The following is a 57,671-nucleotide window of genomic DNA, read 5'->3' as shown; positions in this document are numbered from 1 at the left end:
CAAATTCAAACTACCTCCTTATATCGGCTCCGTAAAAGCCATGGTAGTAGCCGGTCAGGATGGTGCATACGGCTTTGCAGAAAAAGCAGTAGCCGTAAAGAAACCGCTGATGCTGCTCACCACGGCGCCACGCGTACTGGGGCCGTCTGAAACCATACAGGTACCAGTCACCGTGTTTGGCCTGGAACCGAATATCCGCAACGCCAGCGTGACCATCAGCACCAGCCCGCTGCTGGAAGTTGTAGGAGAACGAACTAAAACAGTGACCTTCTCTCAACCGGGAGAACAGCTGGTATACTTCGATGTGAAAGTAAGACCGCAAACCGGTGTTGCTAAAATCAAAGTAGTAGCCAGCAGTGGCGCGGAAAAAGCAGAAGAAAATATAGAACTGAATGTCCGTAATCCGAATCCGGTGATTACCAACATCATTGAAAATACACTGGAAGCCAACCGGAGCTGGGAATCTGCTTATAGCCCCGTAGGCATGGCGGGCACCAACAGCGGTACCCTGGAGGTATCAACCATTCCATCGCTGAACCTGGGCAAGCGTTTACGCTTCCTCATTGAGTATCCGCATGGATGTATAGAACAAACCACTTCCGGCGTATTCCCGCAACTGGTACTGAATCAGCTGATGGATGTCAAAGAAAGCCAGTTGGCGGAAATAGACCGTAATGTAAAAGCCGGTATCAATCACCTGAAAAGCTTCCAGACTTCAGACGGAGGCTTCAGCTACTGGCCTGGCGGAGGGAACTCCGATGAGTGGGGTACCAACTATGGTGGTAATTTCCTCATAGAAGCACAGGCGCAGGGTTACACACTGCCACCGGGATTACTGGATCAGTGGAAGAAATTCCAGCGTAACAAAGCCAGCACCTGGGCCCCCAGCACGCTCAACTTCTACGGCGGAGATCTCACACAGGCTTACCGCCTGTACCTGCTGGCATTGGCTAAATCACCGGAATTAGGCGCCATGAACCGGTTAAAGGAATTCAAGTATTTGTCTGTTCCCGCCAAATGGCGTCTGGCAGCCGCTTACAAGCTCTCCGGCCAGCCGGAGGTAGCCAATTCACTGGTGCAAAACCTGGCTACTGACGTGAAGCCATATACGCAGTTAGGGGGTACCTTCGGTTCAGACCTGCGCGATAAAGCCATGATACTGGAAACCATTACCATCCTCGGACAACGTAACCGCGCCAACGAACTGGTAAAACAAATTGCGGCGCAGTTATCGCAAAACGACCAATGGTACAGCACCCAAACCACAGCTTATGCACTGATCGCTATTGCCAAATACTGCGGCAACAATAAAGGTGGCAGCAAAATGAGCTTTAACTATACTCTCAATGGAGTTAAAGGCAGCGTAAATGGCCAATCGTTCGTGACGCAGATTCCTGTTAACTTTAACAGCAATGCCGGCAATATCAGCATCCAGAATAATGGGCAAAACGTGCTGTATGTACGCCTCATTCTGCAGGGACAACCAGATGCCGGCCAGGAACCAGTAGCGACTAACAATCCGGATGTATTAAGTATGCAGGTGAGCTACAGCACCCGCGACGGCAAACCACTGGATCCCGCCACCCTCAGACAGGGCAGCGACTTCATGGCCACCGTTACCCTCACCAACCCTGGCAAGCGTGGCTATTACGAACAAATGGCATTGTCGCAAATCTTCCCGTCAGGCTGGGAAATACTCAATACCCGCTTAATGGAAAATGACAGCGCATTCCATACATCACCATCTACGTATATGGATATCCGTGATGACAGGGTGTATACTTATTTCAACATTGAAGAAAATAAGAAGCGCACATACAATGTATTGCTAAATGCCGCTTACCTCGGCAGATACTACCTGCCAGCTACGGCCTGTGAAGCGATGTATGACAATACCATACATGCTTTCCAGCCAGGCAAATGGGTGGAAGTAGTGAAATAGCTGTTAGCCATTAGCTGTTAGCTATTAGCAAAATGCAGCGGAAATTAAAATGCAGCGGAGATGACATTTATAAATGTTCATCTCCGCTGCATTTTGCTAATAGCTAACAGCTAATGGCTAAAAGCTTCACTAAAATATTTCACCGTCCTCACCAGTTGCGAAACATAACTCATTTCATTATCATACCAGCTGACTGTTTTCACCATCTGTTGATCGCCGGTAGTGAGTACTTTTGTTTGTGTGGCGTCAAAGAGGGAACCGTAGTGCATGCCAATTACATCACTGCTCACTATTTCATCGGTATTATAGCCAAAACTTTCGTTGGCAGCAGCTTTCATGGCGGCATTTACTTCGTCTACCGTTACTTTACGTTGCAGCGTTACTGTTAGTTCTGTTAAGGATCCTGCAATAACGGGTACGCGTTGTGAAGTGCCATCCAGTTTGCCTTTCAGCTTGGGTAACACCAGTCCTATGGCTTTGGCAGCGCCGGTGCTGGTAGGAATGATGTTTTGCGCAGCGGCCCTGGCGCGTCTCAAATCTCCTTTGCTGTGAGGCGCGTCATGTGTATTCTGGTCATTCGTATAGGCGTGTATGGTAGTCATCAGCCCGTTTACGATACCGAACGAATCATCTAATACCTGTGCCATGGGAGCCAGGCAGTTGGTAGTACAGGAAGCGCAGCTGATAATAGTTTCTGTGCCATCCAGTATATCATGATTCACGTGGTATACAATGGTTTTGATGTCGCCGGTGGCGGGCGCCGAGATGACTACTTTTTTGGCGCCGGCTGTAATGTGTGCAGCCGCCGTGTTTTTATCGGTGAAAAAACCGGTACTCTCCAGTACCACATCTACCGAATGTAATCCCCAGGGGATCTCCGCAGGATTTCTTTTAGCATACACTTTTATTTCTTTTCCATTGACCACAATGGCATCTTCGGTAGCTGTAACTGTAGCGTCAAAGCGGCCCTGGGCCGTATCGTATTTCAGCAGGTGGGCCAATACAGCCGGACTGGTTAAATCATTGATGGCAACTATCGTTGTGCCTTGCTGGTTAAATACTTCGCGGAAAAACAATCTTCCAATTCTTCCAAATCCATTGATGGCAATTTTCTTGTCAGACATAGATAATTATTTTAGGTGGTTATAATTTTTTCAAAAAGTCATGTATCAGGGAGGCTACTTCTTCATGGTATTCTTCCAGCATAAAATGGCTGCCATCCAGCAAATGCACGGCAGCATCCGGCACATCCCGTTGATAAGCGACGGCACCCGGCCAGGTAAAGATTTCATCATTTTTACCCCATACCACTAATACCGGTGGTTGCTGTGTACGCAGGTACTGCTGCCATTCAGGATATTTCGGGAAATTGGTACTGTAATTCAGGAACAGTGCGATCTGCACTTCCTGCACACCCGGCCTGTTCATGTAGAAATGTGCCAGCTGATAACTATCGGGACTAACGCGTTCCGCATTGGCAGCACCCAGCAGGTGTTCTTTCCTGATATACTCCAGCGTTAGTTTTTTACCAATAGCCGCCAGCAGTGCCTCGCCTTCCAGCGTACCCAAAATCTGCACTTCTGGCCCCAGGCCATCGTCATATATATTGGCATTCTGTATCACCAATGCCTTTACCAGGTCCGGTCTCTTTGTAATAATGCGGAAGCCGATTGGACCGCCGTAATCCTGCAAATACCAGGTAAATTTTGTTAAGCCAAGCGTATCAATAAACTGCTCCATGATCAGCGCCAGGTTATCGAAGGTATAATCGAAAGCGGTCAGCGACGGGATACTGCTAAGCCCAAATCCCGGGTAATCCGGAGCAATAACGTGGTACCTGTCTGCCAGGTCATTTATCAAATCCCGGTACATATGTGAGCTGGTAGGAAAACCATGTAACAACAGGATTGTGGGTGCATCGGGCGCACCTGCTTCCCGGTAAAATATGTCCTGGTGATTTACGGTAACGGTCTTATATAATACGTTGGTAGTTTTCATGTGATTGTTTTTGTACCGTTTAGTACAATAGTGATAAAAAAAAGAGTGATGACAAAGCGAAAAGAAAAGAAGACTATGTTGGATTATTTGGTTTGTGTAGCATGTGGAATGATTTTCTGTAATAAAGATATGGATATTTTACCAAATGGTACAAATATTTTTAAAAAAATTTAAAAACTATTAAATAGCCTGATTTTCAATAAATTAAATTTGACTTTCCGATAATTTAGCGCGTTTCCGGTATTCCAATGGGCTTTCCCCGCTATGCTTTCTGAACTGTCGTCCTAAGTGGCTTTCATCGGTAAAACCCAGCTCTCCCGCTATCTGGCTGATAGTCAGATTACTGAACGCCAGCCGCTGTTGTATCAGCTTTATTTTATACTGCGTGATATACTGCTGTAAACTTTCCCCCGTAAGCTTCCGGAAATATTCTCCCACATAATTGACAGAGAGATTAAAATGCGCCGCCAGGTAATCTACTCTCAACTTATCCGCATCGCTGATATGCTGCCTGATATGGATCAGCATGCGGTTAATTAATGGCTCAGCATCACACGCAGCCGTACCGCCGGTAGGCGCTGTACTATCCGTTACATTACGCGACAAAATATTCAGCAACAGCGTTACCAGGTGCTGCAAGTTCTCTTCATGAAAAGCCTGCTTATTTTCATACTCCTGCACCGCAAGATTCATTAGTGTAATAATCTGCTGACAGTCACCCGCATCTTTTACTAATAATTGCTGAAAACGGTTGTGATGGGAGAAGATATGTTCCAGCTGTTTTAACCATTGTACAATCCTTTCCCGATCCTGCGCATTTTTATATTGTCCCAGGAATACCTCCGAGAAACGAATAGAACAGAAACGGGTAGGAGTGGTAGCATTAAAACCCCGGCAATCCAATGGCGTAAACAAAAAAATACTTCCCTTTTCATAGGGAAAGTCGTTCCAGTTGGTAGTACGAACACCGGTCCCTTCCACGATTTGGACAATCTCGAAGAAATGATAGATCAATGGCCGCTCTTTCCAGCATTCCATATCTGATACGTATAACTCAAACGGCTGATGCAATATTTTTTGCTCCATATCTGATTGTCTTTATGGGATAACATACTTCTAACCTGTAAAATTACAAAAGAAACCCCTCTTTGTCACTGTTCCCCCGTCACTGCGGCCACTAATTTTGCCTTTACAAACATAATCAGTCATGAACACACATAAAAAACTATTATCTCCACTTGTTACCCCTTCCGTTACATTTAAAAACAGGGTAGTCATGGCGCCTATGAGCAGACGCCGCTCAGAGCAGGCTATTCCCAGTGATTCCGCACCGCTTTATTACGGACAACGGGCAGGCGCCGGCTTAATCATTGCAGAAAACAGCGCAGTGGCACCTAACGGCGTCGGCTATCTGAATGCTCCCGGCATTTACAATGACGCACAAAAAGCCGCCTGGAAAAAAGTAGTAGAAGAAGTACATGCAAGAGATGGGAAAATCTTTGTGCAACTGGTACACACCGGTCGTATCGGACATCCCTTCAACCATGAAAACCACCTTCCTTTGGTGGGCGCCTCTTCCCTGAAAGCTGCCGATATCATCCGCACGCCCAACAACGAACACCATCCGATGCCGCAACCGGACGTACTGAGTACCGCAGGCGCCACAGCCCTCGTGGATGCACATATACAAGCTGCCGTCACCGCAATGGAGCTGGGTTTCGATGGCGTAGAAATACATGGCGCCCACGGATTTTTACCCGATCAGTTCCTGCACCCGCAAACCAACCAACGAACCGACCGTTACGGTGGCAGCATTGCTAACCGCAGCCGCTTCCTGCTGGACATCATGGAAGGAGTAACTGCCGCCATCGGCAGGGAACATACCGGCGTTCGTTTGTCCCCCTTTGTGGGCATCAACGACCTGCCCCCTTACGCAGAAGAAACAGCCACCCACCTGTATATCACTGAAGCCCTGCAACAACTGGGCATTCTTTATATTCACCTGTCCGGTATGCTGGTGAACGGCGTATCTACCATCTCTGCCGATTATTTACAGCAAGTACGCCAACGCTTTAAACAACTGTTGATCGTAGCAGGCGGCCATACCGCCGAATCGGGAGAAGCCCTGCTGCAAGCCGGTCTGGCAGATATGATTGCCTATGGCAAACCCTTCATTGCCAATCCGGACCTGGTAGAAAGATTCCGGCACCATACACCTTTAGCCGTAGCAGACTTCAACATTTTTTATGAAGGAGGAGACACCGGGTATATCGACTTTCCCGTCATACATCCACAACCGGAAATCAATATCGCAGCGATCAGTAACTGAGGCTAATGTGATATAGGCTGTTGCAGCATTGCTACTGCTTTCTGCAACGTTTTCCGGGTAGATGCTGAACGAGTGAGGGAGATGGCTTTATGATAATAATCAACGGCTTTATGCACATCCGTATCCGCCCATAAATAAGCCAGCAGCGCATAGTAGTAATCATGCTCCATCAGCTGTAGTTTTTCTGCCTCCAGGATGCCCGCTGCATGACCATGTACTTTTGCAAAAGCAAAGGTCCTGTTTAGCGCCGTCATAGGGGTATACGCCACCAGGACCAGCTGATCATAGAGTTGAAGAATATGTTTCCATTTATGCTGATCAGTGGGAGTTGTGTGCCAGTAAGCGATACCAGCTTCCAGGTGATATTGCGAAATAGCATCACCGGAACAGGCATTCACCAGGTAGTAATTACCTTTTTCAATCAGCGGTATACTCCATAAGCTGCTGTCCTGCTCCTCATATAAGATTGCTTCTCCCATATCATTTTCACGGGCATCGAGCCGGGAGCTTTGATAACACATTAACGCCAACAGTGCATTGGCAGACGTAGTACCAGCCAATGCACTTTCTGTTAATATAAGGGTCAGCCGCATAGCTTCTGAACAAAGGTCCTTACGGATGGCCTGGTTATGAGACGTGGAAAAATAACCTTCATTAAACAAGAGATACAACGTTTTTAAAACAGTATCCAGTCGTGCTGCAATAGTAGATTTATCCAGTACCTTAATTTCGAAATGGTCTTCCCGCAGCTGCGCCCTGGCTCTCAATAATCTTTTTTTGATGGTTTCTTTTTTAGTGAGAAAGGCAGCGGCTATTTCTTCCACGCTAAATCCACAAAGAATTTGCAGGGCCAGGCATATTTGTGCTTCTTTGGAATTGGCAGGATTGCAAACAGCAAAAATCATCGCCAGTTGGCTGTCTGTAATGGTTTGAGGAGAAAAATCGAAGTCGGGTTCCGCAGCCACTTCATTGGTACCGATCGCATTTTTAACCCGTGATTCAAACACGGATAAGTGTTTGAGATAGTCTTTGGTTTTGTTTTTAGCAACAGTATACAACCAGGCGGCCGGGTTCTCCGGAATACCATTTATTCCCCAGGTTTCTGCAGCCCGCAGAAAAGTGTCACTGGCAATATCTTCCGCTATCTCTATATGTTGCAGGCCAAAATGACGGCATAATACTGCCGTCATTTTAGTGTATTCCAAACGGAATAAATGAGGTAAAAGCTCCGGATGTGTGGCGGCCTGTTCTGCCATATATCACTAATTTTTTGCCGGAGGTATCGCTAACACCTCCCTGATTTCGATATTTCCGCCCATTTTAATCATGGGATTTTCCCGGGCAATGGCTACCGCTTCCTCTATGGTGGCTGATTTAAGGATCATGTAGCCGGTAACAAATTCCTTGATCTCTGTGTAAGGCCCGTCGGTTACCACGTCGTTGGGTTTCACCGTTTTGGCGCCGGTAGCCGACAAGCGATTGCCTTTGTCTGCCAGCAGGTTGCGGGCAGCCACGCCCGCCATCCAGTTCATCCTTTCCTGCAATTGCGCAGGAGATGGGTGATCGTGCGCATCTTTACTGTTTCTGAAAATTAATACGAATTCTTTCATGATCTCAGTTTAGTTGATTCATCCCTATAACGACTCAACTTACCGGAAGGGGACAAATAACTTTTGTCAGACGCTCATCACTTATAAAGTTAACCCTATCTTTGAACACATAAAATTATTACCCGGATTCCCTGATGAAGCTATATCGTCTCAAACAATGGTGCCTTAAAAGAAAATGGTGGCTGGGTGCTGCAGGTGTACTACTCATCGCCTACTATTTTTGTTTACCCAAACAGTTGTTTACCACCGCCACTTCCTATGTACTGGAAGATAGCAATGGCGACCTGCTGAATGCCAGCATCGCACCAGACGGGCAATGGCGCTTTCCTTACAATGCCCATGTACCGGAAAAGTTTCAGAAATGTATTGTAGCGTATGAAGACAAACGCTTCTATTATCACTGGGGACTGGACCCATTGGCCTTAGCCAGGGCCGTTAATCAAAATATCCGTGGTAAAAAAGTAGTCAGTGGAGGCAGCACGCTCACCATGCAGGTAATACGTTTATCACGCAACCAGCCGCGGAATATCTGGCAAAAAATGGTGGAAGCCGTACTGGCTACGCGCCTGGAATTTGCTGCCTCTAAAAAGAAGATCATTGCGCTATACGCTGCCAACGCTCCTTTCGGCGGCAACGTAGTTGGACTGGAAGCCGCAGCCTGGCGGTACTATGGCCGTAAAGCAGATTTATTATCATGGGGAGAAATGGCCGCCCTGGCGGTTCTACCTAACAGTCCTGCGCTCGTGCACCCAGGCCGCAACAGGCTAACGTTATTGACTAAACGTAATCAACTACTTACCAGGTTATACCGGCAACATACTATCGACAGCATTACCTGTCAACTGGCCAAGCTGGAACCATTGCCGGATCAGCCGTTGCCGCTTCCGCAAGATGCGCCGCACTTACTCGATCTGTTCCGCAAAGAATACCTACAGCAAAAATCGGATGCCCCTACACGCATTAAAACTACTGTGCAGGGCGACCTTCAACGTAATACCACCGCTATTGCCGACCGTTATCACAGCGCCTATAAAGCCAATGGCATCAATAATGCTGCTGTATTGGTACTGGATGTGGAAACCGGCAATACACTCGCCTATGTAGGTAACATCTATAATCCATCGGACCCGGAGCTGGAAAGCCATGTAGATATTGTCCAGGCCAGAAGAAGCCCCGGCAGCACGCTTAAACCTGTGCTATATGCCGCCATGCTCAACGATGGCCTGATACTACCCAATACACTCATTCCTGATATCCCTACGCAAATTGCCGGCTACTCCCCGCAAAATTTTGACCTGGGCTATGATGGCGCCGTACCAGCGTCGCGCGCTCTGGCACGGTCGCTGAATATACCTGCCGTACGTATGCTACAACAATATCGCTACGAACGCTTTCATTCATTACTACAGAAACTGGGCATTACCACACTCAATAAACCGGCCGATCACTACGGCTTATCGCTGATCCTTGGCGGGGGAGAAACCACCCTCTGGGAAATGTGTGGCATGTATGCCAGCATGGCGCGTACACTGCTGCACATGGATCAATATAAAGGGAAATATAGCATGGATGATATCCATCCACCTAACTACCGACAGGATATACAACGCACCTCCCGATACGGATTAAGCAGAGACGGATTACTCGATGCCGGCTCCATCTGGTACGCCTTTCAGGCCATGACAGAAGTAATGCGCCCCGGTGAAGAACTGCTGTGGCAACAATTCTCCTCCTCTCAGCGCGTAGCCTGGAAAACAGGCACCAGCTTCGGCTTCCGCGACGGATGGGCCATTGGGGTAACACCACAATATGTTGTAGGCGTATGGGTGGGCAATGCCGACGGAGAAGGACGCCCCGGGCTAATAGGTGTGTCTACCGCTGCACCTATTCTATTTGATGTATATCGCCTGTTACATACCAATGGCTGGTTTAACACACCATATGCGCAATTACGGAAAATAGAAGTATGCCGCAAAAGTGGTTTCCGCGCCAGCGAACTATGCGATGAAAAAGATTCTATCTACGTACCGGCAGCAGGGATGCGCGCAGGGATTTGTCCGTATCACCAACTCATTCACCTCGACAGAACCGGGCAGTGGCGCGTAACAGAAAGTTGCGAATCACCACAATTTATGCAACATAAATCGTGGTTTGTATTACCACCCTCCCAGGAATATTATTATCGTAGTAAAAACTACTACCAGCAGTTACCACCTTACAAACCCGAATGCCTGGCTTCTCTCGGGCAAGATAAAGCACCCATGGAACTCATTTATCCACGGCCCGATGCACGGATATTTGTACCTATAGAAATTGACGGAAAACCTGGTCAAACAATCTTTACGGCTACTCACCGTAATAGCACGGCTAAAATATTCTGGCACCTGGATAATAATTTCATTGGTACTACGGTGGAGTTTCACCAGATGGCGTTGCATCCCACAGCAGGGAAACATACGATTACGTTAGTAGACGAAAATGGAGAAAGGGTAGAGCAACGGTTTGAGATTTTGGCGAAAGAAAGGGAGTAAAAAAAATTACGAATTACAGATCTGCGATTTGCTATTGCCTCCTCACAGATCTGTAATTCGTAATTCTCAATTCATTATCCTCAATAATTATATTTCTCCTTCCACAAATTCTTCAAATACTTCCTCAACTCTTCTTCCCGCGGGTTATTCCCCGGTTCATAAAACTTCATACCTTTAATCGCATCTGGCAAAAATTCCTGTACCACAAAATTATTTTCATAACTATGTGCATAAGCATACCCTTCGCCGTATCCCATGTTTTTCATCATTTTCGTAGGGGCGTTCCTGATATGCATCGGTACCGGTAAATCACCGGTTTGAGCTACTACAGATTGTGCGGCACTGATAGCTGTAACAGCAGCATTACTTTTGGCAGAAGCAGCCAGGTAGGTAACGCATTGCGACAAAATAATTCTCGACTCCGGATATCCTATCAGGTTTACTGCCTGGAAGCAGCTGGTAGCCAGCAATTGCGCATTGGGATTAGCATTACCGATATCTTCTGATGCCAGAATCACCAGGCGGCGGGCGATGAATTTTACATCTTCACCACCATCTATCATCCTGGCGAGATAATACAATGCGGCATTAGGATCACTACCGCGAATAGATTTAATAAACGCGGAAATGATATCATAATGTTGTTCTCCGCTTTTATCGTAAATGGCTACACGCTGTTGCGCGATGTCCATCACTTTCTTGTCGGTAACCACAATAGGATCTTCCTGTAGTGTGGTTACTACCAGTTCAAAGAGGTTTAATAATTTGCGGGCATCTCCCCCGGAAATATTAAACAGGGCACTGGTTTCCTTTAATTCAATATGTTTACTACGCAGCCATTCATCCCGTTCCATGGCTTGTTGCAGCAGGGTCATTAACTGTTCTTTGCCCAATGGCTTCAACACATATACCTGGCTACGCGATAATACCGCTGCATTTACTTCGAAAGAAGGATTTTCGGTGGTGGCGCCAATGAGGGTGATAATGCCTTTTTCTACGGCGCCCAGCAAAGCATCCTGCTGGGATTTATTGAAACGGTGAATTTCATCAATAAACAGTACAGCATGTCGCTGTTTCTTGGCCATTTCAATCACTTCCCTGACTTCTTTCACACCGGCAGAAATGGCGCTCAGCGTGTAAAAGGGGACCTGTAAAGTATGGGCAATAATATTGGCAATGGTAGTTTTACCAACGCCCGGCGGCCCCCACAAAATCATGGAGGGTATCATACCTTGTGAAATAGCTTTTCTTAAAATACTATCCTTACCAGTAAGGTGTTCCTGCCCCACCAGTTCATCCAGGGTTACTGGTCTTAACCGCTCTGCTAATGGTTGCATACTACACTGATGATTTAATGGTTAACTGCCCGGGTTAATGAGCGGGATTTTTTTGCTGCTGTCGGGATGATTGATCTGGTTCATCTTATATGCCATGATATCCTTGATAGATCTGGCACGGGTAATAGCCAGTGTTGCCTTTTCACCGGTAAACAATTCGTGGACAGTCTCCTCAAACAATGCGATCCAGCGTTCAAAGTGAGCCGATTCCAGTGGGATCAGTTTATTGATTCTGAAATGAGGTTCCATGGTTCTGCCACGATAATTATTACCATCCAGCAGCAGGCTTTCCCAGAAATCATACATGGTAGGCAGATGCTTGCTCCAGTCTACCTGGGCGATGTCATTAAAAATATATCCAATGCGGTCATCCGCCTGTACTTTCTCGTAAAAGCGGTCTACCAGCAATTTGATGTCTGCACTATTGGTTATTTCCTTCTTTTCCATCACCGTTCATTTTAAATTATTCTTCCTCCGGATGATCATGTTGCTGCCGTTCCTGCCATTGACGCAGTATACCGAAAGACAACACCGCATTGACTATCAGGATAAGACCCGGTAAAAGGCAAAATCCTCCTGCTACCTGTATGGTCACCGGAGTAATGGAGTTTTGTTCACCGGCTGGTAACATAGCCCGCACATCGTTGATAATATTACCGGGTAAGCTGATCAGTACAATTCCTACGATAATCATTAAGGAAGAAAAAAGCACTTCTATCACGCCCATAATGCGAATACCACTAGGGGTATTTTCTTTCAGGGGCACTTCCGGCAACAATATGCTACGTTGCAGATATAAGGATAAAACACTATGAATGAAACAAGCGCCCCAAAACAAGAGGCTCATTAAAAACATCGTACTCATCCCCTGGAATAAAATTACAGAAAGGCCTGTGAACACAAAAAAACCAGAAATCATCAATGCCAGCGACGTTGTGATCCTGTACAATTTAAACCTAAAACTCATCTATCTCCTAATTTTCGTAACACAAACCTACCTAATTATTTAGAGATTATCTGATTTGATCCTGTCAGCCACCACTGCGGGGATTGCCGCTCATAAAAAACCTTTGTCGCAACTTGCCCCCTTTTCCATAACTTTAAATACTAAACCTGTTTTATATATGAAGAAAACCAATGCGGTAAAACTACCGTTGCTGGCTGCCATGGTTACTTTTGCAGCCTGCAATTCCGGCAGCTCCTCGCACCAGGGAGAAACAGCAGACACCATAAAGGTGCCGGCATTCAACCTCGCCGACATCGACTCCACCCACAAAGCCTGCGATGATTTCGACAATTACGCAAATGGCAACTGGAAGAAAAACAACCCTATTCCATCTACAGAAAGTCGCTGGGGAGCCTTCAACATCCTCGATAAAGAAAACAAAGAAGTTCGCCTGAAAGGCATTATTGCTGATATCACCAGCAAAAAAGACCTGAAAAAAGGTACCGAAGAGCAGCAAATCGCGGATTACTACACCTCTTTCCTGGATACCGCTACCATTGAACAACGCGGTATCACTCCATTACAACCTTACCTCGATAAAATTAACGCCATCAAAACACTGGCCGACTGGGCCAGCGTAACCGGCGAACTGCAAAAAATCGGCGTATCCAGCTTCACCGGATTTGGCGCAGATGCTGATGCGAAAAACAGTAAAATGAACGTACTGTACGAGGGACAAGGCGGCTTGAGCCTCGGTGAAAAAAGCTACTACGAAAGACAGGATTCCGCGACCAAAAATGTACGCGATGAATTCGTTACACACGTAGATAAGATGTTTAAACTGGCTGGCTTTACGGAAGCTACGCCTGGTAAAACCATCCTGGAATTTGAAACCAAACTGGCTAACATGCAGCTCTCTAACGTAGAACTGCGCGACCCGGTTAAAACATACAACAGAACAGCTTTCGCTGAACTGAAAAAACTGGCGCCGGATTTCGACTGGGATAACTTTGCGGCTAAACAGGATATTAAAGCAGATACCGTTGTACTGCAAAATAAAGAATACCTGACCAAAGCTGGCAACCAACTGAGAATTACGCCCATTGAAACACTGAAAACATACACCAAATGGCAGCTGTTGACCCAGTTTGCCGGCTATTTACCTGCCGCTATTGATGCAGAAAATTTCCACTTCTATGGTACCGTGATGACAGGCAAGAAAGCACAGAAAACCCGTGCTGAACGCGCCATCCGCTCTACCGACGGTAAAATGGGTATGCCACTGGGTAAACTGTTTGCGAAGAAATTCTTCCCGGAAAGCAGCAAACAGAAAGTATCTGAAATGATTGAAAACGTGCGCAAAGTATATGGCGAAAGAATCGACAAACTCACCTGGATGGGCGATTCTACCAAACTGATGGCACACAAAAAATTATCTTCCTTTACTTATAAGATCGGGTATCCTGACAAATGGAAAGATTATTCTTCTATCAATATCGATAAAGGCAAACTGCTGGAAAACGTAGTAGCAGCCAGCTTGTATGAGCACAAAGAAAATATTGATAAAATTGGTAAACCAGTAGATAAAAGCGAGTGGGGCATGACACCGCAAACCGTGAATGCTTACTACAATCCGTTAAACAACGAAGTAGTATTCCCGGCAGGTATTCTCCAGCCTCCTTTCTACAATCCGAATGCAGATGATGCGATCAACTATGGTGGTATCATTGCCGTAATCGGCCACGAATTTACCCATGGCTTCGATGACCAGGGCTCTCAATTCGATGCAGAAGGTAACCTGAAAAACTGGTGGACTGCAGCCGATCGCGCTAACTTCGATAAACTCACCAAACGCTATATCGATTACTTCAGCTCCCTGGAAGCCTTACCTGGCTTCAAAGTAAATGGTGCGCTGACCATTGGCGAAAACGTAGCCGACCTGGGTGGCTTAACCCTGGCTTATCATGCACTGGTGAAATCTTTTGAAGGTAAAGGCGAGCCTAAACCAATCGACGGATTTACCTGGCAGCAACGTTTCTTCCTGGGCTGGGCGCAGGTATGGCACGGTAACATTACCGATGCTGCCCTCCGCAACCAGATTCAAACAGATCCACACTCTCCGGCAAGATTCCGTATCAACGGACCATTACCTCACCTGGCCGAATTCCAGGCAGCATGGGGTTGTGCAGCTGATAGCAAAATGACCTTACCAGAAGATAAACGTGTGATCATCTGGTAATAGGAAGAATTACGAATTAGGAATTACGAATTACGGATTTGTGGGTAGATGGTAAACGCGAAGATCAACTTCGCTTTTATCTACTCACAAATCCGTAATTCGTAATTCCTAATTCGTAATTCGTTTTATCAATACCTTCGCAAAAAAAAATAGCATGAAACATATATTCATTATCGGTAGCGCATTATTCCTGTTTGCCTGTGCACAACAAACTAAACCCGCTGAAAATAATACCATGCCCGACAAGGCGGCACCTGCCGCAGCTACAGAAAAGCTGACCGCTGATGCCAACGGTAAATTACCGGATCCGGTATGCGAAATGCCTTATGATACCAGCTATAAAGAATGGACAGTATATAAAGGCGATACCCTTCATTTCTGTTCTCCTACCTGCAAAGGAGTATTTGAAAAAGCGCCGGAAAAATACATGGCCAAATTGGGCAAATAAACGCATTCCTTAAAAACCGTCCGGGTAAAAACCCGGGCGGTATTGGGTTCAGTTTATGAATCTATTGATAAAAAATACAACAATTGTTAGGTGAAAGTTACCAGGAGAAAGAGGTCCATGCGCATGGTATTGTGTTTCCGCTGCAGGTGATATGGGTTCCGTTCCCCAAAAGTAGGGGCAGTATATTACCAGGTGGTTAAGAAAATATTACCAGCATGTTAATTGATAAAACATTTACGGAGGGGGACTAACAATAATAAGGTTTCAGAGAACAGGATATCGGTACAGGGCTAAAAAGCAAGCCGGAAGTATATATCTCCCGGAAAAAGATAAAAATTACCACATATTTTGCTGAGGCGACTGCCGGTTATTATTCATCAGCATATCCAGGGAAATATCCAGCTGATAATTCCGCTCTTCCTTTTTATCAGCAGTAGCACCCGCAATCTGGAATAAATGCTGGCTCTTGTTCATAAAAGGTTTGTTGTCTTTGTTACATAACTCCAGCGAAAAGTTAAACTTTTCTTCTACTTCTTCCTCAAACTCACGCAGGCTCAGTGTTTCGTCGATAGGAAATTCTATCAGCACTTCTTCTTCAAAACCGGCTTCTTTCAAGGTATCAAAAGTATTGGCCAGGGAATTACGCACATACACTGCCACATTGCAAAAGAGCAAACGCTGGATCTGCATTTGCAATAGGGAGATAGTCATTAAAGGATGCAACTTCAATACTTTCATCTAGCTTTTTTTCTGCTTTTTAAATGTACACTATCGACACACTTAATTATTTCTCTGGCAAACTTAGTAGTCTACTTTTAATTTAATATTAAGCGCTTGTTATGATTTTGTGAAAATAATATTTAAATATAAATATATAATAAATATGTAAATATAAAGATAAATACCTGCTTGCCCATCCTGCTATCTCCAAACAACGCCCTGTTGTTACGGCAAAGTAACCAGGGCGGGGAGTAGTCAGACAGCATCAGGATCCGGGGAAAGTAATAATGCGGGTAGGATCCCAGTCGTTGGAGGTATCCTCCTCATCTTCTGCCAGTACAATTTTGGATTTGGTAACCGGGTGTTGGTACAGGGTCCATTGTTGGTTGGTATATTCGAGAGAAGTGAGACTTTCTACCCAGTCGCCTGAATTCAGGTAAGTCACGGTTTTATCGCCTACCTGCATCTCTTTAATCAGGGGTTGGTGAATATGTCCGCAGCACACCACGTCAAATCCTTTATCCACAGCTATTTCCGCCACGGTTTGTTCAAAATCGGAAATAAACTTCACCGCAGATTTTACGCCCTGCTTCACCTTTTTGGAAAACGACATCTTTTCCCGGCCCAGGCTTTCCAGTGCATGGTTAACCAACCGGTTCAGGATAATCAGCAGGTCGTATCCCTTTCCGCCCAGTTTAGCCAGCCATTTGGAGTTTTTCATGGTAACATCGTACACATCGCCATGGAAGAACCAGTGCCTTTTTCCGTTTACTTCCAGTACCAGCTTATTATCAATCGTAAAGTTTCCCAGCTCAAAGCCGGCATATTTACGGAGGGCCTCGTCGTGGTTACCGGTGAGGTAGTACACTTCGGTGCCTTTCCCGATCATCTTCAGGATTTTCCGGATTACTTTGGTATGGGCTTTTGGGAAATAACGTTTGCTAAACTGCCAGATATCGATAATATCCCCATTCAGTACCAGTATCCGTGGATCAATACTATCAAGGTACTGGATCAATTCTTTAGCGTGACAGCCGTATATCCCAAGGTGTACATCTGAGATTACGACTATATCTAATGGGCGTTTGTCTGACATCTATAGGTGGTATGTACAGGTTGTAGGCAGCCTGTTTATGAGTATAATTTTCAATACAAAGGAAAAATCGCTATATTACTTTTATATTAATCCAGTGTTAAGGAATTATTAATTCGCTTTTTTTACTGGTAGGAACAGGTCGAGAAAGCTATTTTTGCGGCAAATTATAAACTCAAACGTATGGGAGGCTTCAATTCTTTTGTAAAACTATTCATGCCGAAAGACCGGGTATTTTATTCTTTGTTTGAAGATGTGGCTTCCAATCTGGTAGAAATGGCGACCGTGCTCAATGAGCTGGTTGCGACTACTGATCTGGCTGTGAGAAAAGATAAAGTGCATCTGATAGAGCGCCTGGAGCACAAAAATGACGACTACACTCACCGCATATTTGTAGAACTCGGACAAAACTTCATCACCCCATTTGACCGGGAAGATATCCACTACCTGGCTGCTACACTGGATGATGTTGCGGATTATATCCACGGTTCCGCCAAAAGAATGGATCTCTACAAAGTTCATTACATCAATGAAAGCGTTCGCAAACTGGCCGAATTAATCCACCTCGGCGTACTGGAGCTGGCAAAAGCAATCCCCGAATTGCGCAATATGCAGAATATGCGCATCATTACCGATGCCTGCGTAAAAATCAACAGCCTGGAAAACCATGCTGATGACATTTACGACATGGCCATCGCCGATTTGTTCGACACAGAACAAAATGCGGCAGAACTGATTAAAATGCGTGAAATCTACCAGGCCCTGGAAATCGCTACTGACAAGTGCGAAGACTGCGCCAATGTAATAGAAACCATTATTATCAAGTACTCCTGATAAGGGGATTACTGTTCTGAACGCATAATTCTCCCTAAGTCATGACATTATTAGTAATAATTATCATCCTGGCATTCATATTTGACTATATCAATGGTTTTCATGATGCTGCCAATTCTATCGCCACTATTGTGTCGACCAAGGTGCTGACGCCTTTCCAGGCAGTACTTTGGGCCGCAGTATTCAACTTTGCGGCTTTTTTTATTGCCAAATATATCATTGGTGAGTTTAAAGTAGCCAATTCTGTAGCCAGCTCTGTATTTGAACAATTTATTACACTGAAAGTAATTTTTTGTGGCCTCGTGGCGGCTATTATCTGGAACCTGTTCACCTGGTGGCTGGGTATTCCTTCCAGCTCCTCCCATACACTGATTGGTGGCTTCATTGGCGCTGCAGTAACGGCTTCTGGTGGTAGCATCGACGTGATCAACTTCCACAAAGTATTGCCTACCGTATATTTTATCGTATTGGCGCCGTTGATAGGTATGTTTGTGGCCTTTGTCATTACACTCATCATCGTAAATGTTTGCCGCAAAGCCAATCCCTATCGCGCAGAAAGCTGGTTCAAACGCCTGCAGCTGGCATCTTCCGCTGCATTGAGCCTTGGACACGGTAGTAACGATGCCCAGAAAGTAATGGGTATCATCTCTGCCGCCATGGTGTCTGCCGGTTATATCCAAAATATCAAGGCAATGCCAGACTGGGTTCCATTGGCCTGCTTTACCTGTATCGCCCTCGGTACCATGAGTGGTGGCTGGAAAATCGTTAAAACCATGGGTACCCGTATCACCAAAGTAACCCCACTGGAAGGGGTGGCAGCGGAAACATCCGGCGCCATTACCCTCTTCATTACCGAACACCTGGGCATCCCGGCCAGTACCACACACGTAATTACCGGTGCTATCATGGGAGTAGGTGCTACCAAAAGGCTGTCGGCTGTTCGTTGGGGGGTGACCGTTTCCCTTCTTTGGGCATGGGTATTAACAATTCCCATCAGCGGATTACTGGCTGCGCTCACTTATTTCATCGTGAATCTGTTTATATAATAAGCATAAAGCTAAAAGCAAAAAGCCATTGTCGCATATATCACTTGCGACAATGGCTTTTTGCTTTTAGCTTTATGCTTTTCTAAAAAAAAGCCGCTATTTTTGTGCGGCCTTATAAGGAGTGTCCATCAAAAATTGATCTTGCAAATGAAAGGAATTATCCTGGCGGGTGGGTCCGGCACCCGGTTGCACCCCATTACGTATGCTATCAGCAAACAAATAATGCCGGTGTACGATAAACCAATGATCTATTACCCGCTGTCGACCCTGATGCTGGCGGGAATAAAAGATATTCTCATCATTTCTACCCCGCACGATCTGCCCGCTTTTCAGCGTCTTTTTGGGAATGGACAGCAACTGGGCTTACAGCTCAGCTATGCCGAACAACCTAATCCCAACGGACTGGCACAGGCATTTGTAATCGGAGAGGAGTTCATTGGCAAGGATAGCGTTGCCCTGGTATTGGGCGACAATATTTTCTATGGTGCCGGACTGGGAACCCAACTGGCCCACAATGCCAACCCCGACGGCGGTATCGTATATGCTTACCAGGTATCTGACCCGGAAAGATATGGGGTAGTAGAATTCGATGAGGATATGAAAGTAGTATCTATAGAAGAGAAACCACAGCAGCCGAAATCCAATTATGCAGTGCCTGGTCTCTATTTCTACGATAACTCTGTAGTGGAAATTGCAAAAAATCTGCAACCTAGCCCACGTGGAGAATATGAAATTACAGACGTCAATAAAGAATATTTAAAGCGCGGAAAATTAAAAGTTTCTATCTTACCCCGCGGTACAGCGTGGCTCGATACCGGTACCTTTGATTCACTCATGCAGGCATCACAGTTTGTACAGGTGATTGAACAAAGACAAGGAATAAAAATCGCCTGCATCGAGGAAATCGCCTACCGTAAAGGATTTATTAATGCCGATGAACTGAAAGAGTTGGCAAAACCTTTGCTTAAAAGCGGCTACGGAGCATATCTCCAAACGTTACTTAATCAAAAAATGTTCTGAAATAACTAATAAAGTAAATCTGAAATATCATGAAGGTTCTTGTTACGGGTGGATGTGGCTATATCGGCGCACATACTATAGTAGATCTGATCAATAATGGATTTGATGTAGTGTCTGTTGACAGTAACATCAGGAGTACCACCCAATTATTAGATGGTATAGAAAAAATTACCGGGAAAAAGGTACGCAATTACAAAGTAGATCTTTGTAACCTGGAAGATACTAACGCCGTATTTCATGAAAACAGGGATATTGTGGGCGTTATCCACTTTGCAGCACTGAAAGCAGTAGGAGAATCTGTTACAGAACCCCTGATGTATTTTCAGAATAACCTGACCTCCCTGATCAACGTACTGAAATGCGTAAAAGAGTATAATATCCCTAACCTGGTATTCTCCTCTTCCTGCTCTGTATACGGCAACACCAAAGCTTTACCTGTAGTAGAAACAACACCTATCGGGGAAGCTCAGTCGCCCTATGCCCGCACCAAACAAATCGGAGAACAAATCATTGAAGATTACAGCCGGGTAAACGATACCCAGTCTATCCTGCTGCGCTATTTCAACCCGGTAGGTGCACATCCTTCCGCCCTCATCGGCGAATTACCACTGGGCAAACCAGATAACCTGGTACCAGTGATCACACAAACGGCTATTGGTAAAATCCCTAAAATGACCGTTTTTGGCACCGATTACGACACCCGTGATGGTTCCTGTGTACGCGACTACATCCATGTGATGGATATCGCCAATGCACACACGAAAGCACTGCAATACCTGCTGGAACACCGCAATGAAAGCAACTGCGAAGTTTTCAACCTGGGTACTGGTAATGGCGTCACTGTACTGGAAGCCATCAAGGCGTTTGAAAAAATATCCGGTATTAAACTGAATTACACTACCGGTCCACGCCGGGACGGAGATGTGATCTCTATTTATGCCAACAATTCCAAAGCCAAAGAAAAGCTCAACTGGTCACCTGAAATTGGTATAGAAGACAGTATGCGTACTGCCTGGCAGTGGGAAGTGAGCCTCCGCAATAAAGTGCTGAGTAACTAGGATCCTCCCTTTTTAATGTTTACTTTTATACTTCAATTTTAAAAAGACCATAATGGTAAAAGATATTCAACCACTAAATGAAAAAGAAACCCGCGGAGGGTTTGGTGAAGGTATATTGGAGGTAGGTCGTAAAAACCCCAATGTAGTTGCACTGACAGCCGACTTGCTCGGTTCCATGAAACTGAATGCATTTATTAAGGAATTTCCGGATCGTTTTGTACAGGTAGGTATTGCTGAAGCTAACATGATCGGTATCGCCGCTGGGTTAACTATTGGCGGTAAAATCCCATATACTACTACTTTCGCCAACTTTTCTACCGGCAGGGTATATGACCAGATCCGTCAGTCAGTGGCCTATTCCAATAAAAACGTTAAAATATGTGCTTCCCACGCAGGTCTTACCCTGGGTGAAGATGGTGCTACCCACCAGATCCTGGAAGATATCGGGATGATGAAAATGTTGCCAGGCATGACCGTGATCGTACCCTGCGACTTTAATCAAACCAAAGCTGCTACCATCGCTATTGCAGATTACGAAGGACCGGTATACCTCCGTTTCGGTCGCCCGAAATGGCCTAATTTCACACCGGAAGATCAAAAATTTGAAATAGGTAAAGCACAAATCCTGCACGAAGGAACAGATATTACCCTGTTTGCCTGCGGCCACCTCGTATGGATCGCAGTGGAAGCCGGTAAAATACTGGAAGAGAAAGGTTATAGCGTGGAAATTATCAACATCCACACCATTAAACCACTGGATGAAGCAGCAGTGATTGCCTCCCTCACCAAAACCCGTTGCGCTGTAACTGCCGAAGAACACAACGTACTCGGCGGCTTAGGCGATAGCATTGCACAGGTAGCCTCCCGTCATATCCCCGTTCCTATTGAATATGTAGGTACCAACGATACTTTCGGTGAAAGCGGCAAACCACTGGACCTGCTGAAAAAATATGGCCTGGATGCAGATCATATCGTAGCGGCAGCCGAAAAAGCAATGGCACGGAAGAAAAAAGCATAAAGTAGGATCAGAGCGGATTTTGTCTGTGGGCAGGATTAAACTGATTATACTGATTATATTTTAAAGATTTAAAAAGATGAAGGGAGATTGAAGCAGGTATATGCTTTAATCTCCCTTCTTTCTTAATCAAAAAATGTAATCAGTATAATCAGTTTAATCCTGCCCACAGACAAAATCCGCTCTGATCATCCTCCCTAATAGCTTTTTGCTTTATGCCTTCTGCTTTATCCCTCTCCATTAAACTTTAGGAGAATCCGCTTGTCTTATGAGCAGGTTTTTATTTATATTCATTTAATTAAAACCTGTCAAGAACCATTTAACCTATGGCCGTTTCACAGGACGATAAAACATTATTGGCATTATACCGCGCAGCTGATACCAAGGAAAAAGGGTTCACCCTCATTATCCAGAAGTACCAGGAAAGACTTTACTGGCACATCCGCAGAATGGTCATGGATCATGACGACGCTAACGATGTGCTGCAGAATGTATTCATTAAAGTGTGGAAAAACCTGGAAAACTTCCGGGAAGATGCGCAATTATATACCTGGCTATATAAAATAGCTACCAATGAAAGTCTTACTTTCCTGGAACAACAAAAACGGAAAACATCTATTTCCCTCTCCGAAGTGGAAACAGGTTTAAGCAATAAGCTCAGGGCAGATCCCCAGTTTGACGCTAATAAACTGGAATGGAAACTCCAACGAGCCATCCTTAGCTTACCGGATAAACAGCGGATTGTATTTAACCTCCGCTACTATGATGAAATGCCTTATGAGGAAATGAGCAAAGTGCTGGAAACCTCCGAAGGCGCGTTAAAAGCATCATACCATCATGCGGTAAAAAAGATAGAAGAATTTATCCGGAAAGGAACAGATATCTAATCAACAAATATGTATTTTAATCGATTTTTAAAGAAAATTATGAAAAGATTAAAATCGCATTAAACTATTAAATCCCTTCACTGTCTAAAAAACAGTATATGAACAAGCGGACCGACATAGCGAGTGAATTAATGCAAATAGTGCCAGATGCCAACTGGCCTGCTGAAGTACCTTTTACGGTACCGGCCGGCTACTTTGAACAACTGCCAACTGCTATCATGCTGCAAATTCAGCTGGATAACCTACGTTCCGGCATCCCTGCTGTTCAACAAAGCCCTACCATTCCTGCCGGCTATTTTAACGAACTGCCATCGGCCATTATGCAACGAATTCAGGCGGAAGAGGCCACTACCGTTCAGTCAGAACTAACGGCACTTTCCCCTTTCCTTGCTGCAATGCCCAGGCAGTTACCCTTTACCGTACCCGAAGGTTATTTTGAATCCCTTCAAGTCAACCACCTGCTGCCAGCCCCTCCACTGCGGGTAGCACACCGGAACAAGGTAAGTACCTGGCTAAAATGGACAGTAGCCGCCTGCCTGATGACATTAATCGGCAGCAGCGCGATCCTGTTTATTATCGGCAAACCTACCAGCAGAATAGAAAAACAACTGGAAACCCTGAACGATCAGGACATTGTTGAATACCTACAAACCCACACTGATCCTTTTGATAATGAGGCTATTTTTGCATCTTCCGCTGCAGTAGAAGCGGCCCCCGTGCAAAATCAGCTAAATGAAGCCGTCCCAGTGGAAGCCATCGAAAAATATCTGCAACAAACAGATTTATCAAAGGAAGTGTTACCTGAAAAGAAATGATGAAACGTTTTAGCTTTATATGGATCGCAATGTTTGTACTGCTCTTCACCAATGGTGTGAGCCGTGCACAGCAACCACCATCCGATGACCCCGCTGAAAAAATTAAAGCCATACAGATAGAATATCTGTCCAAAAAATTAGACCTCACTACGGAAGAAGCACAAAAATTCTTGCCCGTATATAATAACTATACCCGCGAAGTAGAACAACTCATTGCTGAACGCCATCAGAAAAAAGATCTCGATAAGTTGTCTACCGATAATGCCGACGATGCAGCCCGTAGAAATATGGACAAGGAATTAACGTATGAAAAAAGAATGCTGGACATCCGATCCCGCTACAGCACAGAGTTTCAGCGGGTATTACCTGGCAGAAAAGCTGGTATGGTATTCAAAACAGAAAGAGAATTCCGGAATATCATGATCAATCATGTAAATAATCAACGCATGAACAGAATGGGACAAGGCGGCGGCCTCCGGAGAAGACCATTCTAAAAGAATTACGAATTAGGAATTACGAATTACGGATTTGTGGGTAGATAACAGCGAATGTCTTTTGTGTTTACTATCTACCCACAAATCCGTAATTCGTAATTCCTATTTATAGTGCGCTCTTACCTCACTTACTAAGCCTTTTTCATTTAACACCATCAGCTCCGCACTCAACATATTATTTACACTTTTATAGTACAGCACCACTGAATTTACCCCTTCCAGTATGTGATACAATTCAAAATGTAATTCAGGATAAGCTACTAATGCCTTACTAAAGTAGGCGCGCAGATTTTCCTTTCCCCGGATACATCCGGTAGGATCATTATTGATCTTCTTGATAATGGGAGAATAAAACAGGATATTATCATCATAGTGAGATAATACTTCTTCGAGGTCGTGTGCATTCCATGCCCGCACCCAGGCTTCACCAAAGCTGGTCAGATTTTCCATGACTTTTTTTCTGCAATGTAGCGCATTAACGCATCCGGCTATTTGCTGAAAAGATCACTTTCCATTTTGCGCCATTGCAATGGCGTTAACTTAAAACATCGCCTGAACTGCCTGTAAAAATGGGGGATATCTTCAAATCCAACGCTATAGGCAATTTCAGGAATGGGTTGGGTGGTGGTTCTTAACAGGAAACCTGCTGTTTGCAGCCGTTTCGCCCATACCCATTCCATGGGGCTGCAATGATAGATGCTGCGGAAACGACGCTTTAAAGTAGCGGTACTCATGTGTCCCATTGTCGCCATCTCCTCCAGCAACCGCACTTCCGGCAAATGAATGCTCAGTTTTTCCATCACGGCCGGCAAAGGGTACTTCACCGCCCTGGCCAACATGGCACTAATGCCTGTATGTTTATTGATGAGGCGTAATGTGCGGGAAATAATTTCATGATGATCCGGCCCGGTATAGTCCTCCGCGAAATGTGGCAACAACCATTGGGCCAGATGTTGCCATTCCTGGTCAACCGGCAGGGTAGTTAAGGCTTTGGAACACGCAGCCGGCTGCCTGCCCGGTTGCTTCAATTCTGCCAGGATCATTTCATCCGGTATTACCAGGTTAATACTCCTATACTGCTCCTGCGGCGGCAGTATTTCAGAGCAAAGCAATGTTCCGGCCGGAATGAGCAGGGCATCACCGGCATGCAGATAGTGCACCTGCCTGCCGTCATACATCCTTTTCTCCCCTTGTAATACCAGGTTTAGTATTGTATGCGGTACATACAACTCATGTGCGGCCGGCTCCCGGTAAAGGCTATACGAAGCCCATTGATGGCCTTGTTGTTGCCATGTTTTAATGGCATGCTGCCCCGTAAGCGTCAGATTATCAAACAGGGTATACATGAAAATAGCTTTTAGCTGTTAGCGTTTAGCTGTTAGTTAGCAATTAGTTAGTGAACCTGGTGAAAGGCTCTTTCGTATCATGGTAGAAAAGGAAAGTCCATCCTTCCTGTTTACCACGCTCCAGAAACTCCTGCCGTAACTCCATACTGCGCTTACCATCGTAATCGTACTTGGCCGCAAAGCGACTTTTCATCTGGGATATCTGCGGTGCCACATCTCCCCCAAAAAAAACCTTATCTTCTCCATCATCTACCAAAAATACCTGGTGGTAAGGACAATGGCCACCGGTTACTTCGTAATGAATATAGTCATCAATAGTACCATTGCCGGTAGTAAACACCACGTTATCACGCTGCTGCAACAATATAATGTCTTCGGCTAGATATGATTTACCGGAATGCTCCAATGCATACAACATCTCCTCATTATTTACATAATAGGTAGCGCCCGGAAAAGTAAGGGTACGTTCCTTTGTAATGGGATCTTCGGCAGATACACCACCGGAATGATCTTTATGTAAATGACTCATTAATACCTTGGTAATCTCCATCGGATTAATACCATGATCTATCAAATGCTGATGAATCTGCAATACTCCATCCGGGTTACGGAAACCCAAACCAGTATCAAACAAAATATAATCACGGTCTGTAATCACCAGGAACGGCTGTATTTCAACCAGCAATGAACCATGCGGGCGATCCTGCATGCTATCGGTTTCCCGCTTAAAAGGAAGAAATTTCTTGGTCCCGTCTACGGTAAATGACCCCTCGGATAATGGAATAATTCTCGCCATAATGCAAAGATAGCAGAAAGCAGAAAGCAGAAAACAAAAAGCTATTGAGGCGAATGATCTAAGCGAATATTATTTTTTCCGCTCAAATCATTCGCCTCAATAGCTTTTTGCTTTACGCTTTACGCTTTCTGCTTTCTGCTACCTCAAAACCATCTGCCGGTCGGCATCCAGGCGTAGCAGAATAAATATCATCATAGTAAAGGTCATCAGGGAGGATCCACCATAACTCACCAATGGCAATGGAATCCCAATTACGGGCGCCAAACCAATAGTCATCGCAATATTGATGGACAAGTGGAAAAAGATAATACTGGCTACCCCATAGGCATAGACTCGCGTAAAGGTCGATCGCTGTCGCTCCGCCACAAAGATGATCCGGAAGAGCAGCGCCACATATATGCCCAGGAAAATTACACTGCCAAAGAAGCCAAAGTCTTCACCTATAGTACAAAAGATAAAGTCTGTACTTTGCTCTGGTACGAAGTCGTAACGGGTTTGTGTACCTTTCAGGTATCCTTTCCCCCAGAAACCTCCGGAACCAATAGCAATCATACTCTGCCGGGTATTGTAAGTGGCTTTCGGATCATTTTCCTTGCCCAGCATTACTTCAATACGGCGTACCTGGTAGTCTTTCAGCACTTTCGTAAAAACAAACGGTACCACAAACATCACGAAGAGTCCACAGAAGGCATATACCCCCAGGATCAACGCCAGCCGCGATCGCTTTCGTTTTATTTCACGCCGGCTGAAATAGATGACCAGCGCTGTAATGACGGTAAATATGGCAAACAATATATTTCGTTCTACCAGCAATGCCGATAGCACCAACACAATACCTGAAAAGGCAATTACCAATAATACGCCTGGTAACCCTTCGCGGTACATAACCAGGAAGAAGGAAAAATATACCAGTGCCAGCCCCGTTTCGTCCTGCAGGATGATGATACCTGCCGGGATAAGTGCGATGGCTGCGGCAATCAACCGCGATCGCAACTTATTAAAATCTGTTTCCTGCGACGACAGGTATTTGGCTAAAGCCAGATTCGTACATAGTTTGGTGAGCTCCGCCGGCTGAAACTGGAATCCACCAATAACCAGCCAGGAATGCGACCCCTTTACATCTTTACCGATACCCAGCACCAACAGCAACAGCAGCAACCCTCCTGCATAGGCCAGGTTCGCCGTAGCCGTAAAAAACTTACTGTCTGTAAGCCAGATAATAGCCGCCAGTACCAACGATATTCCCAACCATATTAACTGGCGCGAATAGTTTTTACCCGGGTGAATAATATCCTGCCATACATTATCGTCCCCCCGGTATTCCGCAGCAAAAATGGACATAATGCCGATGATCACCAATGCGAGGTACAGGCCAACTATTGGCCAGTCTATCCCTTGTGTCAGTTTGGCTTGCGAGCGGTTCATTATAAATTAATCGGTTTATGCGATGATTGGGTTAAGGTTTTTTCTTTTTGATAATGGCATTACTATTCAATGAATCCAGGTGCGATTTAGCCAACATAGCCGGGTCTATTGTAACCGTTTCCATTACCGATTTCAGCAGAGGTTGACGTTTGGTAGAAATACTGTCTTTCAGGTATTTCTCCATCATCAAACTGGCGATAGGCGCTGCATATTTAGCACCAAAGCCGGAGTTTTCCACTACTACTGCAATGGCTATACGTGCATGTTCTGCAGGGGCGAAGGCCACAAACATCGCATGGTTTTTCAGCTTGGTTCTCACACCATTTACAATACCGTAGTTTTCCGCTGTACCGGTTTTACCTCCAATGGTAATCCCTTCAATCTGTGCAATACGGCCGGTACCGCTTTCCACCACATCGGTCATACCATGAATTACTGCGCTATAGGCCGTATCGGAAATCTGGGCACCCTGGTGCTTTTGTTTGTATTTGTCCAGTATATGGGTGTTATCATTATCAATACTGCTTACAAAGTGCGGAATATAGTAAGAACCCCGGTTGGCAACAATACACATCGCATTAGCCATCTGGAGCGGTGTTAACAACAGTTCACCTTGTCCGATACCCAGGAATACGGAAGTACAGGAGTTCCAGCTTCCTTTGTAACGGGCGTCATAGTATTTTTTATCCGGCACCAGTCCTCGTCCTTCGCTGGGGATATCCACACCGATTTTATGCCCGAAACCGAAGTTGTTCATATAATCGGCCCATTTCTGCATACCACCTACCTTGATGCCGCCAAATTTGCCGGCATCAACACTCAGGCGATATACGTGCGAGAAGTACGAGTTACAGGAGTGGGAGAGTGCCAGTCGCAGGTTCGCTGCGTGTCCTGCATCATGGTGCTCACACTTGATAGGGCGGGAACAGCCATAATAGGCGCCTCCACAGGGATAACCAAAGCTAGGTGTAATAACCCCTTCATCCAGTCCTACCAGTGCTATCATTGGCTTAAAAGTGGAGCCTGGCGGGTAAGTAGCCTGGATAGCGCGGTTAAAGAGTGGTTTAGTGGTATCTGTATAAAGTTTGCTGAAGTTGGCGCTCCTGTATGGACCGGTAAGCAGGTTAGGGTCAAAGCTTGGGCCGCTGACCATACACAGGATCCCTCCTGTTTGCGGATCTATGGCTACAATGCTACCTGATTTACCTTTCATTAATTTTTCCCCGAGCACCTGTAATTCAATATCCAGCGACAGGCGCAGGTTTTTACCCGCGATAGCCGCGCTATCGAACTCCCCGTTTTCATAGGCGCCCTGAGGCCTGTTGAGGTTATCTTTGATCAGGTATTGGATACCGCGTTGCCCCATCAGCACCGACTCATAAGTTTTCTCCAGTCCTGTAAAGCCCAGGTAATCACCAGAGTTGTAAGAGCTGTAGTTGGCTGTGTCTTTTAACATGGCCGGGGAAATTTCCGCGATATACCCCAGGATATTGGCGGCCGCTGCATAAGGATAGGAGCGGATTTGCCGGGGTACCAGCTCAAAGCCGGGAGAAAACAGGTACATACTTTCCTGCAGCTGACCGAATACTTCGGGGGCCAGCAGGGGAGCAAAAACGGATTGTCTTACCCGGCCATTTTTGATGATGGCGGTCAGGATACGTTTTCTGAATTCTTCCTTATCTATTTTTAAGATATTACAGAGATAGCCGGTGTCAATACTTTTTACGCTGGCAGGCGTTACCACGAGGTCATATAGCACGTCATTGCCGAGGATGCTACGGTTTTGCCGGTCATAAATAATACCTCTGCTGGGATATATTACTTTACGTAACACGGCATTAGCATCCGCCAGCTTGGCGTACTTCTTCTCCACAATTTGCAGAAAGAATAACCTGGTGATGATCAGAACTACCATCCCAAGTATAATCACCTGTATTACTCTCTTCCTGGGCTGATTGAATACTGACAAGGACGGAAATGTTTTAGTTCAAAAATAAATCGGGCAGTTGCTTTGGGCGGAAAGCATAAAGCTGAAGGCACAAAGCTATTATGTTTTGTTGTTAGCTATTAGCTTTTTAGCATCCAGCCTTTAGCTGAAGCTAAATTGTTCTTACTCTTTCTCCCCTTCATCTACGCTAAAATAGCCTTTTGCGGTAAGCTTTCGGCTATCCATTAGGCGTTACTTTCTCGAAAAGAACAACAGCTCATACAGTACAATCAGGAAAAGACTGGCCAATGTTGAAAAAACAATCTTCATGAGGAGGTACAGTATATTGCCTGTTCCGAATACTTCCAGAGAAAAGAACACTGCATGATGTAAAAACACCAGGATGGCGGCGTAGATGAGAAATTGCGATACGCCCATGCTGGTCATGGACGGTGTTTTCTGGGTGGTTTCAAATCCCCCCTGTGGCGATAGGATATTTATAATAAACGGACGCAGATAGGCAATGAATACGCAGGCAGCGGCATGCATGCCGGGGGTATTCATGAACATATCCAGAGAAAGCCCCATCAGCAGTCCCATGAGCATTAGCATGGGGCGTGGCAGGTTAAAGGGCAGCGCCAGGATAAAAAGCATGTAAAGATATGGACTCACCAGCTGGTGCAGCAATATTTCATTGAGCACGAACACCTGTATCAGTAACAGGAGTATGAAGCGGATTATATTTCTTAACAGTATACTCATTTAATCAACTTATACGTTGAATCTTCCAATCGTTGTTGTTCGTCTTTCAGCAGGTTTTCTATCACGTACACGTATTGCAGGTTAAAGAAATTGGTAGCCAATTTCAGACGGATAGTAAACGAGGTGCTGGCTTTATCGCCTACGGCAATGTTTTCGACATAGCCAATAGGAATATTTTCGGGAAACAGGGCTGAGTAGCCGCTGGTAACTACGGTATCGCCTTTATGAATTTTTGCACTTTTCGGTACATCTTTCAGCAGGGCATAGCCGGCATCTTCGCCGTCCCAGTGTACAGAACCCATCTCTTTTCCTTGTCCCAGGCGGGCACTGATGGATACGGAGTTGGATTTAGACAGCATAGAGAGTACAACAGCATAGTTATCACTTACACTTCTTACCACGCCTACCACACCACTGCTGCTGATCACGCCCATATTAGGCCGGATTCCCTGCAGGCTGCCACGGTGAATGGTAATGTAGTTAACGGGCTTATTGATAGAGTTATTGATCACTTTGGCGGAGAAGTATTCGTAGCGGCGGATCTGTGTACCGATTACCTTGTGGGCAGTGTCATCGCTATACTGACGAACGGTATCAATTTTTATCCCGTTGGTGGTGATCATGCTGTCGTAACTGGATCTCAGGGCATTATGCAGTCGCATGTTTTCGTTCACCAGGCTATCGTTGGTCGATTTCAGGTGAAAGTAGTACTGCACATTATTATACTTGTCATATAACTTACCACTGACGTCGTTGGCGGAGCTGAGGTAGGCAGTGCGCTGAAAATTGTTATGCTGGAACACCAGTACCAGACAAATCACTTCCAGCAGCACAAATAAGAAGAAGTTAAAGTATCGCCTAAAGAAAATGATTAGATTTCGCACAAGCGCGCACTGGTTTTGAGATTTAGGCGTTTACGGATTTTTCAATGGTGTTGCCAGCATCTCCAAATCCGTAAACGTCAAAATAGTTTTATTGCATCAGGAACGGATACTTACCAACATGCTTTAACGCAATACCAGTACCTCTCACCACGGCGCGTAACGGATCGTCTGCTACATGCACCGGCAGTTTGATTTTTTGGGTAAGACGTTTATCCAGTCCGCGCAGTAAAGCACCGCCGCCGGTCAGGTATAAACCTCTGCGATAAATATCTGATGCCAACTCCGGAGGCGTTGTTTCCAGCGCTTTCAGGATGGCTTCTTCGATCTTAAAGATAGATTTGTCAAGGGCTTCCGCAATTTCCTGGTAAGATACCATGATTTGTTTGGGGATACCGGTTACCAGATCTCGTCCGTTAACAGGAATATCGTCTGGTGGGTTATCCAGCTCTTTCAGGGCAGATCCGATATGTATTTTAATCTGTTCTGCGGTTCTTTCACCGATTAACAAGCTATGATAGCGGCGCAGGGCTTCCATGATATCAGCAGTGAATTCATCCCCTGCAATACGGATACTCTGGTCACAAACAATACCTGCCAGGGCAATCACAGAAATACCAGTGGTACCACCACCTATATCAATGATCATGTTACCTACCGGTTCTTCTACATCGATACCAATACCCAGGGCAGCAGCCATTGGTTCATGGATCAGGTATACCTCTTTGGCGCCTGCCTGTTCAGCAGAGTCACGTACCGCTCTCTTTTCCACTTCCGTAATACTGGAAGGAATGCAGATTACCATACGCCAGCTGGGTGCAAACAGTGGCTTTTTGGGGTAAATCATTTTTATGAGTTCCCTGATCATTCCTTCAGCGGCATTAAAATCCGCTATCACGCCATCTTTCAGGGGACGTATAGTACGAAGATATTCGTGTGTTTTTTCGTGCATCATCATGGCCTTTTTTCCAACAGCCACAATTTTGCCACTAGCCCGTTCTATCGCTACAATGGAAGGCTCGTCCACTACCACCTGGTCATTATGAATTATCAGCGTGTTCGCTGTACCAAGATCAATCGCGATTTCCTGCGTTAAAAAATTAAAAAATCCCATTGTTGATACGGTCAAAAATTAGAATGCAAAAATGAATAATTCCAACGAATATACGATGCAAAAAATGGATATTCTTGCAATAATACAGCTAAATATTAAAAAAAGTTATTTGTTGTGCAAACGGCATAGTAACTGCTCTCTTTATGCTCCGACCAGATGAACGGGATTACCCCGTTTTAATTGTTCCTACTGCCTAAAATTACGCCTTTACAAGTCCCGCTTTTCAAATGTCCTGTACCAGTCCTCCCTACTGTAGCTTAACAACAGCCTTCAGCTTTCAGCTATTAGCTATTTAGGGCCTGAGCGGTTAATTATTCGCTTAAATCCCTAATAGCTAACAGCTAATGGCTAATAGCTACACGAATTCATATCCTATATCCCGGCGATATCCTTTCCCATCAAATGCAATCTGCTCGGCTGTTTGTACAGAGTGAGCCAGTGCCATCGACAGGTTGGCGGCCAGTGAAGTAACAGCCAGTACCCGACCTCCATTGGTCAGCACCTCGTTGCCTTCCTGCCGGGTACCGGCATGGAATACAATCTGGTCGCGGCCTGGAGCCGGAATACCTGTGATTACCTTATTCTTTTCATACGCTTCCGGATAACCGGCCGACACCAGCATAACAGTTGCGGCAGCACGCTCATCGGCGTAAATCGTTTGTTCATTCAGTTTTCCAGCTGATACGGCATTGAACAGCTCCAGTAAATCATTCTTTAAACGAGGCATTACCACCTCCGTTTCCGGGTCACCCATGCGACAGTTATACTCAATTACAAACGGCTCCCCTCCTACATTAATCAGGCCAAAAAAGACAAACCCATTATATACAATCCCTTCTTTTGATAAGCCCTCAATAGTAGGTCTGATCACCTTATCTTCCACTTTCTTCATGAAAGCTGCATCCGCAAAGGGTACCGGAGATACCGCACCCATACCACCTGTATTCAGCCCTTTATCACCTTCTCCTATGCGTTTATAGTCTTTTGCTTCCGGTAATATTTTATAAGAATGCCCGTCAGTAATGGCAAACACCGATAATTCTATCCCTGTGAGGAACGCTTCTATTACCACCGTTTTGCTGGCATCTCCGAATTTGGCAGCCTTAATCATCTGCTGGAATTCCTCTGCTGCCTCCTCATAAGAAGCCGTAATCACCACCCCTTTACCAGCTGCCAGCCCATCGGCTTTCAATACAATTGGTAAGGAGTGCTGTTGAATATAAGCCAGTCCTTCTTCATAGTTATCTGCATTAAATTCGCGATAACCGGCAGTAGGGATCTTGTGCCGCTCCATGAAAAGCTTCGCATAGGCCTTGCTACCCTCCAGTTGGGCACCTTCCTTAGACGGACCCATTACCGGGATATGCTGCAGGGCAGGTTCATTCTTGAAAAAGTCGTAGATCCCGTTTACCAGGGCTTCTTCTGATCCCGGCATCACCAGGTCAATAGCGTTGTCCAGGCAAAAGGACTTTATCTTCTCGAATTCACTCACCCCCATGTTTATGTTCTGCCCACACTGAGCAGTTCCGGCGTTACCCGGCGCAATAAACAGTTGACCGCAAAGCGGGCTTTGTGACATTTTAAGGGCCAGTGCGTGTTCCCGACCACCACTTCCAAGTAATAGTATGTTCATATGAATTGCCTAATAAATGCAGATGCGAAAGAAAATGCAAAGAAAGATCAAAAAAGCGCAAAAAATGAGCATTTATACCATTTTTTTACGCGAATAACTGATTTTATTTAACTTGCCATATTTAAAGGTTCTCGAAATCTAAACAACTATTGCTAAAACTAACCAATTTATGATGCAAACTGCTGTTGCACAAGAGTCCCCTATTGCCTCGGAGAAGGGCCACCCTAAGGGGCTCTCTGTATTATTTGCCACGGAGATGTGGGAACGGTTTAACTTTTATGGTATGCGGGCGTTATTAACGCTCTTCCTGGTAAACGCACTGGCTTTTTCTGAAAAACAATCTTCCCTTATGTATGGAGGATTCCTCGGTTTATGTTACCTGACCCCTATGCTGGGCGGGTATATCTCCGATAGGTACCTGGGAAACAGGAATTGCATTATATTAGGAGGTTTTACAATGGGTGTAGGCCAGCTGTTGATGGTAATGAGTGGCGTCCTGTATGCTACCAACGTGGAAACAGCTAAATTAATCGTGTGGCTGGCGCTCTTTATCATCATTGTTGGTAACGGCTTCTTCAAACCCAACATATCTTCTATGGTGGGTCAGCTTTATCCTAAAAATGACAGCCGGCTTGATTCTGCCTTCACCATCTTCTATATGGGCATTAACATGGGCGCCTTCCTCGGAATGACCATTTGCCCTATCCTCGGCGACGTGAAAATAGAAGCCACTGGGGTGAGAATCGTCAGCGCTTTCAAATGGGGCTTCCTCGCTGCCAGCATAGCCATGTTCCTGGGAACCATCCTGTTCTACTTCCTGAAAGATAAATACGTAGTAAAACCAAATGGAGAAGCAATTGGAGCGAAGCCTGATTTCAGCAAATCCGATATCAACGCCATTGGTAGCGTATCTTCAACCAACACCACCGGCGAAGCAGATAAAGCTAAATTTACCAGCACCAGCATCATCGGCGTACTAATTTTAATGGTGTTCCTCTTCGCAGGTATCCATTACCTGTCTTTGGACGCGGATCACGATATCATCAAGGAATGGATCTATCCATTTATATATGCGGCCGGTATTAGCCTCGCCGTACTGATCCTGACCGATAAATCTATCACCAAGGTAGAAAGACAAAGAATCACGGTGATCTACTTTGTGGCTTTCTTTGTGATCTTTTTCTGGGCTTGTTTTGAGCAGGCCGGCTCTTCCCTCACATTTATAGCTGATTATCAGACAGATCGCCATCTCTTTGGATGGGATATGCCGCCAAGCTTTGTACAGAACGCCAACTCCATCTTCATTATCGTATTTGCGCTGCCTTTCAGCTGGTTATGGCTGAAATTACAGAAACGCAACCTGGAACCCATTTCGCCAATAAAACAATCCCTCGGATTGGCATTGCTGGCATTGGGCTTCTTTATCATTGCTATCCAGATGAAAAGCCTGGGCGCAGGCGAAAAGCTCGGTGTAAGCTGGTTAATCCTGATGTACCTGTTCCATACCCTGGGTGAATTGTGCTTGTCGCCTATCGGTTTATCACTGGTGGCTAAACTGGCGCCTCACCGTTTCTCTTCCCTGTTAATGGGGGTATGGTTCCTGGCTAATGCCGCTGGTTACGCACTGGCCGGTACGCTTGGTGCTTTGCTGCCTCCTACTATGGACAAATACGCACTGGCTACCAAAAACGGTATCGACCTGAAAGGCATACTGGATGGTACGATCACTGCTACTGCCCAACAACTGGATAAATTAAAAGACCTGAAACTGGCCGCTCAATATCCTACTTTCGCCGGCTTTACTATTCACAACCTCTATGAGTTCTTCATGGTATTTGTGATCCTGCCAGGAGCAGCTGCCGTATTGCTCTTCCTGTCTTCCGGCTTCCTGAAAAAATGGATGAACGGTGTTAGATAAGCTGAAAGCATAAAGCAGAAAGCAAAAAGCTATTGAGGCGATTGATTAAAGCAGATATTATACTCGCTTAAATCAATCGCCTCAATAGCTTTTTGCTTTCTGCTTTATGCTTTCAGCTATTTTCGTATATTATCCATTAACAACAACATCTAAATATGTCTGACATTAACTTTAAGCCGTTCGTTCCGCCGGGCGCACAAATGAAGGAATTCACCCTCAAATCCATTTTACTGGGTTGTATCTTTGGCGTTATCTTCGGTGCGGCCACCGTATACCTGGCGCTGAAAGCGGGTTTGACCGTTTCTGCTTCTATTCCTATTGCCGTTATTGCGATTACTTTAGGGAGAAAATTTTTCAACACCACCATTCTTGAAAACAATATTATCCAGACCACCGGCTCTGCGGGTGAGTCTATCGCAGCAGGTGTGGTGTTTACTTTACCAGGCTTCCTGTTCCTGAGTGATGGAGGCGGTGCACAGTTTTTCAATTACTTCACCATCCTGATTCTGGCCATCTTCGGTGGTATCCTGGGTACACTGATGATGATCCCATTAAGGAAATCACTGATTGTAAAAGAGCATAAAACCCTGCCTTACCCGGAAGGTACTGCCTGCGGCGATGTACTCATTGCAGGAGAAAAAGGAGGCGATTTTGCAAAAACAGCTTTCTATGGGCTGGGCTTCGCATTTGTATACGCTGCTTTCCAAAAGATCTTTCATGTAATTGCCGAAACACCGGAATACATGACCAAACAAGCCAGCAAGTTTTTCCCTTCCGCCAAAATCAGTGGCGACATTACACCAGAGTATATGGGTGTAGGTTATATCATTGGTCCCCGTATTGCGGGCGTATTGGTAGCTGGTGGTGTGTTGTCCTGGCTGGCCCTTATTCCACTGCTGGCCTCCCTGTTACCAGCAGACGTGATTGCTACCCAACTGGTAAAAATAGGCTACCTCGCTAACCTGCAAACACCCGGTGGACAAGGAAACTGGGATCCACTCACCCATACCTTTGGTGACTATTCAGCAGCCGTATACTATGCCTATGTAAGGCAGATTGGCGCCGGCGCAGTAGCTGCCGGTGGTTTCATCACGTTGCTGAAAACAATACCTACCATTATTTCTTCTTTCAAAGGAAGTATAGGAGCTATAAAAGGGGGTACTGACAGCACCGATACCAAAGGCAGTATACCAAGAACAGAAAGGGATCTCAGTTTGAAAGTGGTATTATTTGGCAGCATTGGACTCATCCTGTTGATGGCTTTTCTGCCGCAACTTCCGGGTGATTCTATTGGTAAAAAATTACTGGTAGGTTTGCTGGTGGTGGTTTTCGGCGCGTTCTTCGTTACGGTGTCCAGTCGTATTGTAGGCCTGATCGGGTCTTCCAACAATCCTATTTCCGGTATGACCATCGCTACGCTGATGGGTACCTGCCTGGTGTTTATTGCAGTGGGCTGGACCGGAAAAGTGTACGAGCCAATGGCGCTGGTAGTAGGTGGTATGATTTGTATTGCCGCCGCCAATGCAGGTGGTACCTCACAGGACCTGAAATCCGGCTATATAGTAGGCGCTACGCCGATGTATCAGCAGCTGGCATTGTTTATTGGCGCTATTGTATCGTCTGTGGTAATTGGTTTAACAGTGAAATTCCTGGATAAGCCTACGGCAGAAATGATCGCCAACGGCGTAAAAGATCATGCGATTGGCAGCTCATACTATCCGGCACCTCAGGGCACGCTCATGGCTACACTCGCAAAAGGTATCCTGTCGTTTAACCTCGATTGGCAATTTGTGCTGGTAGGCGTATTCCTGGCTGTTACCATGGAATTGTGTGGTGTAAATTCATTGTCTTTCGCCGTGGGTGCTTACCTGCCGCTGTCTACTACATTGCCCATCTTCGTGGGTGGGGCTATTCGTGGGGTAGTAGATTACAAACAAAAGAAAGCCAATAAAACAACATCTCCGGAGGAAGAAGAACTCGGCAAAGGCAATCTCTTTGCAACGGGACTGGTGGCCGGAGGCGCGGTGGCAGGCGTTATCATCGCCATCCTCGCCGGATTCGATTCCACCTCAGCCATGTTAGCCAAATTAAATAAGCAGGAATTCCTGTCCAATATGTTGGGACAAAGCGGATATTATATAATAGGCTGTGCCTTTTTTGCGTTTATGGGCTGGTATTTATACCGTACCGCACGTAAAGCATAATTAGCCAACTTTTCAAGATAGAGGCGATGCCGGTAAGTGGGTGTAACAATCCTTTACCGGCATCCGTTTTTGTATTTAAATGATTAATTTAGTTGCCGAATAATTAAAACTGTTTATAATATTACCTATGCGTATATTAGTCACGGCTCTGCTCAGCGCCATTGTATTGCTGACCGTTTCCTGCTCAAAAGATAAAAAAGATGATAGCCGCCAACGTAAGTATGTGTCAATGAAACTGGATAACCGGATTTACCTGGCAGAAACGCCCAAAGGCATTATCTATGTTCCTGACTTAACCGATACCGATCCAAATAATGACTATCCCCGGATGGTAATTTCCGGACAAACTTACGGAGGCGACCAGTTCACTTTTACGCTGGCAACACCCACCCTTCCTTTTTTACCTGGAACATATCCGGCTACCAAAACAGGTAACAGCCTGCTCATTACGCTGAACAGCAGTTTTACTACCCTTACCTCTCAGGGTAGCCCCACCTTCTATATCACCATTACCCGCATCGATAACATGATGGTAGAAGGTACATTTAGTGGCTCCCTGCAGGAAACTACCGGCGCAGGTGGCCCAAGAGGGTTGAGAGATGGGTCTTTCAGAACAACTATTACACAGGTTAGTCAATAAGCAGAAAGCGAAAAGCTTAAAGCAAAAAGCTATTGAGGCGAATGATTAAAGCGGATATTTGAATTATAGTCGCTTCGATCATTCGCCTCAATAGCTTTTTGCTTTAAGCTTTTCGCTTTCTGCCCTATACAAAATCCATATGCGGATACGCTTGTCGGAGAATAGCCTTGTCATCTGCTCCCAGCCATTTATTTAACAGGGTAGCATATACGCTCTTAAAATCAACTTTATATTGCAAATCCCCTTCTCTTAAATTCATCAGATCTGGTCCGTCATTAATAATACCGGGCTGTTTTAAACCACCACCTACCAGGAACATATTGTTAGCCGTGCCATGATCCGTGCCTCCACTGGCATTCTGACTCACCCGGCGTCCAAATTCGGAGAACGTCATCACCACTACATCCTGGAAGCGGTTATTTTTTTTGAGGTCGCCGGTAAATACGGTCAACGCATCACTCAACTGCCCAAAAAGACGAGCCTGCTGATCCTGTTGATTAACGTGGGTGTCAAAACTACCATGCGATACATAATACACTTTTGTATTGATATCAGACATGATGAGGTTGGCAATGGTTCTCATGTTCTTGCCTAACTCTGTGTTGGGGTAAGCCTCGTTAGATTTATATGTCTTAAACTGTTGCTGAATATAAGCAGCCGAAGAAATGGTTTCTCCCATTGTTTTATACAGGTAATCCACGTTGCTGTGATGATCATCGGCCGGCTTACGCTGTTGCATAAGATCCTTGAAATACTTGTCGTTGCTGGTACCAAAAAGCCGCGTCGGATCTGTTACCGCCAATCCTTTATCACTATCCCCCTTCAATGCCAGGCTCAGGGTATCATCTATTTCAAGCGCCTGTGTAGGCTTATCGCAACCCTTGCACTGCGCATCGAGGTAGCGCCCTATCCAGCCATCAGACCAGTATTCATTCGACTGACTCGCGGAATGCCAGATATCCATAGAACGGAAATGCGACCGGTCCGGGTTAGGATACCCCACATTATTGAGAATGCCGAGGCAGCCATCATCATATAATCCTTTCAATCCTTTCAGGGCAGGATGTATGCCCAGGTTATCGTCCAACCGCAACGCCACATCTTTCTTTATTCCCAGCGATGGACGCATCATGTAATAAATATCATTCCGGTAAGGAATGATGGTATTCAGGCCATCGTTACCCCCAGATAATTGTATTACTACCAATACCTTGTTGCCAGGAGGCACCAGGGCGCCTCTTTCCAGCGCTTTCAGAAATTTAGGCATCATCACTGCTGCTGAAGCCAGTGAACCTACCTGTAAAAAACGACGCCTGTTGAGAATTAGCATAGCTCTTAGCTTTTAGCGGTTAGTTATTAGCCCTTAACTATTAGCTTGCTAAAAGCTAAGAGCTAAAGGCTAACAGCTAACACAGTTGATATTCCGGTGTGCTCATTACATCAATGGTCACCGTTTTAATATAGTTTTCGCGACTGCTGCTGTCAGCATATTTTTCCAGTAATGGCCGGTCAATCTGGTTGGACTGTTGCAGCAGAATCCCCGCAATTTCATTGGCCAGATTTTCCCGCGGCACGTCGCTAAAGCCTTGTATATATGGGTTCCAGTCGATTGTTGCTTTTACTTTTTTCGCAAATTGATTTTTGAGGAAATCGTTGATTTGCAGGGTCATCTTATAGTTACTGCCGTCGCCCATTTCCGGCGTCAGTTCTTTCGGCATCACATTAAATGCCTGGGAATACAGGATCACCTGTGGCACGCGCAGCCGGAACATCAGGCTGGAGCTGTCGATCCAGCTACGGCCGCCAGGCCAGCCCGCTACGTTAGGTGGATAAAAAAGCAGTTGTCCCAGTACGCGCTGAAACAACAACATTGTTTCTTCTTTTTCGAAAGTCATGGGAATGGTACGGCGAATGCCTACCAGCAGCTCTATCGGCGATTTGATACGATTCCCTACAATGCTGCTGTCGTAAAACCAGTCGGCCATAAATATTGCGCGCATCAATGATTTGATGTCATAGCCAGATTGATAAAATTGCTCCGACAGATCCTGGATATGCTCCTGGTTGGGTGTTTCACTGACAAAGTATTGATAAATTTTTGCCGTAATAAACCTGGCAGTCTGCTTTTGTTCGAGCAGTATTTTCAGTACATCATCTCCATTAAAATTACCCTGTTTGCCAAGAAAGGTTTTGATGCCGTCATCATGTTGTTTTTCGCGGAATACGAAATTGCCTTCTTCATCAAATCCCCATCCGGTAAAGGCCCTGGCGCCTTCTTTCACATCTTTCTCAGAATAATTACCTCTGCCTAAAGTAAACAACTCCATGACTTCGCGGGCAAAGTTTTCGTTGGGATGTTGTTTGCGATTTTGCTGGTTATTGAGGAACTGCAGCATAGCCGGACTTTTAGACACTGCGCTTAACAGGTCGCCGAAATCGCCAAGGGCATTATCCCGTATAACGTTCAGCAGTTGCTGATTATATAATACATCTTGTGTGCGGCAGGCAAAATGTCCATGCCAGAAAAGGCTCATTTTCTCTCGCAGCGGATGTTCTGTATTGATCATGGAAGTTACCCAGGCCACGTTAAGATCTTTGATGCCCTGTGTATTCATCTGCTGCACTTTCTTCCGTTCCTCCGGTGTCATGTCTTTACGTTTCCTGGTATCCGGAAAGTCATCAGCATCCATCACATCTACGGAGGTCATGTGTTTCCTGGTGCGGCCAATGAGTACTTTATTCACCAGTTCTTTTCGCCTGCGGGTGTCCCAGTCTGAGATAACCGGAAGAGTTTCTCCAAAGCCAGCGCGCCAGGCAAGATGTTGCAACTGAATTTTGTGGGCAACTTCGGCCATAAGCATTAATTTATAATAAGACTATTAAATGAAGTACGGGTTTAACGGGTTAAGGACGCGTGCGCGGAAACCGGCGGCTGCGGGATATTTGCGGTGTTAACGTATATGCCTGACTGTTGGGGGTGTAATACCGCTTAGCGAAACTTCCATACTTGATAACTATTCCCTTTTTCAAAAACCTGGTCTTCCAACGGCAGGGTCAGAAAAGCATCGGCCTTTAACAAACTGGCCAGATCGCCGGAACCCTGGTATGGCTGCGGGATAGCGATCATCCTGCCATCCGGCGCTGATTGCAATTTCACGGGCAAATAATATTCCAATGCCACATCAAAAATCACTTTCTCTGATAACTGTGCATATACAGGCGCCGGCAAAGTGGCGCCCATAGCAGCATTTATCCAGGATTGTACATAGCGGTAAAAACACATAAATCCGGATACCGGGTTGCCTGGCAAGGCAAACACTACCGGACCGTTGTTGAAATGTCCAAACAGGAAAGGTTTTCCCGGACGTTGCTGCACTTTATGAAATACCTGCTGCATGCCCAATTGCTGTAATATCGCCGGGAGATAATCAAATTTTCCGGCGCTCACGGCACCAGAGCTAATCCAGATATCCGTTTCTGGCAGCAGTGCCCCCAGTTGTTCGTGCATGGCAGCTTCTTCATCGGGCAAATGTATATAGCGGGCTTTGATACCCATTTGCTCGAGTGAGGCCAGCATACTGTATACGTTAGATATCCTCACCTGGTGCAGCGCAGGAGTAGCGTGTACTGGCACCAGTTCATTGCCGGTAGCAATTAATACCACCCGGGGTTGTTTACTCACCTGCACCATGGTTTTCCCTACCGTAGCCAGTACCCCTGCCTCGGCAGGACCAATGAGGGTGCCGGAAGGGATGAGTACGGCACCAGTAGCGATATCGGAGCCTATTCTGTGAATATTTTGTCCTTTTTTAACCGTTTTATGTACGGTGAACCGCCTAAAACCCTCATGCTCAGAGGCGGTCAGGTGTTCGTAAGGGATAACGGTATCCGTCATGTCCGGCAAAATGGCGCCGGTCATCACTTCTATGCAGTTGGCCGTATTGGCAAGTTGCAACTGCGGTGTACCCGCCGCCTGTATGTCTTCCACCCCAAAAATATGTTGCCCCCGTGCAAAACTTTCGTAATTCACGGCAATGCCATCCATCGTAATACGATCGAAGGGCGGAAAGGGCCTGTCGGCCAGTATGGGCTCCCGCAAAATACGGCCGGTGGCGGACTCGAAAGGTATCGTTTCCGTACCCAGGTCCCGCACAGTTTGCATCACGGCGTTAAATGCAGCAGCTACAGTCAACATCATTTTGAGTTACTTTTGTAAAAGGTGAATTGCTTTAAATTTATGCTTTTATGTCCAATGAATCAAGTGGAGGTTTTTCTCACCTCAATGAAACCGGTCAACCTGCGATGGTTGATATCAGTGGCAAACTGAATACTTATCGTATAGCCATTGCCGAGAGTCGTGTTTTTTTACCGCAGGTGGTGCGTGACCAATTCCAGGGGAATGACATACAAACCCGCAAGGGCGGCGTATTTCAAACCGCCATCATTGCAGGCATTATGGCCGCTAAAAAAACACCGGAACTCATCCCGCTTTGTCATACCTTACTGCTGGATGGCTGTGATGTAAACATACAACTGGAAGGCAGCGAAGCGGTGATCCGCTGTACCGTAAAAACCACGGGCAGAACGGGCGTGGAAATGGAAGCGCTTACCGGCGCCAGCATAGCAGCCCTTACTATCTATGATATGTGTAAAGCGCTTACACAGGAAATGGTAATCCGGGAAACCAAACTGATCAGCAAAACAGGCGGTAAACATGACTATACGAGATAATGCACCCTTAAAAGGACTGGTGCTCTGCGGTGGCTTTAGCACCCGCATGCAGGAAGATAAAAGTAGTATTGAGTATCATGGCATGCCACAATGGCAATACCTTGTACACCTGTTGCAATCCATCCTGCCGGAAGTATATATTTCCTGCCGGGAAGAACAACGGGAGAATTTTACTGCTCATGCCCATCTGATACCTGATACAGTGCCCTATGGTGGCCCCTCTGCCGGGTTACTCAGTGCGCATGCGCGCCAACCCAACACGGCCTGGCTGGTGATTGCCTGCGACCTGCCGCTAATCAGCCGGCAAAGCCTGGAATTACTCATCCGGTCAAGAAATACCAGCAAGGCGGCTACTAGTTTTATCAGCCCGTTTAATCAATTACCGGAGCCACTCATCGCTATATGGGAACCTGCCGGGCTGGCGATGCTGGCGCAAAATGTAGCTGCCGGCAAAAATTGCCCCCGCAAAACCATGTTGAACACGGATATAGCCATCATAGAAAATCCTTATGCCACAGAGCAATTTAATGCCAATACACCGGAAGAAAAAGCAACAGTATTTTTAAATTTGGGATTATAGGGAGACAGACTCCTTTTCCTGCAGGGCCCCATTAAGTTGGGATATCGCGCCCGGGCTGTATTGCCTGCTTACACCCCAATTTCCCCATCTGCAAAAAATTCCTTTTTCCAGATAGGTACTGTTTCTTTCAGGGTATCTATTACATATTCACAGGCATCAAATGCAATACCGCGATGTGCGGCTGCAACGGCTATCACCACCGCAATATCGCCCGGATATTTATCACCTACTGCATGCAGCATGACCAGTTTCTGGATGGCCCACTTTTCTTTTACCTGCGCAGCAATTTTTTCCATTTCGGAAATTGCCATCGCTTCATAACATTCGTAAAACAGTTTCAGCACCGCTCTTTGTTGGGTATGGTTCCGCACCGTACCACTAAAAATAACCTGGCCACCACATTCCGGCGACTGTATAAAATCCAATGCTTCCTGCACTGTAATTACTTCTTTGATATTGATGAGTACTTCCATTTTTTTCGCTGCTAAAAACTACTAACTATTTTACCTGGTATGATGGCATCAACCACCGCTCACCGGCGGAATCACCGCTATTTCATCCTGGTCACTGACAAACATATTATCAGCAGCATAACTACGGTTTACCGCTATCATCATGGATTTCAGCTGTTGCAGGGAAGGGTATACTTCATAGAGCCAGGCCTTCAACGCCGCCACATCGTTAATGTGTGCGGGCTTTTCCAGTACCGGTACCCCGGCAATATCCTTTGCTGCTCCAAACAATAATATCCCCATAGTCATTAAATTGTTCGTTAAAACTACAATATAGCCCCGATAAAGTAGTAATTTTAATACCGGCGCTTAAATCATTTTTTATGAAAATACGGCTAAGAGGCAACAGCATCCGGTATCGCCTGGATAAGACAGATGTAGAACTACTGGAATCAACCGGTAAAGTGGAGTCCATCACCCACATCGGTGCAGGTACCCTGCATTTTTGTGTTCGGGGGAAAGATATTACAGATCCGGTGATTAAGCTGGAACATGATGGCGTTCACCTGCTGCTGCCCAATACCAGCCTCACGGAATGGTATGCACCAGAGCAGGTAGGGTTTGAACTCATCTTGCCCAATGCCGATGGATCAGAATTAAAAATCCTGGTAGAAAAAGATTTCAAATGCCTGACCGAAAGAAACGAAGACGAAAGCCAGTCGTTCGATAATCCGATGGCCGGCCAAAATTGCTGATAAGAATGCTCACAGATGCCCATCATCGCACTATTGATTACGTCAGATTATCGGTAACAGACCGGTGCAACCTTCGCTGCACCTACTGTATGCCGGAAGACATGCATTTTGTACAACGGGCTGCATTGTTAACAGACGGGGAGATCCTTTCGTTACTGCAAATATTGGCAGCGGCGGGCATCTCCAAAGTAAGAATTACCGGCGGCGAGCCCTTTCTCCGCCCCGGCCTGATGGCATTGTTGGAAAAAATAAAAATGATACCCGGCATCCGGGAAATTGCCATCACTACCAACGGCGTACTCACGCAATCGTTTATTCCGGCATTGCAACAATTGGGAATTACTAACATCAATCTAAGCCTGGACACCTTACAGGCAGATCGTTTTACGCAAATTACCCGGCGCAACCGCTTTACTACGGTCATGGATACACTCCAAAGTTTATTACTGCACCATATGCAGGTAAAAATAAACGTAGTAGTAATGGAGCATGTGAATACAGATGAACTCACCGCGTTCACCGCGCTCACCCGCGACCATGCCTTGTCAGTAAGATTTATAGAAGAAATGCCTTTCAATGGCCAGGGACACAGCTTTTCCGGTATTACCTGGAACTATCATAAAATACTGGATGCTATCAGCGACATATATACGTTGCAAAAATTAAACGATGCGCCACACGCCACTTCTCTCAACTACAGCATTCCGGGGCATAAAGGTACCATTGGCGTAATCCCTGCCTATAGCCGCACATTTTGCGGTACCTGCAACCGACTTCGTATATCCGCTACCGGTAGCGTAAAAACCTGCCTCTATGGTAACGATGTATTACAGGTAAAGGAACTGTTGCAACACAATGCAGCACAGGTATTGCCGGCCATCCAGGCCGCTATCCATGGCCGGTTTGCAGATGGGTTTGCCGCAGCGCAGCATCATACCGGGAAAAACATGGAGAGCATGTCCATCATCGGAGGTTAACTTACTTTATCAACATTCTCACCCCGGCATATAAAATTAAGACAGCGGTAGCACCAGCCACCCATCTTGGTTTCAATATTTTTGCACTGAGCAACGCGCCTATTTGTCCGCCGGCAATCACAGCCAGCAGCAAGGGCCCTGTAAACTTCCAGTCAAATACAATCACGTGCTTGGCGGCCTGCCCGGCTAAACCCGCAATAGAATTCACGAGAATAAAAAAGCTGCTCAGCCCCGCTATATTTTTGGCCGTATCATACTTGCCCAAACGCAACACCGGCGATAAATAAATGCCGCCGCCAATGCCTGTCATACCAGACAACAGGCCGATGGCCCCACCAATAATACCATATGCCATTCCTCTGCCTTTATCGGCAGGAATAATTGGTTCTTCTTTTTCAAAAAACAGCCGGTAACACATCACCAGTGCAGCCAGCGTGAGCGCAATACCCAATACCAGGAAAAAAGTGGCCTGCTTCATGGGTAAATAACTTCCCAGGAAAGCCAACGGCACACTCACCAACGACAACTGCCAGGCCTTTTTCAGCGGCAGATGCCCATTCCTGTAAAAATGATATACCCCGCCAATCACTACTGCCACATTACATAATAGCGCCGTAGATTTCATCAACTGAAAATCTACACTCCACAAGGCCAGGATAGCCAGGTAGCTGGAGCCGCCGCCAAAACCTGCTGCTGAGTAAGCCAGTGCTACCAGGAAAAAAAGTAAACAGAGTTCTGTGATCACGGTTAGTAAGTTTGCATCTGATCATCAATTGTACAGGCCCAGGCATGAATACCGCCTTCCACATTATATACCTGGTTGAAACCCAGGTCTGTTAAGCGTTGCGCTACGGCCCGGCTTCGCATACCATGATGACAAAGCACCGCTATCGGAGCGTTTGCCGGCAGGGCAGCAGTTTGTTGTAATACCTGTCCCATAGGAATGTGCACGGACTGCGGAATATGGCATATTTCCCATTCATCTTCTTCCCGCACGTCCAGCAACATAAAGCGGGTATCTTTTTGCAGCCATTCGGCTAATTGCTGTACAGACAAGGATTGTACGCCATTCATTTCGCAAACTGTTTGTTGATAATTATGTTGCAGCGTAGTCATCTGACGATTAGCTGCTATCGGTGTAATATTAAACACCATTTGGGTATTATGCAAGGTATCGATCGTCATCAGTTGGTTCCGCAGCGGCGTACCAATGCCGGTAATTACTTTCACGGTTTCGTTGGCCTGGTAACAACCTATGAGTCCGGGTAAAACACCGAGTACGCCGATATCATTACAGTTCAGCATTTCTCCGCTTTCCGGTGCTTCCGGGAAAACACAGCGATAAGTAGCGCCTTCCTGGTAGTTAAACACACTCACTTGTCCTTCATATTTGTAGATAGCCCCATACACCAGTGGTTTGCCGGTAATTACACAAGCATCATTCACCAGGTAGCGGGTACCAAAATTATCAGAGCAATCTACAATTACATCGTAGGCGCGAAACAAGGTCAGTGCATTATCGGTAGTCAGCCAGGTATCATGCACGATATGCTTTACTTCAGGATTTAGTTGTTGCAGGCGGGCAGCAGCCAGCTGTACTTTAGAGGCGCCCTGGTCGGCGGTGGTGTACAACACTTGTCTTTGTAGGTTGGTTACATTCACGGTATCGTGCTCTACTATGCCGATGGTCCCTACGCCCATGGCGGTCAGGTATTGTAATACCGGTACGCCGAGGCCTCCGGCGCCTATTACGAGTACTTTCGCCTGTTGCAGTAATGCCTGTTTCTGTGGGCCAAATCCTTCCAAACGGGTCTGACGGTCATATCGATCCATACTGATTCATTTAGACCTTAAAATTAATCGTATTCGGGAGAAATTACGGTAGTGGTTTTACCTGGAGGTACATCGTCACCAGGTCGGCATAGGCCCCACTTTTCAGCAAAATAGCCGCAGGCTGGCGTCCGCACTCCTGGAATCCGAAGTTGCGGTACAATTGCATGGCTTTATCATTGGGTGAAAAAACATGGAGATAAATCATGGCTAATCCGGGTCGTCCTTCAGCCCACCGCAACATGGCGGTGATCAGCCGGCGGCCAATGCCCATATTCTGCCAGGGGCGCTCCACGGCAATGCCCATTTCTGACGTGTGGGCTTTCTTATGCAAACCGCTGTGATTCACATTTAAAGAGCCTATAATGCGTCCTTTTACAGTGGCTACCAGCAATAATTGATGTGGATTATCGAGATAAGATTGAATATAATCTTCTTCAGAATGGACATCCAGTTCCAATGATTCGGATGGGGTAAAAAGCAGGTTATCCGTTTCCTCCGTCAGGCGCTGAAAGCTGGCTAACAAAGCGGCGGCATCATTGATTTCGGGAGGACGAATGATGAGTTCATCGCCGTTGGGCAGGAAATGTTTCATTAGAATGGGTGCTTTTTGAAAAAATTACGAATTACGATTTACGAATTACGGATTTGTGGGTAGATAGTAAACGCGAATATTATTCGTTATAATCTCCCCACAAATCCGTAATTCGTAAATCGTAATTCGTAATTTTTCCTTATATCATATGGCTGCCAAAATAGCTCTGCAGCGCAGTAGGTATCCGTATGCCTTCCACTGTCTGGTTATTTTCCAGCAGGCAAGCCAGGATACGCGGCAATGCCAGGGAGCTGCCATTCAGGGAATGTACCAGCTGTGGTTTACCATTATTTTCTTTGAAACGTATTTTCATACGGTTAGTCTGATATGCTTCGAAATTACTTACAGAGCTCACTTCCAGCCATTTCTGCTGTGCTGCACTGTATACTTCAAAATCGTAGGTGATAGCAGAAGTGAAGCTCATATCCCCGGCGCATAAACGCAGAATACGATAAGGCAGTTCCAGCTGATTCAGCAGGTTTTCTACATGTGCAATCATTTCATCCAGCGCCTCGAAAGACTTATCCGGATGCACCAGCTGTACTATTTCTACTTTATCAAACTGGTGTACCCGGTTTAATCCGCGTACATCTTTACCATAAGATCCTGCTTCACGGCGGAAACAAGGCGTATAGGCCGTCATTTTGATAGGCAGGTCTGTATCTTTTACGATTTCATCACGATAGATATTCGTTACCGGTACTTCCGCGGTAGGAATGAGGTAGTAGTTATCTTCTGTGGCATGATACATCTGGCCTTCTTTATCTGGCAGCTGGCCAGTACCATATGCAGATGCTTCATTTACCATATATGGCGGAGCATACTCCATATAACCGTTGCTGGTATTGTAATCCAGGAAATACTGGATCAGCGCACGTTGTAACCGGGCGCCCCTGTTTTTGAATACCGGGAAACCGCTACCGGTGATTTTATTACCCAGTTCAAAGTCAATCAGGTCGTACTGTTTGGCCAGGTCCCAGTGAGGAACAGCACCGTCATACAGATCCGGGATTTTACCACCGCTACGCACTTCTACGTTTTCTTCCGGTGTTTTACCGGCAGGTACCATGGAAGCAGGCAGGTTGGGAAGTTTTACCAGCGCATCCTGCAATGCTTTTTCAGTAGCATTCAGGTCTTCATTCACAGGCCCGAGACGCTCTTTCAAAGCGGCTACCGCTGCGCGTTGTGCTTCTCCTTCTTCTTTTTTACCCTGGCTCATCAGCTTACCTATTTCTTTGGATAAACTATTTACCTGCGCCTGTGTATCATCGTATTCAAGGGTTAATTTCTTGCGTTTGTCGTCCAGTGCCAACACTTCTTCCACTACATCAAGGTCCTTAAAGTTTTTAAAGGCCAGACGCTCTAAGACAAACTCTTTATTTTGACGTATAAACGGTACTTGTAACATGTGATTTTGTTCAAATTTTAGCAAAGATAGAAAAATAGCTTTTAGCTTTTAACCGTTAGCTTTTAGCAAATGCAGCAGAGATCATATAACGAAGATCACATAGTATGATCTCTACTGCATTTGCTAAAAGCTAACGGCTAAAAGCTAAAAGCTGGTTCAGCTCAGGTATTTTCCCACTATCGGCATTCTTCTTCCCACCCCAAAGGCTTTGGAAGATACCCGGATAATAGGGCAGAATTGATTCCGCTTGTATTCATTGGTATTTACCATTTTTAAGGCCCGCGAAACCAATGCCGCGTCAAAGCCCTTTGCTACTATCTCTTTAGGTCCCTGACGGCGTTCTATGTACTGATAAAGGATTTTATCGAGTATGGCGTAATCCGGTAAGCTGTCGCTGTCTTTCTGATCAGGACGCAACTCCGCAGATGGCGCTTTATCAATAATATTCACCGGTATAATTTCCTTTTGCCGGTTAATATACCGGGCCAGGGAATAAACCTGCATTTTATACACATCTCCCAAAACAGATAACCCTCCGGCCATATCTCCATATAAGGTACCATAGCCGGTAGACAACTCGCTTTTGTTAGAGGTATTGAGCAGGATATACCCGAATTTATTAGACAATCCCATCAACAGGTTACCACGAATGCGTGACTGCGTATTTTCCTCTGCCACGTTAAACGGTAATCCTTTGAAATACGGCTCCAGCGTTGCCAGGAAGCTTTCGTAAATATCATTGATACGAATAATATCATAAGGATTGCCCAGGTTTTCAGACAGGGCCACCGCATCATCTACAGAGTGTTCGGTAGAGTAGGGAGACGGCATCAGCACCGCTCTCACGTTATCCTTCCCCAGCGCATCGCAGGCAATGGCGAGTGTTACAGCGCTGTCTATCCCACCTGATGATCCCAGGATAGCCTTGGTAAAGCCCATCTTCCCAAAATAATCCCGGATCCCCATCACCAGGGCATCATAAATGCGATCAATATTGTGGTCAAACAACAATTCTGTTAAAGGAGCTGCTTCAGGGGGTTTGACAGGCGGCAATTGGTTATCCGTCAGTTCTTCCAATGTAATAGCGCCCATGGCCTCTTCAAAGTAAGGCAGTTGTTTGATGATATTGCCTTTTGCATCATACATGAGGGAGCCTCCGTCAAATACAATTTCCGTTTGAGAGCCTACTGTATTGCAGTATAGCATTGGTAATTTATACTTCAATACATTAGCGAGAATGATGGCTTTTCTATCTTCATCATGCTCATAATCAAAGGGAGAAGCAGACAGGTTAATCATTATGTCCGGTTCCTGTGCAATCAGCTGATCCATTGGACAAATGCGGTACAGCGGGTTATCTCCCAGGTTCCAGATATCTTCACAAATCGTTACGGCCAGCTTTTTACCTTTGAAAGGAATAATGTTCCACTCATAGGCAGGCTCGAAGTAGCGATATTCGTCAAATACATCGTAAGTAGGCAGCAATGTTTTGTGTACTACCTGTTTTATTTCTCCTTCATATAAAAACCAGGCAGCATTAAACAGGTCCTTGCCCTCCCGCTGCGGATTATGGGCCGGGGCACCTACCAATACAGCGATGTCTTTTGTATGTGTTTTAATCACATCAATCGCATGATGGCACTGTGCAATAAAATCTTCAAATTCCAGGAAGTCACGGGGAGGGTATCCGCAAACAGATAATTCGGAAAACACTACCAGATCCGCGCCCTGTGCTTTGGCAGCGTTAATGCCTTCAATAATTTTGGCCGTATTTTTCTCAAAATTGCCGATATGATAATTCTGTTGCGCCAGTATAATTTTCATAAATATTTTTTTAAGCAGAAAGCATAAAGCTAAAAGCATAAAGCTATTGAAGCGAATATCTAATAGCTAAAAGCTAATGGCTAATAGCTAGAAAAACACCCCTAATCTGAGTGCAAAGCTATTCATATTTACTCTTCCGTCGTTCCATTTGGCGTTGCGGGTAACATCTACAAATCCGTTTTGGTAAGTAATACCTGCCATGCCTTTCAGGTTATTGCCCAGTGGATATTCTATCCCTGCACCCAATAACATCCCTATATTAATCCGGTTCATTTCCGGTAATATATTTACCCGGTCATAGGTGTTACCCATGGATATCACATTCGCCCGGCCACTTACCGGAAAATCCAGGTAAGTACCGAATTCGCCCCAGAAGTCAACGCCTTCCTGTTCTGTGTTGGACTTTAGCTTCAGGGCTACCGGAATTTCAATGTAGGTCAGCTTCATATTATATTCTGCCGCATTGGCTTTATAATCATTCAGTCCTTTGCCCGCATCATATTTCAGTTTACTGCCCGCCAGCAACACCTGGAAGCCCGACGACAATGCATAAGTACCTCTTTCATTCAGGTTAAAATCCGCCATCAGCCCGAAATTCAGTCCTGCTTTGGCAGCCGTGCGATTTACACCGGATTCCTGCGGCTTCAGGATAGAAACCAGTGGATTCACGGTAAATCCAAGCTTTACTTTACTTCTGAAAGTACTATAGCCATCCTGTGCCATACCTGCCTTTGCTATGCCCATAATAGTCAGCAAAATGATGATCTTCTTCATAGTATGATGCTAGTTCATAATTTTTTATAATACAAGGTAAATAATAATTTTACCTTAGATGAGTTTTAAGAGTGATGCAAAGTTACATTAATAAATATACCCTGCTGATAAGTTGCTTCGTTGCCCTGTTGGGTACTGCAGCCTGCAATTCCGGCAAAAAAGCCCCGGACGTAAGTCATATACCCATGACCGTTAGTCTGTCGCGCTTCGATTCCGCCCTGTTTACTATCGATACCAACCAGGTACAGACCGGGCTGGAAAAGCTACATGCTGCTTTCCCCGTATTCCTGCCCCTGTATGTGACGGATATCATGAACCTGGGCGCTTATTCCGACAGTAGCGCAGCGGTACAAAAACAACTACATCTGTTCCTGACCACCCCGGATTTCCGTCAGCTGGAGAGAGCCGTAGCCGCCAAATATGGTAATGGCGACAAGCTGAAAGAAGAGCTGGCACAGTGTTTCCGGTATACCAAATACTATATTCCTTCCTTTCATCCCCCTAAGGTAGTCTCCTTTATTTCGGGGATAGCCAATTATGGCGCCATTACAGTAGATTCCATACTCGGTATCGGGCTGGATATGTATATGGGGGAAGACTTTCCACCGTATGCCATGATCCCCGACTACCCCGATTATATGATCCATCGGTTTACACCCCAATATGTGGCGGTGAACTGTATGCAGGTGCTGCAGCAACAAATGTATCCGCCTGCCCGGAAAAACGGTAACCTCATCGAACAAATGATGGAAGTTGGTAAACAACAGTATTTCCTGGACAAAGTATTACCGGAAACACCCGATACTATCAAGCTGGGATATACGAAAAGCCAACTGGACTGGTGCCGGGAAAACGAGCAAATGATCTGGCAGTTTTTCATACAAAATAACCTGGTATACTCCACGGATTGGCAACAGATCACTCATTTTACGGGTGATGGCCCATCTACACAGGGGATGCCCGAAGGATCACCGGGTAAAATTGCCAATTTTGTTGGATGGCAGATTGTAAAAAAGTACATGGAAGATCACAAGGAAGTTACCTTGCAGCAATTGATGGAATCCAAAGATGTAATGGAATTGTTCAAAGCCTCAAAATACAGGCCCCGATAGATTTACAGGCTAAACGAAGACAGGAACTAGTTTAATTTGAATGGAACCACCATCTGGAACTCCGGAATTTTAACTTCCAGTATTTTCTTATCCAGTTGGTTTTCCATTTGATAAGTACCGTACATCTTACCGATCTCCGTGCGAAGATTGGATCCCGAGACGTATTGGTATGTTTCACCGGGGGCCAGCAATGGTTGTACGCCTACCACACCTTCTCCCTCCACCTCGCGGTGTGTTCCGTTGGAATCGATAATGTACCAATGCCGGCGGAGCAATTTAATAGGGAAAGTGTTATTGTTTTCAATGGTAATACGGTAAGCAAACATGAATTCGCTTCCAATAGGATTAGAATAATCCGGCTGGTAGAATGTTTCCACGCTGATGGTGATGCCCTCTGTTACCTTCTTAACCATAAAATCAACCTTTAACGTAAAAATAAGAAAAATAAAACCAGTGGCTGGAAAAAATATACCAGAAGCCCTACTTTAACGATTCTTTAAACTATTTCAATATCGTTGAGTATGTCGGGATCTCCCTCTGAAGCTCTTGCCGCTATTTCCAACTCATTGTTATAATAGCCTTTACGCAGGTATTGTGCCAGGTATTTCCACAAAAAACCATAAAACCCCAGCTGTTGGTACTGTTTCACATGACAAGCTTCATGCCTCATCCACGAAACATCTGATAAAAAGCGTTCCCGGGACGCTCCATACAGGTGAATGGTGCGTCCCAGGACCATGGCTACAGACTGCACCCGCATGGAGCGGGCTGCAATTTTGGCTAACCAGGAATTTTCATGTATGCGGCATTTTATTTTTTCCAATCTTTCTTCCCGAATAACGTAAATCTACGGGAAATATTGAATCCCCAGCGGAATTGTCCCTGTAGCCAGGAAGTGGTAGTGGCTGGAATGAACTGGTTTTCCAGGATAGCGGTGGAGTTGGTAAAGGTAATGCTGAACACATGGCCGCCGGTTTCGATTTCCAGGCCCAGGCCCAGCGGGTTATAAAAGTTGATTCCCTGGGATTTAAAATTATCCTTGCTGGCGGTGCTCCGGAAAGGATAATAATATTCTGCCAGTAAACCCAGGCGCTTGCTGAGTTTCAGCCGGCCAGCGGCCCCCAGGGCAAACATATTATTCATATCCTGGTAACCAACGTGGTTACGGTGTACATAAGTAGGCATCAGGGTAAGGGATAGTTTGTCGGCAAACTTCCTGGATACCAGGGCCTGCGCTACATACATCAACCGGTCTGACCCATCCGCAAAATGCGCGGCAGATGCCACGTCCGCATTGGAAGGCATCCCGCTGATCACCGCATTGCCAAATACCGCCAGTGATACCGGGATATAATTATCCGTTGTTTGCTGCAGGAAGCGGTACTTTACCAGCCCTTCATATAACTGCTGTAAGTCCCCGCTGCCTTTGCTTCTGCTGATACCTACCATGAGGTTATCACTGATGCCATACTCAAAGGCAATACGGATATCGGTAGAGTTATCGGTACCGAAAAACGTTTTGGTGCCGCCAAATTCACCGCCGGCATCGCCGAAACGGTGTGCCACACGGAAGTCCAGCTCATGTTTGCGAAGCATTTCGGTAGATTGTCCCTGTACAATACGGGTAGACTTATACGTGTCCCGCACCCTGGTATGTGTAACACCGGTGGAGTCGAAGAGTTTGTCGAGGCCGTTTTGTGCCTGTACCTGCCAGCTGATCATACAGCCTAACACCAATATGGAGACTATTTTCATAGAAAAAACTTATTTACTGTATGGAGTATAAATAGCATTTACCTTTACGGCTACTACCTCTGCCACATTTTGTATTACCAAAGAAGGAATTTTAATACCGTGATCGGCTACACGCACTTTGAAGTCAGACGTAACGGTAATGGTGTTGCCTTTCGTCACCAGCGTACCTTTGGCCGTATACGTTTTTTCCACACCATGAATATTGAGTATACCCGTTACCGTAACCGGGTAAGTACCGTCTTTATTGAATTCCGGCGACTCATTAATTTTGCCTTTGAATTCCGCAAAGGGATACTTATCACTTTCGAGATAATTTTCGTTGAAGTGTTCCTGCATCAACTTCTTTTTGAATTGAAAAGTGCTGACAGGTACTTTAAAGAAAACATCTTTTGTTTTCAGGTTGATGGCAGCCGCCCCCTTATCTGTCTTCGCTTCAATATCTTCCAGGGGGGAGGAAGAAAAAAAAGATAACTGTACATTTTTACAGGTAAATACATCCTGTGCAGCTACAGCAGATGCCCACCACCAGGCGGTTATAAAAAGCAGCCAGTGTTTCATACGATTCCTTTTAAAGTTATTGATCCGGAAGTCCGTGTGCAATCCAGCAGGCGATGGAGTCTTTCATACCCTGCGACAGTGCCGGAAATGCCTGCGACTGGGGCATATCTGCCTGTGGACCGGTAACCCGCAGGTCGAACATTGAGCGGTGGGTATTGATATATCCTTTTAATTTATCGGCGGTAGAAAAATCGGCTGTGACCGGGGAGTTTCCACCCGGATGACAGTTGCGGCTGGTGCAATTGGCCTGTATAACACCCAGAACATAAGTAGTGGTGATTTTAGCGGCATCGCAATTAATACCACCGCTTACAGGTGGTGGCGCCTGCTCATTCTTACAAGCAGCAAAAGCCAGACAGGTCAATAAGAAAAGAGTAATACGCGTCATAGGTTTTTCTATCATTTGATTGCTAATAGCGGTATACGGGATAGTATTTAAATTGGTTGCTTTAGACGGCAGATAAAATTCTGCTATATTACATGATTAACCACTTATTTTTGCACTAAATAAGATTTGACCGTGAATATTGAACAACTATACAGCATCTATGAGCAGCACCGCTCGGTACAAACGGATACACGTAAGCTGAAAGCCAATGATATATTCTTTGCGCTGAAAGGAGGGAACTTCAATGGTAACGAATTTGCCGCCAAAGCCCTGGAAATGGGGGCCGCCTTCGCCGTTGTAGATGAAGCCGCTTATTTCACGGTACCTGAAAAAATGATGCTGGTAGAAGATGCCCTCACCGCACTGCAACAGCTGGCGTTGCGGCATCGTCAACAGTTAAATATTCCTTTCCTCGCTATTACCGGCACTAACGGTAAAACCACTACGAAGGAACTGGTCAATGCTGCTTTGTCGGCCGGTCTGAAAACTTATGCCACTGTTGGCAATCTCAATAACCATATTGGCGTACCCCTGACTATTTTAAGTATACAGCCGGATGTGGAAATAGCCGTGATAGAAATGGGTGCTAACCATCAGTTGGAAATAGCCGGTTATTGCAAAATTGCCCTGCCTACACATGGTATCATTACCAATATCGGGAAAGCCCACCTGGAAGGCTTCGGCAGCGAAGAAGGGGTAAAGAAAGCCAAGGGAGAACTCTACGATTTTTTACGCGCCAACAATGGTACCGTGTTCGTGTGTAACGACTATGGCTACCTGGTAGAAATGGCTACCGGCATTCCACATATCATTACTTATGGCAGCAAGGAAGCTGACTTTGTAGGGGAAGCCATTGCCGACAGTGCTTTCCTGGCCGTTCAGGTAAGGGGCGACAGCCAGGTAGGCTTTATCCAAACACAACTG

57 protein-coding genes (2 of these 57 cut by a window edge) are annotated in these 57,671 nt (G+C 45.7%); 22 read left to right on the top strand and 35 right to left on the bottom strand.

Translation table 11 applies throughout. The annotated features are described in order from the left end of the window. Nucleotides 1-1,942, top strand: the 3' end of a protein-coding gene (locus tag AC5ZC7_RS32285) for an MG2 domain-containing protein (RefSeq protein ID WP_496161254.1). 3,650 nt of this gene lie to the left of the window's left edge; only the last 1,942 of its 5,592 coding nucleotides appear in the window; the start codon falls outside the window, past its left edge; the stop codon is at nt 1,940-1,942. A gap of 110 nt (nt 1,943-2,052) precedes the next feature. On the opposite strand, the gene gap is transcribed toward AC5ZC7_RS32285, so the two are convergent. From gap to AC5ZC7_RS32270, 3 genes are all read right to left on the bottom strand, one after another. Beyond that, complete coding sequence (gap, locus tag AC5ZC7_RS32280) at nt 2,053-3,066, bottom strand: type I glyceraldehyde-3-phosphate dehydrogenase (RefSeq protein ID WP_496161255.1); 1,014 nt, start codon at nt 3,064-3,066, stop codon at nt 2,053-2,055. A gap of 19 nt (nt 3,067-3,085) precedes the next feature. Beyond that, complete coding sequence (locus AC5ZC7_RS32275) at nt 3,086-3,940, bottom strand: alpha/beta fold hydrolase (RefSeq protein ID WP_496161256.1); 855 nt, start codon at nt 3,938-3,940, stop codon at nt 3,086-3,088. 204 nt (nt 3,941-4,144) lie between these two features. Further along, a complete protein-coding gene (locus AC5ZC7_RS32270; protein ID WP_496161257.1) occupies nt 4,145-5,026 on the bottom strand; it encodes a helix-turn-helix domain-containing protein in 882 nt (293 codons plus the stop codon). A gap of 121 nt (nt 5,027-5,147) precedes the next feature. Here AC5ZC7_RS32270 and AC5ZC7_RS32265 point away from each other — a divergent pair, with 121 nt between their 5' ends. Beyond that, nucleotides 5,148-6,269 (top strand): oxidoreductase, encoded by a 1,122-nt coding sequence (locus AC5ZC7_RS32265; protein WP_496161258.1) that lies wholly within the window; start codon nt 5,148-5,150, stop codon nt 6,267-6,269. Nucleotides 6,270-6,271: 2 nt separating this feature from the next. On the opposite strand, the gene AC5ZC7_RS32260 is transcribed toward AC5ZC7_RS32265, so the two are convergent. Both AC5ZC7_RS32260 and AC5ZC7_RS32255 read right to left on the bottom strand, forming a co-directional pair. Then, complete coding sequence (locus AC5ZC7_RS32260; RefSeq protein WP_496161259.1) at nt 6,272-7,525, bottom strand: DUF6596 domain-containing protein; 1,254 nt, start codon at nt 7,523-7,525, stop codon at nt 6,272-6,274. A gap of 6 nt (nt 7,526-7,531) precedes the next feature. After that, nucleotides 7,532-7,879 carry a YciI family protein gene (locus AC5ZC7_RS32255; RefSeq protein ID WP_496161260.1) on the bottom strand — a complete coding sequence of 116 codons (348 nt, stop codon included), beginning with the start codon at nt 7,877-7,879 and terminating at the stop codon, nt 7,532-7,534. A 134-nt stretch (nt 7,880-8,013) separates the two neighbouring features. On the opposite strand from AC5ZC7_RS32255, the gene pbpC reads away from it, so the two are divergent. Continuing rightward, nucleotides 8,014-10,410 carry a penicillin-binding protein 1C gene (pbpC, locus tag AC5ZC7_RS32250; protein WP_496161261.1) on the top strand — a complete coding sequence of 799 codons (2,397 nt, stop codon included), beginning with the start codon at nt 8,014-8,016 and terminating at the stop codon, nt 10,408-10,410. Between the two features lie 80 nt (nt 10,411-10,490). Here pbpC and AC5ZC7_RS32245 read toward each other — a convergent pair whose 3' ends face one another. Genes AC5ZC7_RS32245 through AC5ZC7_RS32235 form a run of 3 tightly spaced genes read right to left on the bottom strand, consistent with a single transcriptional unit; the run spans nt 10,491 to nt 12,612 of the window. Then, nucleotides 10,491-11,747, bottom strand: coding sequence for an AAA family ATPase (locus AC5ZC7_RS32245; RefSeq protein ID WP_496161262.1), 1,257 nt, complete (start codon nt 11,745-11,747; stop codon nt 10,491-10,493). A 21-nt stretch (nt 11,748-11,768) separates the two neighbouring features. After that, nucleotides 11,769-12,194, bottom strand: coding sequence for a globin domain-containing protein (locus AC5ZC7_RS32240; RefSeq protein WP_496161263.1), 426 nt, complete (start codon nt 12,192-12,194; stop codon nt 11,769-11,771). Between the two features lie 16 nt (nt 12,195-12,210). Continuing rightward, on the bottom strand, nt 12,211-12,612 hold the full coding sequence (locus AC5ZC7_RS32235) for a hypothetical protein (RefSeq protein ID WP_511911306.1): 402 nt from the start codon (nt 12,610-12,612) through the stop codon (nt 12,211-12,213). A gap of 259 nt (nt 12,613-12,871) precedes the next feature. Between AC5ZC7_RS32235 and AC5ZC7_RS32230 the strand changes: the two genes are divergently transcribed. Continuing rightward, nucleotides 12,872-14,932 (top strand): M13-type metalloendopeptidase, encoded by a 2,061-nt coding sequence (locus AC5ZC7_RS32230; RefSeq protein ID WP_496161265.1) that lies wholly within the window; start codon nt 12,872-12,874, stop codon nt 14,930-14,932. Nucleotides 14,933-15,086: 154 nt separating this feature from the next. Then, nucleotides 15,087-15,380 (top strand): YHS domain-containing protein, encoded by a 294-nt coding sequence (locus AC5ZC7_RS32225; RefSeq protein ID WP_496161266.1) that lies wholly within the window; start codon nt 15,087-15,089, stop codon nt 15,378-15,380. Nucleotides 15,381-15,716: 336 nt separating this feature from the next. Here AC5ZC7_RS32225 and AC5ZC7_RS32220 read toward each other — a convergent pair whose 3' ends face one another. Both AC5ZC7_RS32220 and AC5ZC7_RS32215 read right to left on the bottom strand, forming a co-directional pair. After that, on the bottom strand, nt 15,717-16,118 hold the full coding sequence (locus AC5ZC7_RS32220) for a hypothetical protein (RefSeq protein ID WP_496161267.1): 402 nt from the start codon (nt 16,116-16,118) through the stop codon (nt 15,717-15,719). A gap of 247 nt (nt 16,119-16,365) precedes the next feature. Next, nucleotides 16,366-17,196, bottom strand: a complete 831-nt coding sequence (locus AC5ZC7_RS32215) for a metallophosphoesterase (protein WP_496161268.1) — start codon at nt 17,194-17,196, stop codon at nt 16,366-16,368. Nucleotides 17,197-17,376: 180 nt separating this feature from the next. On the opposite strand from AC5ZC7_RS32215, the gene AC5ZC7_RS32210 reads away from it, so the two are divergent. The 8 genes from AC5ZC7_RS32210 (at nt 17,377) to AC5ZC7_RS32175 (ending at nt 24,362) form a co-directional block, all read left to right on the top strand. After that, entirely contained in the window at nt 17,377-18,027 is a 651-nt protein-coding gene (locus AC5ZC7_RS32210) for a DUF47 domain-containing protein (RefSeq protein WP_291920433.1), read from the top strand. Between the two features lie 41 nt (nt 18,028-18,068). Further along, a complete protein-coding gene (locus AC5ZC7_RS32205) occupies nt 18,069-19,073 on the top strand; it encodes an inorganic phosphate transporter (protein WP_496161269.1) in 1,005 nt (334 codons plus the stop codon). A 147-nt stretch (nt 19,074-19,220) separates the two neighbouring features. Then, a complete protein-coding gene (rfbA, locus tag AC5ZC7_RS32200; RefSeq protein WP_496161270.1) occupies nt 19,221-20,093 on the top strand; it encodes a glucose-1-phosphate thymidylyltransferase RfbA in 873 nt (290 codons plus the stop codon). 29 nt (nt 20,094-20,122) lie between these two features. Then, a complete protein-coding gene (galE, locus tag AC5ZC7_RS32195; RefSeq protein ID WP_496161271.1) occupies nt 20,123-21,151 on the top strand; it encodes a UDP-glucose 4-epimerase GalE in 1,029 nt (342 codons plus the stop codon). Nucleotides 21,152-21,203: 52 nt separating this feature from the next. Continuing rightward, entirely contained in the window at nt 21,204-22,169 is a 966-nt protein-coding gene (locus AC5ZC7_RS32190; protein ID WP_496161272.1) for a transketolase C-terminal domain-containing protein, read from the top strand. A 323-nt stretch (nt 22,170-22,492) separates the two neighbouring features. Continuing rightward, a complete protein-coding gene (locus tag AC5ZC7_RS32185) occupies nt 22,493-23,053 on the top strand; it encodes a sigma-70 family RNA polymerase sigma factor (protein ID WP_496161273.1) in 561 nt (186 codons plus the stop codon). Nucleotides 23,054-23,151: 98 nt separating this feature from the next. Further along, the gene (locus AC5ZC7_RS32180; protein ID WP_496161274.1) at nt 23,152-23,868 is read left to right on the top strand and encodes a hypothetical protein; all 717 of its coding nucleotides are present in this window, start codon (nt 23,152-23,154) and stop codon (nt 23,866-23,868) included. Then, nucleotides 23,865-24,362: a hypothetical protein gene (locus AC5ZC7_RS32175; protein WP_496161275.1), complete on the top strand. Its 498-nt coding sequence runs from the start codon at nt 23,865-23,867 to the stop codon at nt 24,360-24,362. The genes AC5ZC7_RS32180 and AC5ZC7_RS32175 overlap by 4 nt, the downstream gene beginning before the upstream one ends. A 102-nt stretch (nt 24,363-24,464) precedes the next feature. Here AC5ZC7_RS32175 and AC5ZC7_RS32170 read toward each other — a convergent pair whose 3' ends face one another. The 9 genes from AC5ZC7_RS32170 to purD form a co-directional block, all read right to left on the bottom strand. Beyond that, entirely contained in the window at nt 24,465-24,812 is a 348-nt protein-coding gene (locus AC5ZC7_RS32170) for a nuclear transport factor 2 family protein (protein WP_496161276.1), read from the bottom strand. Between the two features lie 38 nt (nt 24,813-24,850). Beyond that, entirely contained in the window at nt 24,851-25,708 is an 858-nt protein-coding gene (locus tag AC5ZC7_RS32165) for a helix-turn-helix domain-containing protein (RefSeq protein ID WP_496161277.1), read from the bottom strand. A 43-nt stretch (nt 25,709-25,751) separates the two neighbouring features. Then, nucleotides 25,752-26,504, bottom strand: a complete 753-nt coding sequence (locus AC5ZC7_RS32160) for an MBL fold metallo-hydrolase (protein ID WP_496161278.1) — start codon at nt 26,502-26,504, stop codon at nt 25,752-25,754. A 138-nt stretch (nt 26,505-26,642) separates the two neighbouring features. Beyond that, entirely contained in the window at nt 26,643-27,929 is a 1,287-nt protein-coding gene (gene rodA, locus AC5ZC7_RS32155) for a rod shape-determining protein RodA (RefSeq protein WP_496161279.1), read from the bottom strand. A 31-nt stretch (nt 27,930-27,960) separates the two neighbouring features. Continuing rightward, nucleotides 27,961-29,898, bottom strand: coding sequence for a penicillin-binding protein 2 (gene mrdA / locus AC5ZC7_RS32150; RefSeq protein ID WP_496161280.1), 1,938 nt, complete (start codon nt 29,896-29,898; stop codon nt 27,961-27,963). A 210-nt stretch (nt 29,899-30,108) separates the two neighbouring features. Continuing rightward, nucleotides 30,109-30,618 (bottom strand): rod shape-determining protein MreD, encoded by a 510-nt coding sequence (mreD, locus tag AC5ZC7_RS32145; protein WP_496161281.1) that lies wholly within the window; start codon nt 30,616-30,618, stop codon nt 30,109-30,111. After that, nucleotides 30,615-31,502: a rod shape-determining protein MreC gene (gene mreC / locus AC5ZC7_RS32140; RefSeq protein WP_496161282.1), complete on the bottom strand. Its 888-nt coding sequence runs from the start codon at nt 31,500-31,502 to the stop codon at nt 30,615-30,617. The genes mreD and mreC overlap by 4 nt, the downstream gene beginning before the upstream one ends. A gap of 88 nt (nt 31,503-31,590) precedes the next feature. Beyond that, entirely contained in the window at nt 31,591-32,628 is a 1,038-nt protein-coding gene (locus tag AC5ZC7_RS32135; protein WP_245898627.1) for a rod shape-determining protein, read from the bottom strand. Between the two features lie 340 nt (nt 32,629-32,968). After that, nucleotides 32,969-34,246 carry a phosphoribosylamine--glycine ligase gene (gene purD / locus AC5ZC7_RS32130; protein WP_496161283.1) on the bottom strand — a complete coding sequence of 426 codons (1,278 nt, stop codon included), beginning with the start codon at nt 34,244-34,246 and terminating at the stop codon, nt 32,969-32,971. A 169-nt stretch (nt 34,247-34,415) separates the two neighbouring features. Here purD and AC5ZC7_RS32125 point away from each other — a divergent pair, with 169 nt between their 5' ends. The 3 genes from AC5ZC7_RS32125 (at nt 34,416) to AC5ZC7_RS32115 (ending at nt 39,008) form a co-directional block, all read left to right on the top strand. Further along, nucleotides 34,416-36,164, top strand: coding sequence for an oligopeptide:H+ symporter (locus AC5ZC7_RS32125; RefSeq protein ID WP_496161284.1), 1,749 nt, complete (start codon nt 34,416-34,418; stop codon nt 36,162-36,164). A gap of 155 nt (nt 36,165-36,319) precedes the next feature. Then, complete coding sequence (locus AC5ZC7_RS32120) at nt 36,320-38,368, top strand: OPT/YSL family transporter (protein WP_496161285.1); 2,049 nt, start codon at nt 36,320-36,322, stop codon at nt 38,366-38,368. A 127-nt stretch (nt 38,369-38,495) separates the two neighbouring features. Beyond that, nucleotides 38,496-39,008 (top strand): hypothetical protein, encoded by a 513-nt coding sequence (locus AC5ZC7_RS32115; RefSeq protein WP_496161286.1) that lies wholly within the window; start codon nt 38,496-38,498, stop codon nt 39,006-39,008. Nucleotides 39,009-39,132: 124 nt separating this feature from the next. On the opposite strand, the gene AC5ZC7_RS32110 is transcribed toward AC5ZC7_RS32115, so the two are convergent. The 3 genes from AC5ZC7_RS32110 to AC5ZC7_RS32100 all read right to left on the bottom strand — a co-directional run bounded on the left by AC5ZC7_RS32110 (nt 39,133) and on the right by AC5ZC7_RS32100 (nt 43,206). Next, nucleotides 39,133-40,338, bottom strand: coding sequence for a DUF1501 domain-containing protein (locus AC5ZC7_RS32110; protein ID WP_496161287.1), 1,206 nt, complete (start codon nt 40,336-40,338; stop codon nt 39,133-39,135). A gap of 76 nt (nt 40,339-40,414) precedes the next feature. After that, nucleotides 40,415-41,863 carry a DUF1800 family protein gene (locus AC5ZC7_RS32105; RefSeq protein ID WP_496161288.1) on the bottom strand — a complete coding sequence of 483 codons (1,449 nt, stop codon included), beginning with the start codon at nt 41,861-41,863 and terminating at the stop codon, nt 40,415-40,417. 134 nt (nt 41,864-41,997) lie between these two features. After that, nucleotides 41,998-43,206, bottom strand: coding sequence for a molybdopterin-binding protein (locus AC5ZC7_RS32100; RefSeq protein WP_496161289.1), 1,209 nt, complete (start codon nt 43,204-43,206; stop codon nt 41,998-42,000). Between the two features lie 47 nt (nt 43,207-43,253). Between AC5ZC7_RS32100 and moaC the strand changes: the two genes are divergently transcribed. Both moaC and AC5ZC7_RS32090 read left to right on the top strand, forming a co-directional pair. Next, nucleotides 43,254-43,739, top strand: a complete 486-nt coding sequence (moaC, locus tag AC5ZC7_RS32095) for a cyclic pyranopterin monophosphate synthase MoaC (protein ID WP_496161290.1) — start codon at nt 43,254-43,256, stop codon at nt 43,737-43,739. Next, nucleotides 43,723-44,319, top strand: coding sequence for an NTP transferase domain-containing protein (locus AC5ZC7_RS32090; RefSeq protein WP_496161291.1), 597 nt, complete (start codon nt 43,723-43,725; stop codon nt 44,317-44,319). Before moaC ends, AC5ZC7_RS32090 begins: the two co-directional genes overlap by 17 nt. Nucleotides 44,320-44,387: 68 nt before the next feature. Here AC5ZC7_RS32090 and AC5ZC7_RS32085 read toward each other — a convergent pair whose 3' ends face one another. Then, on the bottom strand, nt 44,388-44,792 hold the full coding sequence (locus tag AC5ZC7_RS32085) for a molybdenum cofactor biosynthesis protein MoaE (protein WP_496161292.1): 405 nt from the start codon (nt 44,790-44,792) through the stop codon (nt 44,388-44,390). Between the two features lie 48 nt (nt 44,793-44,840). After that, nucleotides 44,841-45,074 (bottom strand): molybdopterin converting factor subunit 1, encoded by a 234-nt coding sequence (gene moaD / locus AC5ZC7_RS32080; protein WP_496161293.1) that lies wholly within the window; start codon nt 45,072-45,074, stop codon nt 44,841-44,843. Nucleotides 45,075-45,154: 80 nt separating this feature from the next. Between moaD and AC5ZC7_RS32075 the strand changes: the two genes are divergently transcribed. Continuing rightward, nucleotides 45,155-45,526 carry a DUF7009 family protein gene (locus tag AC5ZC7_RS32075; RefSeq protein ID WP_496161294.1) on the top strand — a complete coding sequence of 124 codons (372 nt, stop codon included), beginning with the start codon at nt 45,155-45,157 and terminating at the stop codon, nt 45,524-45,526. 5 nt (nt 45,527-45,531) lie between these two features. After that, complete coding sequence (gene moaA, locus AC5ZC7_RS32070) at nt 45,532-46,503, top strand: GTP 3',8-cyclase MoaA (RefSeq protein WP_496161295.1); 972 nt, start codon at nt 45,532-45,534, stop codon at nt 46,501-46,503. Nucleotide 46,504: 1 nt separating this feature from the next. On the opposite strand, the gene AC5ZC7_RS32065 is transcribed toward moaA, so the two are convergent. The 6 genes from AC5ZC7_RS32065 to AC5ZC7_RS32040 all read right to left on the bottom strand — a co-directional run bounded on the left by AC5ZC7_RS32065 (nt 46,505) and on the right by AC5ZC7_RS32040 (nt 52,934). After that, complete coding sequence (locus tag AC5ZC7_RS32065; protein WP_496161296.1) at nt 46,505-47,248, bottom strand: TSUP family transporter; 744 nt, start codon at nt 47,246-47,248, stop codon at nt 46,505-46,507. A gap of 2 nt (nt 47,249-47,250) precedes the next feature. Continuing rightward, on the bottom strand, nt 47,251-48,336 hold the full coding sequence (locus tag AC5ZC7_RS32060; protein ID WP_496161297.1) for a ThiF family adenylyltransferase: 1,086 nt from the start codon (nt 48,334-48,336) through the stop codon (nt 47,251-47,253). A 43-nt stretch (nt 48,337-48,379) separates the two neighbouring features. Then, nucleotides 48,380-48,928: a GNAT family N-acetyltransferase gene (locus tag AC5ZC7_RS32055; protein ID WP_496161298.1), complete on the bottom strand. Its 549-nt coding sequence runs from the start codon at nt 48,926-48,928 to the stop codon at nt 48,380-48,382. A 139-nt stretch (nt 48,929-49,067) separates the two neighbouring features. Then, complete coding sequence (gene serS, locus AC5ZC7_RS32050) at nt 49,068-50,336, bottom strand: serine--tRNA ligase (protein WP_496161299.1); 1,269 nt, start codon at nt 50,334-50,336, stop codon at nt 49,068-49,070. A 156-nt stretch (nt 50,337-50,492) separates the two neighbouring features. Next, the gene (locus AC5ZC7_RS32045) at nt 50,493-52,160 is read right to left on the bottom strand and encodes an NAD+ synthase (protein ID WP_496161300.1); all 1,668 of its coding nucleotides are present in this window, start codon (nt 52,158-52,160) and stop codon (nt 50,493-50,495) included. 87 nt (nt 52,161-52,247) lie between these two features. Next, entirely contained in the window at nt 52,248-52,934 is a 687-nt protein-coding gene (locus AC5ZC7_RS32040; protein ID WP_496161301.1) for an outer membrane beta-barrel protein, read from the bottom strand. 74 nt (nt 52,935-53,008) lie between these two features. On the opposite strand from AC5ZC7_RS32040, the gene gldB reads away from it, so the two are divergent. Next, nucleotides 53,009-54,046, top strand: coding sequence for a gliding motility lipoprotein GldB (gldB, locus tag AC5ZC7_RS32035; RefSeq protein ID WP_496161302.1), 1,038 nt, complete (start codon nt 53,009-53,011; stop codon nt 54,044-54,046). Nucleotides 54,047-54,072: 26 nt separating this feature from the next. Here the strand turns inward: gldB and apaG are convergent, their stop codons facing one another. The 5 genes from apaG to AC5ZC7_RS32010 form a co-directional block, all read right to left on the bottom strand. Continuing rightward, nucleotides 54,073-54,459 carry a Co2+/Mg2+ efflux facilitator ApaG/CorD gene (gene apaG, locus AC5ZC7_RS32030; RefSeq protein WP_106526994.1) on the bottom strand — a complete coding sequence of 129 codons (387 nt, stop codon included), beginning with the start codon at nt 54,457-54,459 and terminating at the stop codon, nt 54,073-54,075. 83 nt (nt 54,460-54,542) lie between these two features. Next, a complete protein-coding gene (locus tag AC5ZC7_RS32025; protein WP_496161303.1) occupies nt 54,543-54,869 on the bottom strand; it encodes a DUF4157 domain-containing protein in 327 nt (108 codons plus the stop codon). Next, nucleotides 54,857-55,801: a DUF5777 family beta-barrel protein gene (locus AC5ZC7_RS32020; RefSeq protein WP_496161304.1), complete on the bottom strand. Its 945-nt coding sequence runs from the start codon at nt 55,799-55,801 to the stop codon at nt 54,857-54,859. The genes AC5ZC7_RS32025 and AC5ZC7_RS32020 overlap by 13 nt, the downstream gene beginning before the upstream one ends. 9 nt (nt 55,802-55,810) lie before the next feature. Then, nucleotides 55,811-56,359 (bottom strand): YceI family protein, encoded by a 549-nt coding sequence (locus AC5ZC7_RS32015; protein ID WP_496161305.1) that lies wholly within the window; start codon nt 56,357-56,359, stop codon nt 55,811-55,813. Between the two features lie 16 nt (nt 56,360-56,375). Further along, nucleotides 56,376-56,747 carry a hypothetical protein gene (locus tag AC5ZC7_RS32010; RefSeq protein ID WP_496161306.1) on the bottom strand — a complete coding sequence of 124 codons (372 nt, stop codon included), beginning with the start codon at nt 56,745-56,747 and terminating at the stop codon, nt 56,376-56,378. A gap of 132 nt (nt 56,748-56,879) precedes the next feature. On the opposite strand from AC5ZC7_RS32010, the gene AC5ZC7_RS32005 reads away from it, so the two are divergent. Continuing rightward, a protein-coding gene (locus AC5ZC7_RS32005; RefSeq protein ID WP_496161307.1) for a UDP-N-acetylmuramoyl-tripeptide--D-alanyl-D-alanine ligase crosses the window boundary here: on the top strand, nt 56,880-57,671 show its 5' portion. Its footprint extends 489 nt past the window's final position; only the first 792 of its 1,281 coding nucleotides appear in the window; the start codon lies at nt 56,880-56,882; its stop codon lies off the right edge, out of view.

This window comes from Chitinophaga sp. 9-1-y (assembly GCF_059511905.2).
The sequence above is the reverse complement of the archived record's forward strand: the minus strand, read 5'-3'. Positions and strand labels throughout refer to the sequence as shown.

Excerpts from the sequence above, each read along its gene's own strand:
- moaA (WP_496161295.1), top strand. The coding sequence starts at position 45,532 with ATGCTCACAGATGCCCATCATCGCACTATTGATTACGTCAGATTATCG.
- AC5ZC7_RS32205 (WP_496161269.1), top strand. The coding sequence starts at position 18,069 with ATGACATTATTAGTAATAATTATCATCCTGGCATTCATATTTGACTAT.
- AC5ZC7_RS32240 (WP_496161263.1), bottom strand. The coding sequence starts at position 12,194 with ATGGAAAAGAAGGAAATAACCAATAGTGCAGACATCAAATTGCTGGTA.
- AC5ZC7_RS32115 (WP_496161286.1), top strand. The coding sequence starts at position 38,496 with ATGCGTATATTAGTCACGGCTCTGCTCAGCGCCATTGTATTGCTGACC.
- AC5ZC7_RS32090 (WP_496161291.1), top strand. The coding sequence starts at position 43,723 with ATGACTATACGAGATAATGCACCCTTAAAAGGACTGGTGCTCTGCGGT.
- AC5ZC7_RS32270 (WP_496161257.1), bottom strand. The coding sequence starts at position 5,026 with ATGGAGCAAAAAATATTGCATCAGCCGTTTGAGTTATACGTATCAGAT.
- AC5ZC7_RS32020 (WP_496161304.1), bottom strand. The coding sequence starts at position 55,801 with ATGAAAATAGTCTCCATATTGGTGTTAGGCTGTATGATCAGCTGGCAG.
- AC5ZC7_RS32210 (WP_291920433.1), top strand. The coding sequence starts at position 17,377 with ATGGGAGGCTTCAATTCTTTTGTAAAACTATTCATGCCGAAAGACCGG.
- gap (WP_496161255.1), bottom strand. The coding sequence starts at position 3,066 with ATGTCTGACAAGAAAATTGCCATCAATGGATTTGGAAGAATTGGAAGA.
- pbpC (WP_496161261.1), top strand. The coding sequence starts at position 8,014 with ATGAAGCTATATCGTCTCAAACAATGGTGCCTTAAAAGAAAATGGTGG.
- moaC (WP_496161290.1), top strand. The coding sequence starts at position 43,254 with ATGTCCAATGAATCAAGTGGAGGTTTTTCTCACCTCAATGAAACCGGT.
- AC5ZC7_RS32180 (WP_496161274.1), top strand. The coding sequence starts at position 23,152 with ATGAACAAGCGGACCGACATAGCGAGTGAATTAATGCAAATAGTGCCA.
- AC5ZC7_RS32125 (WP_496161284.1), top strand. The coding sequence starts at position 34,416 with ATGATGCAAACTGCTGTTGCACAAGAGTCCCCTATTGCCTCGGAGAAG.
- moaD (WP_496161293.1), bottom strand. The coding sequence starts at position 45,074 with ATGGGGATATTATTGTTTGGAGCAGCAAAGGATATTGCCGGGGTACCG.
- AC5ZC7_RS32085 (WP_496161292.1), bottom strand. The coding sequence starts at position 44,792 with ATGGAAGTACTCATCAATATCAAAGAAGTAATTACAGTGCAGGAAGCA.
- AC5ZC7_RS32275 (WP_496161256.1), bottom strand. The coding sequence starts at position 3,940 with ATGAAAACTACCAACGTATTATATAAGACCGTTACCGTAAATCACCAG.
- rodA (WP_496161279.1), bottom strand. The coding sequence starts at position 27,929 with ATGAACCGCTCGCAAGCCAAACTGACACAAGGGATAGACTGGCCAATA.
- AC5ZC7_RS32075 (WP_496161294.1), top strand. The coding sequence starts at position 45,155 with ATGAAAATACGGCTAAGAGGCAACAGCATCCGGTATCGCCTGGATAAG.
- mreD (WP_496161281.1), bottom strand. The coding sequence starts at position 30,618 with ATGAGTATACTGTTAAGAAATATAATCCGCTTCATACTCCTGTTACTG.
- AC5ZC7_RS32110 (WP_496161287.1), bottom strand. The coding sequence starts at position 40,338 with ATGCTAATTCTCAACAGGCGTCGTTTTTTACAGGTAGGTTCACTGGCT.
- AC5ZC7_RS32160 (WP_496161278.1), bottom strand. The coding sequence starts at position 26,504 with ATGGCGAGAATTATTCCATTATCCGAGGGGTCATTTACCGTAGACGGG.
- gldB (WP_496161302.1), top strand. The coding sequence starts at position 53,009 with ATGCAAAGTTACATTAATAAATATACCCTGCTGATAAGTTGCTTCGTT.
- purD (WP_496161283.1), bottom strand. The coding sequence starts at position 34,246 with ATGAACATACTATTACTTGGAAGTGGTGGTCGGGAACACGCACTGGCC.
- AC5ZC7_RS32165 (WP_496161277.1), bottom strand. The coding sequence starts at position 25,708 with ATGTATACCCTGTTTGATAATCTGACGCTTACGGGGCAGCATGCCATT.
- AC5ZC7_RS32225 (WP_496161266.1), top strand. The coding sequence starts at position 15,087 with ATGAAACATATATTCATTATCGGTAGCGCATTATTCCTGTTTGCCTGT.
- AC5ZC7_RS32185 (WP_496161273.1), top strand. The coding sequence starts at position 22,493 with ATGGCCGTTTCACAGGACGATAAAACATTATTGGCATTATACCGCGCA.
- AC5ZC7_RS32015 (WP_496161305.1), bottom strand. The coding sequence starts at position 56,359 with ATGAAACACTGGCTGCTTTTTATAACCGCCTGGTGGTGGGCATCTGCT.
- AC5ZC7_RS32105 (WP_496161288.1), bottom strand. The coding sequence starts at position 41,863 with ATGGCCGAAGTTGCCCACAAAATTCAGTTGCAACATCTTGCCTGGCGC.
- AC5ZC7_RS32045 (WP_496161300.1), bottom strand. The coding sequence starts at position 52,160 with ATGAAAATTATACTGGCGCAACAGAATTATCATATCGGCAATTTTGAG.
- AC5ZC7_RS32010 (WP_496161306.1), bottom strand. The coding sequence starts at position 56,747 with ATGACGCGTATTACTCTTTTCTTATTGACCTGTCTGGCTTTTGCTGCT.
- AC5ZC7_RS32265 (WP_496161258.1), top strand. The coding sequence starts at position 5,148 with ATGAACACACATAAAAAACTATTATCTCCACTTGTTACCCCTTCCGTT.
- AC5ZC7_RS32230 (WP_496161265.1), top strand. The coding sequence starts at position 12,872 with ATGAAGAAAACCAATGCGGTAAAACTACCGTTGCTGGCTGCCATGGTT.
- AC5ZC7_RS32220 (WP_496161267.1), bottom strand. The coding sequence starts at position 16,118 with ATGAAAGTATTGAAGTTGCATCCTTTAATGACTATCTCCCTATTGCAA.
- AC5ZC7_RS32175 (WP_496161275.1), top strand. The coding sequence starts at position 23,865 with ATGATGAAACGTTTTAGCTTTATATGGATCGCAATGTTTGTACTGCTC.
- AC5ZC7_RS32170 (WP_496161276.1), bottom strand. The coding sequence starts at position 24,812 with ATGGAAAATCTGACCAGCTTTGGTGAAGCCTGGGTGCGGGCATGGAAT.
- AC5ZC7_RS32235 (WP_511911306.1), bottom strand. The coding sequence starts at position 12,612 with ATGAGTACGATGTTTTTAATGAGCCTCTTGTTTTGGGGCGCTTGTTTC.
- AC5ZC7_RS32060 (WP_496161297.1), bottom strand. The coding sequence starts at position 48,336 with ATGGATCGATATGACCGTCAGACCCGTTTGGAAGGATTTGGCCCACAG.
- AC5ZC7_RS32245 (WP_496161262.1), bottom strand. The coding sequence starts at position 11,747 with ATGCAACCATTAGCAGAGCGGTTAAGACCAGTAACCCTGGATGAACTG.
- AC5ZC7_RS32255 (WP_496161260.1), bottom strand. The coding sequence starts at position 7,879 with ATGAAAGAATTCGTATTAATTTTCAGAAACAGTAAAGATGCGCACGAT.
- AC5ZC7_RS32040 (WP_496161301.1), bottom strand. The coding sequence starts at position 52,934 with ATGAAGAAGATCATCATTTTGCTGACTATTATGGGCATAGCAAAGGCA.
- AC5ZC7_RS32215 (WP_496161268.1), bottom strand. The coding sequence starts at position 17,196 with ATGTCAGACAAACGCCCATTAGATATAGTCGTAATCTCAGATGTACAC.
- AC5ZC7_RS32100 (WP_496161289.1), bottom strand. The coding sequence starts at position 43,206 with ATGATGTTGACTGTAGCTGCTGCATTTAACGCCGTGATGCAAACTGTG.
- AC5ZC7_RS32260 (WP_496161259.1), bottom strand. The coding sequence starts at position 7,525 with ATGGCAGAACAGGCCGCCACACATCCGGAGCTTTTACCTCATTTATTC.
- rfbA (WP_496161270.1), top strand. The coding sequence starts at position 19,221 with ATGAAAGGAATTATCCTGGCGGGTGGGTCCGGCACCCGGTTGCACCCC.
- galE (WP_496161271.1), top strand. The coding sequence starts at position 20,123 with ATGAAGGTTCTTGTTACGGGTGGATGTGGCTATATCGGCGCACATACT.
- apaG (WP_106526994.1), bottom strand. The coding sequence starts at position 54,459 with ATGGTTAAGAAGGTAACAGAGGGCATCACCATCAGCGTGGAAACATTC.
- AC5ZC7_RS32120 (WP_496161285.1), top strand. The coding sequence starts at position 36,320 with ATGTCTGACATTAACTTTAAGCCGTTCGTTCCGCCGGGCGCACAAATG.
- AC5ZC7_RS32055 (WP_496161298.1), bottom strand. The coding sequence starts at position 48,928 with ATGAAACATTTCCTGCCCAACGGCGATGAACTCATCATTCGTCCTCCC.
- AC5ZC7_RS32190 (WP_496161272.1), top strand. The coding sequence starts at position 21,204 with ATGGTAAAAGATATTCAACCACTAAATGAAAAAGAAACCCGCGGAGGG.
- serS (WP_496161299.1), bottom strand. The coding sequence starts at position 50,336 with ATGTTACAAGTACCGTTTATACGTCAAAATAAAGAGTTTGTCTTAGAG.